This is a genomic window from Mycolicibacterium parafortuitum (genome assembly GCF_002086815.1).
GTDB lineage: Bacteria > Actinomycetota > Actinomycetes > Mycobacteriales > Mycobacteriaceae > Mycobacterium > Mycobacterium parafortuitum.
In genome coordinates, this window is record NZ_MVID01000013.1 from 1 (window position 1) to 56,197 (window position 56,197).

Below are 56,197 nucleotides of genomic sequence, written 5' to 3' on the forward strand. Positions count from 1 at the left end.
AGCCGTCCTACGCGCCATCACCCTCTGGCTGCCGCATTTGTCAGACACGCCCTAGACCCCCGCGGCGGCGACGATCACCATCAGGATGAGGGAGATGAGCAGGCCGAACGCACCGATCGCGGTGCCGGCGATGGCCATCTCCTTGCCGGACTGGCCGGTGGTCTTGATCTGGTTGAGCGCGATGATGCCGAGGACGATCGCGACGATCGACGCGACGGTGCCCGCGAAGCACGCGAAGATCAGCGGGATCGCGATCAGCGAGGCGACCAGTGAGCCGATGGCCAACCCGTTGTTGCCCTGCGGTGCCGGTGCGCCGTAGCCGTATTCCGCACCCGGGTAGCCACCGGAGTATTCGCCGTACTGCGGTGGAGGCGGGTAGCCGGGGGCGCCGTATCCGGGCGGCGGGTATCCCGGCGGTCCGTAAGACGGCTGGCCGTATCCCTGCGTCGGGTACGGCGGCGGGTAGGGCGGCGATCCTGCGCCCAAGGGCGGCCCGAAACCGGGCGGAGGCGGGGGATACGGGGGTGAGGCGAGGTCGCCGGGCGGCGGGAACCCGGTGGCCGGCGTCGGAGGTACATAGGTGGGCGGGTGGTACGCCGGCGGCGGTGCGTAGCCGTGCGCAGGGGTGTCGTCCAGAGAGGGTTCGGGCGCGTCCGAGGTGCTCTCGATCGGGGGCGCTTCGTGACCGGCCGAGGGTGGCTCGGAGCCGCTCGGAGCGGAATCGGAGGATTCGGCCGGACGGGGGTCGTTGTCCGAACTTGTCATGGGGATCAACCTAGCCTAGAACCGGATACGCCGAGGTGAGCCCGGGTCGGGGCACCTCCGGGGTAGGCCGGGCGTTATCAGTGGACTAGCGTTGTGTGTCTGTGAAGGAAAGGCAGTGAGGACACTATGACCAGCCCCTTCCAACCTGGACAGAATCCCGGCGCGCCTGCGTCCGGTCCCGCCGCGGGGCGGGGTCGTCAGGCCGGCCTGCCCACTCCGCCCAAGGGTTGGCCCATCGGCTCCTATCCGACGTACGCCGAGGCGCAACGCGCCGTCGACTACCTCTCGGATCAACAGTTTCCCGTCCAGCAGGTGACCATCGTCGGCGTGGACCTGATGCAGGTCGAACGCGTCACGGGCAGGCTGACGTGGCCGAAGGTGCTCGGTGGCGGGGTGCTGACCGGCGCGTGGCTGGGCCTGTTCATCGGGCTGATCCTCGGGTTCTTCAGCCCGAATCCGTGGAGCGCGCTCGTCACGGGTCTGATCGCCGGTGTGTTCTTCGGACTGATCACCTCCGCCATCCCTTACGCGATGGCGCGTGGCACAAGGGATTTCAGCTCGACACTGCAGCTGGTCGCCGGCCGCTACGACGTGCTCTGCGACCCGCAGAATGCCGAGAAGGGCCGGGATCTGCTGGCCCGCTTGACGCTCTGACGATGGCCGAGATCGTTCTGGAACGGGTCAGAATCTCTCGCTCCCAACGGGTTCGGCATGAGTGACGTCATCGCGGCGGTTCGCGCGCATCTGATCGAGCACTTCGCCGGCCGCGGTGTCACCGCCGAACCGGACCAGGCCAGCGTCACCTTCCTCGGAGCGGACCGGATCGACGTGCTGCGCTTCGCCGGTCCCGGAGACGGTGCGGTGCACTATGTCTCGCTCGGCTGCTCGAAACAGCCGATGGTCGACCCGGCCGAGATGATCGCCGATCCCGTGCAGGGGCCGCGCGCCGAGGTCGTGGTCGCGCTGCGCGGACCCTCGCCTGCGGGGCTGTCCCGATCCCTGGCGGTGGTGGCGGCCGCACCGGCCGTCGAGGGTCTGGTGCTGGCGCCCGATGCGTTGGTGGATCTGGAGATGCCGCTGTGGGAGGGTGCGCCGTTCACGGCTTTTCTGTTGGGGCGCAGCGATATCGACGATGTGGTGTTGCCGGAGCCGTTGTCGCCGGTGGTGGTGCTCTCGGCGGTGCCGATCACCGCGACCGAAGCCGCGTGGGTGCGGCTGAAGGGCGCGGAGGCGATGAGGGAGGCGTGGGTGCAGGACGGGGTCGACCCGACGGACCCACGGCGGCGGGCCGCCAATCCGACCTGAGCGGCGGGCCGCCGGGGATCGCTAGAGCCAGTTGTTGCGCCGGAAGTTGCGGTAGAGCACGACGCACACGGACGTCATGATCAGCAGCACCAGCGGGTACCCGAACGTCCAGTTCAATTCGGGCATGTTCGCGAAGTTCATGCCGTAGATGCCTGCCATCGCGGTCGGTACCGCGGCGATCGCGACCCACGCCGAGATCTTGCGCATGTCGATGTTCTGCTGCATCGCGACCTTGCCGAACGCGGCCTGCACCAGCGAGCTGAGCAGTTCGTCGTAGCTGGCGATGCGCTCGGAGGCCTTGATGGTGTGGTCGAGCACGTCGCGCATGTACTGGCGGACCTCGAGGTCGATCAGGTCGGCGTGCTCGGTGCCGATGCGTTGCAGATCGGTGGTCAGCGGGCCGACTGCGCGGCGCAGTTCCACGACTTCGCGTTTGAGCAGGTAGATGCTGCCGATGTCGGTCTGTTTTCCCGGGGAGAAGATGTCCTCCTCCATCGCGTCGATGTCGTGCTCGATCAACTCGGTGACTTCGAGATAGGTGTCGACGACATGGTCGGCGATCGCGTGCATCACCGCACACGGACCGTGCGCGAGGTTGTCCGGGGCGGCTTCGAGACGTTTACGCACGCCCGAGAGCTCGCTGTGTTCGCCGTGGCGAACCGTGATGACGAAGCCGTCGCCGACGAAGATCATCACCTCGCCGGTCTCGACGATCTCGCGGGCGTTGGCGATCGCCTCGTGCTCGACGTACACCACGGTCTTGAGTACCAGGAACAACATGTCGTCGTAGCGTTCGAGCTTCGGTCGCTGATGCGCGTGCACGGCGTCCTCGACGGCGAGTTCGTGCAACCCGAACACCTCGGCGACGGTGTGCATCTGACGCTCGTCGGGTTCGTGCAGGCCGATCCAGACGAACGCGGGACGGCCTTCGTCCTTGATCTCGCACACCTTCGCCAGCGCAGCGGCGGGGGAGTAGTCGCCCGGCAGTCGCCGTCCGTCGCAGTACACACCGCAGTCGACGACGGCATCGCTGACCGGGACATCGGGACCCGGCCCGGCGGCCCCAGTCTTGTGCACCCGGGCCTTGTGCACCAGCCGCGCCGGACGGGGAGGCAACGCTCGGAATGCGGCCATGCGCCACCTCCCTGTATCGGTGTCGGGCGAATCGTACGCGTCGGATATGTCTGCCCGTTCTCACGAAGGGGGAACCTGTTCCTGTGAGATTGCGGGGTCGGATACTGTGACGCCGTGGCTGAACAGGTTCGCACGCCCCAGGTTGTCGTCGATGACAACGAGATCTTCGAAGCGCACGAGGGCGGCAAGCTCTCCATCGGTCTGAAATCCCCACTGGACACGCAGCGCGCGCTGTCGATCGCCTACACCCCCGGTGTGGCGCAGGTGAGCCGCGCCATCGCCGCCGACAAGACGCTGGCCAGGAAGTACACCTGGGCCAACCGGCTGGTCGCGGTGGTCAGCGACGGCAGCGCCGTGCTTGGCCTCGGCGACATCGGCGCGGCCGCCTCACTGCCGGTGATGGAAGGCAAGAGCGCACTGTTCAAGACGTTCGGCGGGCTGAACTCGATCCCGATCGTGCTCGACACCAAGGACCCCGACGAGATCGTCGAGACGCTGATCCGGCTGCGCCCGACCTTCGGCGCGGTGAACCTGGAGGACATCTCGGCTCCCCGCTGCTTCGAGATCGAGCGGCGTGTCATCGAGGCCCTCGACTGCCCGGTCATGCACGACGACCAGCACGGCACGGCGATCGTCGTGCTCGCCGCGCTGCTCGGTGCGGTGAAGGTGCTCGACCGTGACCTGCAATCGCTGAAGATCGTGGTGTCCGGTGCCGGTGCCGCCGGCGTCGCGTGCACCAACATCCTGCTCAACACCGGGATCACCGACATCGTGGTGCTCGACAGCAAGGGCATCGTCGAGAACGGGCGCAGCGACCTGAACTCGTTCAAGTCCGACCTGGCCGGGCGGACCAACCCGCGCGGGCTGACCGGCGGGGTGGCCGAGGCACTCGACGGCGCCGACGTCTTCCTGGGTGTGTCGGCCGGGCTGGTGCCCGAGGAGCTCATCGCGACGATGGCGCCCAACGGCATCGTGTTCGCGCTGTCCAACCCCGACCCGGAGATCCACCCGGACGCCGCGCGCAAGTACGCGGCCGTCGTCGCCACGGGCCGCAGCGACTTCCCGAATCAGATCAACAACGTGCTGGCCTTCCCCGGAGTGTTCCGCGGTGCGCTCGACGCCGGTGCGCGCCGGATCACCGAGAAGATGAAAGTTGCTGCGGCCGAGGCGATCTTCTCGGTGGTCGGCGACGATCTGGCCGTCGACCACATCGTGCCGAGCGCGCTGGATCCGCGGGTCGGGCCTGCGGTCGCGGCCGCGGTGGCCGCCGTATCCGAGGACTGATCGGGCTGAGCCGCACGCGCGCCCCGCGCCGGCTGCGGCCGGCCGCGCTTCTGGTCGCCGTCGGCATCCTCGCGGGCTGCGGCGGGCCTGCGGCGCCGCCGTCGATCCCCGTCGGTGCGCCCGCTGATCCGGAAGCGCAGCTCGTCGCGCAGTTGTACGTCGCGGCGCTGCGGTTCTACGGAAACCCCGCGCATGTGCAGTCCTCCGACGACCCGCTCGGCGGGCTGGACGCCGGCGAGATTCGCGTCGCGCCGGGGTTCACCGGGCGGTTGCTCGCGCGGCTGGCCCCGGAGTCGGCGGCACGCTCGGACGAGCAGGTGTACCGCACGCTGCTCTCGGCGTTGCCGGAGGGCATCGCGGCGGGGGACTACACCACCTCGGCGGAGGACAAACCCGCACTCGCGGTCGCGGAGCGCACTGCCGAGGACTGGGGTGACCGTGACATCGCCGCCGTGGCGCGTGACTGTCCGGAGCTGACGGTGGGCGCCACCGAGGACCGCCACCCGGCGCGCGTCGGGACCTGCGAGCTGGCGGCACCGCGTGAGTTCGGGGATGCCGACGCGATGTTCGACGCGCTGCGCGGCGGGCAGATCGATGCGGCGTGGACGTCGACCGCGGCGCCGGACGTGCCGTCGGAGGCGGTGGTGTTGTCGGACAAGACGTCGCTGATCCGCGCCGAGAACCTGGTCCCGCTGTACCGGCGCAACGAGCTGTCCGAATCGCAGGTGCTCGCGCTCAACGAGATCGCCGGCGTGCTCGACACCGGATCGCTGGCCGATATGCGCAGGCAGGTCGCCGAGGGCACCGATCCGGGCCTGGTGGCGGGCCGGTGGCTGGAGCAGCACCCGCTCGGCGTCGGCAACTAGTACGACCGGCGCGCGCTCGTCGCGCCGAACGCGCTTACTTGGCCGGCGGTGTCAGCCGGGCGACGGCCTTCGGGAAGACGCTCTGATACCCGGCGCCCAGCGCGCGGATCAGGACCTCGAACATCTTGGCGTCGTTGCCGATCAGGATGCGGGCCTTGTTCTTGCGGACGCCGTCGAGGATCACCTGCGCGGCCTTCTCCGGCGTGGTGCTGGCGAGCTTCTTGTCGAACGTCTTGGCCAGCGCCTCGGGGTCGAGTCCCTCGGCGGCCGATGCGTTGCGGGCGATCGCGGTCTTGATGCCGCCGGGGTGTACGCACGACACCTTGACCGGATGCCCGGCCAGCGCCATCTCCTGGCGCAGCGCCTCGGTGAAGCCGCGGACGGCGAACTTCGCCGAGTTGTAGGCGGCCTGCCCGGGCACCGAGAACAATCCGAACACCGACGAGACGTTGACGACATGCCCGTCGCCGGAGGCGATCAGGTGCGGAAGAAATGCCTTGGTGCCGTTGACGACGCCCCAGAAGTCGACGTCCATCACCCGCTCGAAGTCCTTGAACTGGGTGATCTCGATGTCGCCGGTGAACGCGATACCGGCGTTGTTGTAGATCTGGTTGACCTTGCCGAAATGTTCGGCGACCTCGTCGGCGTACTGCAGGAAGGTCTCACGTTCGGTGACGTTGAGCCGGTCGCTTTTCACGTGGGCGCCGATGGCCTTGAGGCGTTGCTCGGTGGCGGCCAGGCCCTCGGTGTCGACGTCGCTGATGGCGACCAGCGCGCCGGAGCGGCCGAGTTCGATCGCCAGTGCCTGCCCGATGCCGGAACCGGCCCCGGTCACGACGGCTACCTTCCCCGCGAAGCCCTGCATACCACTCCCTCGGTTGTTGAACGCGTGTCGAGTCGTTGTGAGCTTACCCGGTACCCCGGGTCCCGTGTATTGCGGCGGGTAATGACCGGGGCGCCGAGAGCGACAATGAGGACATGAAGTTGACGTACCCGGCTGTCGCGGCCGCGGTGGCCTCGGCCGCCGTCGCGATGGCCACGCTGTCCGCCCCGCCCGCCCAGGCCGACTCGACCACCGACGCGTTCCTGTCCACGCTGGCGCACTACCGGCTCGGTGACATCGATCCGGCCACCGCCGTGCGGGTCGGCGAGACCGTCTGTCCGATGCTCGCCGAACCCGGTCAGAACGCCGCGAACGTCGCCGCCGACGTGGCCGACGCGCTGGGCCGTCCGCTCGGTCCGGCCACCATGTTCACCGGACTGGCGATCTCGATCTTCTGCCCCCGGGCGGTCAACGCGATGACCGACGGGGTGCCGTTCTCGTTCCTGCGCTGACAGCCCGCGCTCGACGGCCGTGACCGTGCGCTGAGTGCTCACGGGTCACGGCGCGTCGAGGTACAGACACGCACGCTCGCGGTGCCGAGGCGACCGACGGCCGAACGTCAGCCGAACGCCTCGTCGATGATCTCCTGCTGTTCGACGGCGTGCACCTTCGACGAACCCGACGACGGCGCCGACATCGCGCGGCGCGAGATCCGTTTGATCCCGGACAGCTTCTCCGGCAGCACCTCGGGCAGCGTCAGGCCCAGCGTCGGCCACGCACCCTGGTTGGCCGGCTCCTCCTGCACCCAGAAGAACTTCTCGGCATTGGGGTACTGGTCCAGCGTCTCGGCGAGGCGCCGCTTCGGCAGCGGGGCCAACTGTTCGAGCCGCACGATCGCGACGTCGTCGCGGTCTTCCTTGTTCTTGCGCGCGGCGAGCTCGTAGTACAGCTTGCCGCTGGTCAGCAGCACCCGCTTGGCCTTCGACCGGTCGCCGGTGCCGTCGGTGTAGGTGGGCTCTTCGAGCACCGACCGGAACTTCGCCTCGGTGAAGTCACGCAGATCGCTGACCGCGGCCTTGTTGCGCAGCATCGACTTCGGCGTGAACACGATCAGCGGCCGGTGGATGCCGTCCAGGCCGTGGCGGCGCAGCAGGTGGAAGTAGTTCGCCGGCGTCGACGGCACCGCGATCGTCATCGACCCCTCGGCCCACAGCTGCAGGAACCGCTCGATGCGGCCCGAGGTGTGGTCCGGGCCCTGCCCCTCGTGGCCGTGCGGCAACAGCAGCACGACGTCGGAGAGCTGACCCCACTTGGCCTCGCCCGAGCTGATGAACTCGTCGATGATCGACTGCGCGCCGTTGACGAAGTCACCGAACTGCGCCTCCCACAGCACCAGCGCATCGGGGTTGCCGACCGAGTAGCCGTACTCGAAGCCGACGGCCGCGAACTCCGACAGCGCAGAGTCGTAGACCATGAACTTGCCGCCCGTCGGGTTGCCGTCGGAGTCGACGGTCAGCAGGTCCAGCGGCGTGAATTCGCGCCCGCTCTGACGGTCGATGATCACGGCGTGCCGCTGCGTGAACGTGCCGCGACGGGTGTCCTGACCGGTGAACCGGATCGTGCGGCCCTCGGCGAGGAACGTGCCGAGGGCGAGCAGTTCGGCGAACGCCCAGTCGACCTTGCCCTCGTAGGCCATTTCGCGACGCTTCTCCAGCACCGGCTTGACGCGCGGGTGCACGTTGAAGTCCTCGCCGAACGCCAGATGCGCGTCGCCGATACGGGCCAGCAGCGCCTTGTCCACCGCGGTCTTCATCCCCGCCGGAACCATCTGGTCGGACTCGACCGAGGCGCTCGGCTCGATCGCGTGCTTCTCGAGATCGCGGACCTCGTTGAACACGCGCTCGAGCTGACCCTGGTAGTCGCGCAGCGCGTCCTCGGCTTCCTTCATCGAGATGTCACCGCGACCGATCAGGGCTTCGGTGTAGGTCTTGCGGACACCGCGCTTGGTGTCGATGACGTCGTACATGTACGGCTGCGTCATCGACGGGTCGTCGCCCTCGTTGTGCCCGCGCCTGCGGTAGCACAGCATGTCGATCACGACGTCCTTCTTGAACTTCTGCCGGAAGTCGACGGCCAGCTTGGCCACCCACACCGCGGCCTCGGGATCGTCGCCGTTGACGTGGAAGATCGGCGCCCCGATCATCTTCGCGACGTCGGTGCAGTACTCCGACGAGCGCGAGTCGAACGGCGAGGTGGTGAACCCGATCTGGTTGTTCACGATGATGTGGATCGTGCCGCCGGTGCGGTACCCGCGCAGCAGCGCGAGGTTCAGCGTCTCGGCGACCACACCCTGCCCGGCGAACGCGGCGTCACCGTGCAGCATCATCGGCACGACGGTGAAGTCGCCGGCGCCGCCGTCGGCCTCCTCGCCGCTTTCGAGCAGATCCTGCTTGGCCCGGACGATGCCCTCGAGCACCGGGTCGACGGCCTCCAGGTGGCTCGGGTTGGCCACCAGCGACACGTCGATGTCGTTGTCGCCGAACATCTGGATGTAGGTGCCGTTGGCGCCGAGGTGGTACTTCACGTCGCCGGAGCCGTGCGCCTGCGACGGGTTCAGATTGCCCTCGAACTCGGTGAAGATCTGGCTGTACGGCTTGCCGACGATGTTGGCGAGCACGTTGAGCCGGCCGCGGTGGGGCATGCCGATGACGACCTCGTTGAGGCCGTGCTCGGCGCACTGGTCGATCGCGGCGTCCATCATCGGGATGACGGTCTCCGCACCTTCCAGTGAGAAGCGTTTCTGCCCAACATATTTCGTCTGCAGGAAGGTCTCGAACGCTTCGGCGGCGTTGAGCTTGCTCAAGATGTACTTCTGCTCGGCGACCGTCGGCTTCTCGTGCTTGACCTCGATGCGCTCCTGCAGCCACTGCTGCTGCTCGGGCTCGAGGATGTGGGTGTACTCCACACCGATGTGGCGGCAGTACGCGTCACGCAGCAGGCCCAGGATGTCGCGCAGCTTCTTGTGGGTCGCCCCGGCGAACCCGTTGACCTTGAACTCGCGGTCGAGGTCCCACAGCGTCAGCCCGTGGGTGTTGACGTCGAGGTCGGGGTGGCTGCGGAAGCGGGTCTTGTCCAGGCGCAGCGGGTCGATGTCGGCCATCAGGTGACCGCGGTTGCGGTACGCGGCGATCAGCTCGATGACGCGGGCGTTCTTGTCCTCGATCGAATCCGGGTTGTCGATACGCCAGCGCACCGGCTCGTACGGGATGCCCAGCTCGCGGAAGATCTCGTCGTAGAACTCGTCGTCGAGTAGCAGTTGGTGGATCGTGCGCAGGAAGTCGCCGGACTCGGCGCCCTGGATGATGCGGTGGTCGTAGGTCGACGTCAGCGTCATCAGCTTGCCCACGCCGAGGTCGGCGATGCGTTCCTCACTGGCGCCCTGGAACTCCGCGGGGTACTCCATCGCGCCGGCGCCGATGATCGCGCCCTGGCCCTGCATCAGCCGCGGCACCGAGTGCACGGTGCCGATGGTGCCCGGGTTGGTGAGCGAAATCGTCACGCCCGCAAAGTCTTCGGCGGTCAGCTTACCGTCGCGGGCGCGACGCACGATGTCCTCGTAGGCGGCGATGAACTGCCCGAAGTGCATCGACTCGCAGTTCTTGATCGCGGCGACCACCAGGGAGCGCTTGCCGTCCTTGCCGGGCAGATCGATGGCGAGGCCCAGATTCGTGTGGGCCGGGGTCACCGAGTTCGGCTTGCCGTCGATCTCGGCGTAGTGCCGGTTCATGTTCGGGAACTTCTTGACCGCCTGCACGATCGCGTACCCGAGCAGGTGGGTGAACGAGATCTTGCCGCCGCGCGTGCGTTTGAGGTGGTTGTTGATGACGATGCGGTTGTCGATCATCGCCTTGGCCGGGATGGCGCGCACGCTGGTCGCGGTCGGCACCTCCAGCGAGGCGGACATGTTCTTCACGACCGCCGCGGCCGCGCCGCGCAGCACCTGGGTCTCGTCCTCGGAGTCGGTGGCGGCCGGCTTGGCCTTCGCCGCCGGCTTGTCCTTGGACTTGTCGGCGGACTTGTCCGCACTCTTCTCGGTGCTCTTCGCTGTGCCCTTGTCGGCGCTCTTGTCGGCCTTCTCGGCCTTCTTCGGCGCGGGCTTGTCGGTCTTCGCCGGTGCCGAGCCGCCGTTGCTGCTCGCGGGCTTCGGGGCCGGGGCCGGTTCGGCGGGGGCGGTCGGCGTCTTCGCGGAGGACGTGCCGTTGGAGCTCGACGCCGCACTCGACGCGGCGTCGGTGGTGGGCTCAGGGGAGTAGTCGACGAGGAATTCGTGCCAACTGGGGTCGACCGATGACGGATCCTCGCGGAATTTGCGGTACATCTCTTCGACCAACCACTCGTTCTGACCGAATGGTGAAGGTGAACTCACGGCTGCTCTTCGCCTCAATTCTTCGCTTCGGGCCGGCGACCCGCGGCCGCCCGCCTCCCCTGTGTCAACCCGGTGTGCAGTCCCGCGTTCCTGCCGCAATAAAGGCTAGCGCTTCCGCCGTGAGGTCGACCAGGCAACGCCGTTATGGTCATTCCGGTCACGACCGCCGAACGCGGCGGGGATGAGCGGGAACGGTCAGCGCCCGGCTACGTCCGCGGCGCGGGCAGCAGGTGCAGCGTCGAGGGCCACCGCTGCGGCGGCTCGCCGAATGCCCGGTGGGCGTTGCTGACGATCTTCTTGCTCATCATCCGGTTCCCGACACCGCCGACGACGGCTCCGATGCCGACCGGCATCATCTTGCCGAACGCCAGCGCCCCCCGTTTGAGGGTGTACCGCTTGACGAAGTACCGCAGCAACCGGCTGTTCAATTGCGACAGCGCGGGCAGCGGCAGCGTCGCCGCCCCGTCGGACACCCATGCCCCGCTGGTGCGGCCGCGGCCGAGCAGGTCGGCGACCGCCCGCTTGCTGTCCTCGCCCACGAGCACCGACAGCACCAGGGCGCGGCGCCGCTCGCGGTGTTCGGCCGGGATGCCGTGCACCTCGGCCATGGCCAGCACGTACAGCGCGGTCGCCTCGAGGAACACCACCGTCTCGCCCGCGATCGCCGACATCGCCACCAGCGTGCCGATCCCCGGATAGGCTGCCGCCGAGCCGACCGCCGCACCGCTGGCGGTCACCGCGGCCATGTACTGGGTGTCGAGCTTGCGGATCACCTCGGCCGGTGTCGCGCCGGGATTCTGTTCGCGCAGGCGATCGACATGGGCCCGCACAGCGGGACCCTGGACGCGGGCGCCGCGCTCGATGATCTGCGAGAGCACCTTGGCCGCCACGCCCGGATCCTCTTCCTGCACCGCAGGTAACTGACTCTTGGCTCGCGACCTGGCACTCATGGGCGCTTCCTCCCTGTGTGAACCTGGTTTCAGGCTAGCCCTCGTGAAACGAACGGCAGCGCGCCACCCGTGCCCGAACGTGATCGCCGTCACTGTTGACGATACGGGGAAGAATTTATTGGAAAGCGTCGCTAATCATTTCCATGGCAGTATCCCCGGACGTGGATGTGAAGCGGGACTCGGCGGGCGCAGACCAGGCCCCCAGTCGCATCAAGATGATCTTCGTGCTCGGCCTGCTGGTCGCGCTCGGCCCGCTGACCATCGACATGTACCTGCCGGCGCTGCCCAAGATCGCCGAAGAACTGTCGGTGACGTCGTCGGTCGCGCAGCTCACCCTGACCGGCACGCTGGCCGGGCTTGCGCTCGGGCAGCTGATCATCGGGCCGCTGTCGGACTCGCTGGGCCGCCGCAAGCCGCTGTTCGGCGGGATCGTGCTGCACATGATCGCGTCGCTGGTGTGCATGTTCGCCCCGAACATCGCCGTGCTCGGCGTCGCCCGCGGCCTGCAGGGCATGGGCGCCGCAGCGGGCATGGTGGTGGCCATCGCGGTGGTCGGGGATCTGTACAAGGACAACGTCGCGGCGACCGTGATGTCGCGGCTGATGCTGGTGCTCGGGGTCGCCCCGGTGCTCGCGCCGTCGCTGGGCGCGGCGGTGCTGTTGCACGGGTCCTGGCAGTGGGTGTTCGCCGCACTGGTGGTGGTCGCCGCGGCGCTGTTGGTGATGGCCGTGCTCGCGCTACCCGAGACGCTGCCCGTCGATCACCGCCGCCCGTTGAAGATCAGGAGCATCGGCGCGACCTATCTGGAACTGCTGCGCGATGCCCGGTTCGTGATCCTGGTGCTGGTCGCCGCGCTCGGCATGTCCGGGCTGTTCGCCTATATCGCGGGTGCGCCGTTCGTGCTGCAGGACAGGTTCGGCGTCGGCCAGACGGCTTTCGCGCTGATCTTCGGGGCCGGGGCCGTCGCGTTGATCGGCACCACCCAGTGCAACGTGCTGCTGCTCAAGCGGTTCAGCCCGCAGCAGATCATGGTCTGGGCGCTGGTCGCCGCATCGGTGTTCGGGGTGGTCTTCGTGGCGCTGGCGGCCGCGCACGTCGGCGGCGTGTACGGCTTCGTGATCCCGGTGTGGGCGATCCTCGCCGCGATGGGTCTGGTGATCCCGAACGCCCCCGCCGTCGCGCTGACCCGGCACCCGGACGCCGCGGGCACCGCCGCTGCGCTGCTGGGCGCCGTCCAGTTCGGCGGCGGCGCGGCGATCGCCCCCGTGGTCGGGGTGCTGGGCAACGACGAACTGGCCATGGCCGTGGTGATGGCTGCCGGCGTGATGATCGCACTGGCGCTGCTGCTGCTCACCGGAGTGCACCGGGCCACCGAGCCCGCGGGCATCCCCGGCGACGCGGTCGCCGAAGCGGCCTGAACCGGGGGACGCGCCGGGGCCGACTTGTCGGGGCACCCGCCGGACCGTAGCGTCGGGGCCCAGTGCTGTCTCCGACGTTCCTCCGCTGCTGTTCCCCGACGTTCCTCTCCGTGACTTTGGCTGGCTCCCACCATGTTTGACACCGCGACCGCGCGCGCCCAGAGCGTCAATCCCTGGCATGCGCTGTGGGCGTTGCTGATCGGGTTCTTCATGATCCTGGTCGACGCGACGATCGTCGCCGTCGCGAACCCGGCGATCATGGCGAGCCTCGGCGCCGGCTACGACGCGGTGATCTGGGTGACCAGCGCCTACCTGCTCGCCTACGCGGTTCCGCTGCTGGTGGCCGGGCGTCTCGGGGACCGGTACGGCCCGAAGAACATGTACCTCATCGGGTTGGTGGTGTTCACCGCGGCGTCGCTGTGGTGCGGACTGTCCGACACGATCGGCATGCTCGTCGCCGCCCGGGTGGTGCAGGGTCTCGGCGCGGCGCTGCTGACCCCGCAGACGATGACGGTGATCACCCGGACGTTCCCGCCGCACCGGCGCGGGGTGGCGATGAGCGTGTGGGGCGCCACCGCCGGCGTCGCGACGCTGGTCGGCCCGCTCGCCGGCGGCGTGCTGGTCGACCACCTCGGCTGGCAGTGGATCTTCATCGTCAACGTGCCGATCGGGGTCATCGGCCTGGCGATGGCCGTCTGGCTGGTCCCGTCGCTGCCCACCCAGGCGCGGCAGCGCTTCGACATCCCGGGGGTGGTGCTCTCCGGGGTCGGCCTGTTTCTGATCGTGTTCGCGCTGCAGGAGGGTCAGTCCCACGGCTGGGCGGCGTGGATCTGGCTGACGGTCGCGGTCGGGATCGCGGTGATGGCGGCGTTCGTCTACTGGCAGTCCGTCAACACCGGAGCGCCGCTCATCCCGCTGGTGATGTTCCGGGACCGCAACTTCTCGATGTCCAACCTCGGCGTGGCCACCATCGGGTTCGTCGCGACCGGGATGATCCTGCCGCTGATGTTCTATGCGCAGTCGGTGTGCGGTCTCACCCCGACGCAGGCGGCGCTGCTGACCGCGCCGATGGCCGTCGCGACCGGTGTGCTGGCCCCGTTCGTCGGCAAGCTGGTCGACCGGTCCCATCCCCGGTCGGTGGTCGGGTTCGGGTTCTCGCTGATGGCGATCGGGCTGACCTGGCTTTCGATCGAGATGACCCCGGCGACGCCGATCTGGCGGCTGTTGCTGCCGCTGACGGCGATGGGCGCCGCGATGGCGTTCATCTGGTCGCCGCTGGCGGCCACCGCGACCCGCAACCTGCCGTCGGAGCTGGCAGGGGCGGGTTCCGGTGTCTACAACACCACCCGTCAGGTCGGCTCGGTGCTCGGCAGCGCGGGGATGGCGGCGCTGATGACCTACGAGTTGTCGGCCAAGATCCCCGGTTCCGCCGACACGGCGCCACAGGTCGAGGGTGCGGCCGCGCCGTTGCCGGAGTTCCTGCATTCCCCGTTCGCACTCGCGATGTCGCAGGCGATGCTGCTGCCCGCGTTCGTCGCGCTGTTCGGGGTCATCGCGGCACTGTTCCTGCTCGGGTTCTCCGGCTCCGGCACCGGAATCGGCTCCGCCGGGGCGCCGGCCGAACCGATGGAGCCCTACGACCCCGACCACGAGCTGTACTGGGCCGACGGCGAGGACGAGTACATCGAGTACGAGGTGGAGTGGGTCGACGACACCCCGCACGAGTACGCCCAGGACGAGCGCGCGGCCGAGATCGCCGGCGCCGACACCGACGTGCTCGACTCGGTGCCCGGGCCGGCTGTCCGCGACGACGAGCAGTGGCGCAGCATCCTCGAGCAGTTGCTGGACGAGCCGAGCGGTAACGGGCGGTCTCACACCCGCGACTGATCCGGCTCCCCGGCGTCGGCCATCAACTCGTCCAGCGCGGCGTTGGCCTTGTTCAGCGCCACCGCCAGCGCGCCGATCGCCTTGTCCCGGACCCGTTCCTTGCCCGGCGGGAACACCGGGAACAGCGTGCGCGCCGCGTTGAGCCGTGCGGTGTCCAGCCACGCCGACAGGTCCGGATCCCGCAGCCAGCGCATGGTCGCGACGTTGTCCTCGCGCATGTGCCGCAGCCAGTCGACCGGGGCGTCGGGGTGGGTGATCGGCACGCACAACGCATTGCGGGTCGCGTCGTCGGGGTAGGCCGCCTCGACATGGGCGATGAACGCCGAGCTGAACACCTGCTGGCAACTGCGCACGCTTTGCAGCGTGATCCGGTCGCCGTCGAACACCGGCACCGACGGTGGGCGGGGCAGCCCCTGGGTGGTGCAGTCGACGTACAGCGACGCGCCCGCGGGCAGCGTGGCGCCGCCGACGCGGACGTGGTCGTGGCCTGCGTGCTCGATGCGCCCGAGCCGGACCACGTCGCCGACGCGGCGCAGCTGCTCGAGCTCGCGCGCCGACACGATCGCGCAGTGGTACATCGTGGGCCGCACCGACGGATCGAGCCGGAACAGCACCTCGGCGGCTTCCAACCGGTCGAAGAGGTCGTCGAGCGTGTCCGCGTCGGCGACCGCCTGCATCCGGGCGGCCATCGCGTCCCGCAGCCGCGGGGCGAAGTCCGGTCCCGGCTGGATGTTGGCCCGGTTGAGCAGCCACGAGTCCCGGGGCCGCACCCATCGCAGCCGGTCGGCGGGAATCCCGTTGTGCAGTAACCACAGCACGCAGTCCATGCCGGTCTTGCCGCCGCCGACGACGGTGAAGTGGTCGTGCCCGGCGGCGTGGCGCGGCAGGTCGTTCGGCGCGACCACCGCCACGCCGTCGGCGACCGAGAACGGGGGCCGACGCATCGACTGCACCACGGTCAGCAGGTAGGTCGCGTCCACCGTTCGGCGGCCCACCGTGACCGTCTGCTCAGCGCCGTCGAGGGTGCGAATCCTGTTGTCGCCCAGATAGCGGGTCATCGGCAGGTAGGTGAGCCGACCGGTCGGCAGCATGCGGTCGCGCATCACCCGGTCGTAGTACGCGCACACCTCGTGTCCGGTGGCGAGCTCGAAGAACCCCTCGTTGAAACCGCTGCGGTCGATGGCGTCCTCGTTGCCGAGGGCATGGGAGTTCACCCCGTAGTACGCCGACGGCTGGTGCAGCCGGACGAACGGGTAGACCGAGTTCCAGTGCCCACCCGGCTGGTGGTTCGCGTCGACGAGCACGACCGTCGCGTCCGTCTCGGTCAGCAGGGTGTCGACGAACGCCATGCCCATCGCCCCGGCCCCGATGACGAGGTAGTCGGCTTCGATGCTGGTCATCCTCCGCCACGGTACCGAAACCGCGCGAGGGGACGGCTCAGTCGAACAGCACCGCCCGGTTGAGATAACCGGTCGGGTCGAACGCGTTCTTCACCGCGCGCATCGCGGCGATGTCAGCCTCGGTGCGCGCCATCGACAGATAGTCGCGCTTGCGGGTTCCGACACCGTGCTCGGAGCTGACGTTTCCGTCGTGGCGTGCGATCAGCGCCATCATCGCCGAGTACAGCTCGCGCTCGGCGTCGCCGGTCAGCGCGCAGCGCACGATGTTCAGGTGCAGGTTGCCCTCGCCGATGTGGCCGAACAGCACCGGGATCGCATCGGGGGCGTGTTCGCCGATCAGCGCCACGGCATCTTCGGCGAACGACTGGATGGACGAAAGTGGCAGCGACACATCGAATTTCAGCGGCGGGCCGTACGCCCCGAGCACATCGGCGATCGACTCGCGGACCTGCCAGAGCCGCTGCTGGGCATTCGCGTCGACACCGACGGCGGGTTCGCCGCAGAGCTCCGCGGTCTCCAGCGCGTCGGCCAGCCGCTCGGTCAGGTCGGTTTCCCCGGCCAGTTCGATCAGCAGTTGCCAGGCGCCGTCGACCGGGGCCGCCACCCCGGCGTGCTCGGCGGTCAGCGCGCCGGCCCGCGCGTCGATCAGCTCCAGTGCCGCGATGCCCTCCATGTCGCGGAACACCCGCCCGGTCGCGATCAGCGCGTCCAGGTCGGCGAAACCGCAGATCGCGGTGACCCGTCGGCGCGGGGTGGGATGCAGGCGCAGATCGAGGGCGGTGATCACCCCGAGCGTGCCCTCGGCGCCGACGAACAGCGACGCCAGGTCGTATCCGGTGTTGTCGCTGCGCACCTGGCTGTGCCGGTGTACCACGGTGCCGTCAGGCAGGACGACGTCGAGCCCGAGCACCTGTTCGCCCATGTTGCCGTAGCAGACCGTGCGCAGCCCGCCCGCGTTCGTCGACGCCATCCCGCCGACGGTCGCCGAGTCACGCGCGGCGAGATCGACGCCGAACACCAGGCCGGCCGCGGCGGCCGCCCGCTGCACCTCGGCCAGCGTGACCCCGGCGCCGACGCGGATCCTGCGTTCGACGACGTCGACGTCGCCGATCTCCCGTAACCGCTCCGTCGACACCAGCACGTCGTCGTGTTCGGGCACCGTGCCCGCCACCAGCGAGGTCCGGCCACCCTGCACGGTCACGGCCACGCCCGCGTCGCGGCACGCGCGCAGCACCGCGGCGACCTCGTCGGTGGAACCCGGCCGCACCAGCGCCGACGCGCGCCCCCGGTAGCGCCCGGTGTGGTCGACGCTGCGGCCGTCGAGCACGTCACGGTCGGTGCTCAGGTAGGCGGCTCCGACGATCTCCGTCAGCCGCTCGGTCAGCGCTTCGCTCACCCCGTGGGTGTATCACACGTGGGCAGCGACAGGAACGCACCCAACTCGACCAACCGGTCCGGCGTGCCGGGCAGGTAGTCGGTCAGGTGCGGTGAGCGCACGATGACCGCGAGGTACTTCGCGCGGCTCACCGCGACGTTGAGCCGGTTGCGGTTGAGCAGGAACGAGATTCCGCGCGGCACGTCGTCGATCGAGGACGCCGTCATCGACACGAACACCACCGGCGCCTGCTGACCCTGGAACTTGTCCACCGTGCCCGCCCGCACGTCGGTCAGGTCCGAGGCGTCCAGGCGGCGGCGCAGCAGCACCACCTGCGCGTTGTACGGGGTCACGATCAGGATGTCGTCCTGGGTCAGCGGCCGGGTGACGTCCTTGTCGGTCCACGCGGTGCCCAGCAGCCGCCGGATCTCGGCGACGATCGCGTCGGCTTCCTCGGGGCTCTCGTTGGCGTTGCCGAGGTGGTCGACGGGCAGCGTGCGGACGCCGGGCGCGACGCCGTCGAGGCGGCGCGCGGTGGTGACCGCCTCGTGCGAGTGCAGCCGTTCGTCGTAGGACAGCTTCGACACTGCCCGGCACACGTCGGGATGCATCCGGTAGGAGCGGTCCAGGAAGTAACCGCGTTCGGGCGGCAGCGTGTGGTGACCGTCGACGAGCCAGCCGAGCGCCGACCCGTCGACGGGTTCGCGGTGGGTGCCCTGGCTGACCTGCGGCAGCTGCTGCGGATCGCCGAGCAGCAGCAGGTTGCGCGCCGCCCGCGCGACGGCGACGGTGTTGGCCAGGCTGAACTGGCCGGCCTCCTCGATCACCAGCAGGTCGAGGCTGTCGCGGTCGAACTTGTTGGCATTGGCGAAATCCCACGCCGTCCCGCCGACCACGCAGCCGTCCTGGCAGACGAACTGCGCATAGTCGTCGCGGTCCAGTTCGGTCCATCCGGTGCTGACGGTGTGCAGCTTCTTGCCGACCCGGGCGCCGTCCACCCCGGCGGCCATCACGTCGCGGAACAGGTTCTCCACCACCGCATGTGATTGCGCGACCACCCCGATCCGCCAGTGGTGCCGGGTCACCAGCGCGGCGATGACCTGCCCCGAGGTGTAGGTCTTGCCGGTGCCGGGAGGCCCGTGCACCGCGAGGTAGGAGGAGTCGAGATCCAGTAGGGCAGCGGTGATGTCGGCGACAGCGTCGCCGGTCCGGGGCAGTTCGGCACCGCTGCGGGTGCGGGGCGCACGGCGCAGGAAGATGTCGGTCAGCGCGTCGGCGGGCAGGTTCGGCAACCCGGCGGCGAACAGGGACGCGGTCTCGGCCACGGCGTCCTGCAGCATGGCCGTGCTGATCGGGGGACCAGGGGTCAGCGCGAACGGCAGCTGGTCGAAGACCGGGCCGTCCTTGGGTTGGCGTTCGACGATGACGACCTCGGTAGGTGCCTCTGGATCGTCGCAGCCGGTGATGGTCACCGTCGCGTACCCGCGCCGGTCCGGGTCGTCGGCCAGGCCCACCGGCGACGGCGGGTCGTACAGCGCATACATGGTGCCCGCCAGTTCGCCGTTGGCGAGCTCGCCGAACAGCCGGAGGTGGCGCTGCGGTTTGCGGGCCCGCGGCGGGGTGTGCCAGTCGGCGACGATCTCGTGACGCTCGGCGATGAACACGTCGCTGTCGTCGGCCCATTCGTCGACCGGGTTGTTGACGCGGTCGAAGTGGCCCCACCAGAACGGCTTGTCCTCCCGTTTGTGAAAACCCTTGGCGGCGGCCATCATCGCCGCGGCGTGCTGCTGCGGCGTGCGTTCGGAGATGCTGTCGCCCGCGAACTTCAGCAGCGCGCGCTCGACCGCGTCGACCTCGACGGTGCGTGGCTCGGGGCCGGCGGGTACGCGGGCAGGTCCGCGCGGCGGCACCCCGGATTCGATGGCGCGGGCCATCATCCAGTCCCGCAGCCGCCGGGTGGAGCGGCAGTCGTAGCGGTTGTACTCCTCGATTTCCTTGAGCACGGTCGCGGCGTCGTCCGTGCGGCCCTCGGCGACCAGATCGCAGTACCTGGCGTACTCGGTGATCGATGCGGTCGCGGTGGTGACCTCGCCGTCACGCAACTCGTTGCCCATGTACAGCGGTTCCAGCGATTTGATGCTGTAGTTCTCAGTGCCGACGCGAATGCTCTTGCGCACCAACGGATACAGGTCCACCAGCACGCCGTCGCGCAGCAGCTCGTCGACCTCGGCCTCGCCGACGCCGTAGCGGCCGGCCAGCCGCAGCAGCGTGCTCTTCTCGTAGGCCGCGTAGTGGTAGATGTGCATCTTCGGGTAGCGGTTGTGCCGCTTGCGCACGAACTTCAGGAAGTCCTCGAGGGCTTTGCGTTCCTGGGTGCGGTCGTGCGCCCAGAACGGCTGGAACCCGTCGGCCTGGGCCGGCGAGCCGGCCGATCCGGCGAGGGTCAGCACGCCCCACAGGTATTCCAGGCCCCAGTCGCGGCCGTCGGTGGTCCACAGCGGGTCACCCTCGAAATCGAAGAACAGATCGCCCTTGTCGGCGTCGGGCAGCACCATCAGCGGCTGAGGGTCGACCAGCTCGTAGGGCGGCTTGCCGTCGACGCGCCCGGCGATCTGCAGCCGGGCCTGCGCGGTGAGCGCGGTGACCGTGCGCGTCGACAGCTCGGGCACCGGCCCGTCGTGGGAGGCCAGCTCGCGCACCGTCGTGATGCCCGCGTCGAGCAACCGGGCCCGCGCGCTGACCCGCATCCCGGCGACGAGCAGCAGATCGTCGTGGTCGCGGACCTGCGTCTCGCACTCGGAGCAGCGGAAACACGCGCGGATGTGCTCGTCTTCCCAGGTGACCGCCCGGCCACCGGCCAGGTGATCGTCGAGCAGCCGCTGCAGCGCGTCGCGGCGTGGCCGGTAGACCGGCAGCAGCTCGTCGACGTGGTAGCTGACCGCGGTGCCGTCGCCGAGCACCAGATCCACCTCCGGTGCCACCGGAACGCCCGCGGCGGTGAGGGTTTCGACGTAGGCGGCCATCTGCAGCAGTGCCTCGACCTTGACCGAGCGGGCCAGTTTGGTGTCGCGCAGCCGGTAGCGTCCGTCGTCGTCGAGCACGAGGAAGTCGGCGAAGCCGGCGAACCGGCCGTCGAACATCGCCGCCTGGTAGACGACAGGGGAGCGGTGCTCGACCGCGCGCAGGGTCTGTTCGGCCGCGGCCGTCAGCCCGGCGACGGTGTAGCGGGGACGGCCGATGACCGTCACCTCGGCGCCGGACTTCAGCGCGTCCAGGTGCCGCTGCTCGTGTTCGTCACCCAGCGTCGCGGTGCGGGCCAGCAGTTCGTCGTCGCCGGACACCGCGGGACCCCAGCCCAGCCGCGCGTCGAACGACCGCAGCAGCGCGTACTCACAGCGCGCCGCGGCCGCGAGGTCGGAGGCGCTGTAGATGACACGGTCTTCGCCCGCGTCGGTGGCGACGAACACGCAGCCACTTTAGGTGAGCGCCCCGACACCCCACCGCCGCGAAATATCATTCCGGGCAGTGCTCGGCGGCCTCCGCGCAGCCCGGAATGATATTTCGCGGGCAACCTCAGCCGGGCGTGTTGCCGATCAGTTCGACGCCGCTGCCGTTCCAGCGGAACCTGACCACGCTGTCGAGGCCGGGCACGCCGCTGGAGTACTTCAGCGCGATGGTGTCCCCGGTGGTCTGGGTGCTGTCGAGGTCGTTGAAGCCGTACGTGTCCGGAACACCCGTCGGGATGAACTTGCCCTGGTGGAACAGCACCGCGCGGGTGTTCGGGTTGGACTGGTTGGTGTTGGCCTTGACGATCACCGCCGACAGCTGGGCGCACTCGTTGTAGTTGCCCGCCAGCGGCTCGGGGTTCCATGCCTGACCACTGCGCGGGTCGCGGGGCAGCTCCGACACCGCCTTGGCGATCTCGGGCGCGGCCAGGTCGGTGGCGCACGGATCGTCGGCGGGCGCAGGGCCCGGTGGCGGTCCGGCGGGCGGCGGAGACGCGGGAGCCGCCGGCGCCGCGCTGACCGGCGCGGTCTGGTCCGGTGTCTTGGACACCGTGGAGTCGCCCGGACTGCACGCCGTGACGGTGAGTGCCGCCGCCACCACACAGATGTTGGTCGCCGCCCAATTCACGTTGGGCACCGTACGGCAGTCCGGGTGGCCGTGGGGCAAGGCTCGCCCGGGCCAGAAATCACCGTCGGCCGAATCATCGTCTTTCACGCACTAGACTTCTCCCTCGATGACGTCTACAAACGCGGAGCCCGACCCCGCTGCCCTGACCTTTGCCGACCTGCAGATTCACCCTGCGGTGCTGAAGGCTGTCGCCGACGTCGGCTACGAATCACCCTCACCGATCCAGGCCGCCACCATCCCGGCCATCCTGAACGGCTCCGATGTGGTCGGCCTCGCACAGACCGGCACCGGCAAGACCGCCGCGTTCGCGATCCCGATCCTGTCCAAGATCGACACCGAGAGCCGCAACACCCAGGCCCTGGTGCTGGCCCCGACCCGTGAGCTCGCGCTGCAGGTCGCCGAGGCGTTCGGCCGTTACGGCGCCCAACTGCGCGTCAACGTGCTGCCGATCTATGGCGGCTCGTCCTACGTGCCGCAGCTGGCCGGACTCAAGCGCGGCGCGCAGGTCGTCGTCGGCACCCCGGGCCGGGTGATCGACCACCTGGAGAAGGGCAGCCTGGACCTCTCGCATCTGGATTACCTGGTGCTCGACGAGGCCGACGAGATGCTGCAGATGGGCTTCGCCGAGGATGTCGAGCGCATCCTGGCCGACACCCCCGAGTACAAGCAGGTCGCGTTGTTCTCCGCGACCATGCCGCCGGCGATCAAGAAGATCACCGCCAAGTACCTGCACGATCCGGTCGAGGTCACCGTCAAGTCCAAGACCCAGACCGCCGAGAACATCACCCAGCGCTACTTCCTGGTGTCGTATCCGCGCAAGATGGATGCGCTGACCCGGCTGCTGGAGACCGAGCAGGGCGACGCGATGATCGTGTTCGTCCGCACCAAGCAAGCCACCGAGGAGGTGGCCGAGAAGCTGCGCGCCCGCGGGTTCGCGGCCGCGGCCATCAACGGCGACATCCCGCAGGCCGTCCGTGAGCGCACCATCAGCCAGCTCAAGGACGGCACCATCGACATCCTGGTGGCGACGGATGTCGCCGCCCGCGGTCTGGACGTCGAGCGGATCTCGCACGTCGTCAACTTCGACATCCCGCACGATCCCGAGTCCTACGTGCACCGCATCGGGCGCACCGGGCGTGCCGGACGGTCCGGCACGGCGCTGCTGTTCGTGACGCCGCGGGAACGGCACCTGCTCGGGGCGATCGAGCGCGTCACCCGGCAGAAGCTGGTGGAGTCCGAACTGCCGTCGGTCGACGACGTCAACGAGAAGCGGGTCGCGAAGTTCCGCGACTCGATCACCGACGCGCTGGACAAGCCCGGCATCGACCTGTTCCGCACACTGGTGGAGGGCTACGAGCGCGACCACGACGTCCCGATGGCCGACATCGCCGCGGCGCTGGCGCTGCAGAGCCGCAACGGCGAAGAGTTCCTGATGACGGAGCCGCCGCCGGAGAAGCGCCGGGAGCGGCCGGATCGTGGCGAGCGCGGCGACGCCGCGCCGCGTAAGCCGCGCGAGCGGCGCAGCGATCTCGCGACCTACCGCATCTCGGTCGGCAAGCGGCACAAGGTCGCGCCCGGCGCGATCGTCGGCGCCATCGCCAACGAGGGCGGACTGCACCGCAGCGACTTCGGGCACATCACCATCAAGATGGACCACTCGCTGGTGGAGTTGCCCGCCAAACTGTCCGGGAAGACGCTGAAGGCGTTGGAGAACACCAAGATCCAGGGCCAACTGATCCAGCTGCAGCCCGATCGCGCGCCGAAACCTCACAGAGGGAAGCACAAGACGACGTGACCGTGTTTTCTCGGCCGCCCGGTTCCGGCATCGACGCCGCCGGCGGCCTGGAGTCCGTCACGCGTGAACGCGTCTCGTCGCTGACCGGGATCCGCGCGGTCGCGGCGCTGTTGGTGGTGCTGACCCACGCCGCCTACACCACGGGTAAATACCCGCAGGGCTATGTGGGCCTGGTGTATTCGCGCATGGAGATCGGGGTGCCGATCTTCTTCGTACTGTCCGGATTCCTGCTGTTCCTGCCGTGGGTGACGGCAGCACACGCCGGCCAGGCACCTCCGTCGGTGCGCCGGTACGCGTGGCACCGGGTGCGGCGCATCATGCCCGCCTACGTGGTCACGGTGCTCGCGGCGTATCTCGTCTATCACTTTCGCACCGCGGGCCCGAACCCCGGCCACACCTGGGAAGGCCTGTTTCGCAACCTCACGCTGACCCAGATTTACACCGACGACTACCTGTATTCGTTTCTGCACCAAGGGCTTACCCAGATGTGGAGCCTGGCGGTCGAGGTCGCGTTCTACGTGGTGCTTCCGGCGCTGGCGTATCTGCTCCTGGTGGTGCTGTGCCGGCGGCAGTGGCGGCCCGGGCTGCTGCTGACCGGGCTGGTGGCGTTGGCGCTGGTGTCCCCGGCGTGGCTGTGGCTGGTGCACTCGACCGATTTCCTGCCCGACGGTGCGCGGCTGTGGTTGCCGGGATATCTGGCGTGGTTCGTCGGCGGGATGATCCTCGCCGCGCTGCATCCTCTCGGGGTGCGCGCCTACGCCGCGGTGTGCGTGCCGCTGGCCGTCGTCAGCTACCTGATCGCGTCGACCCCGATCGCGGGCGAGCCGACGACCTCACCCGCCGCGCTGCACGAGGCGCTCGTCAAGACCGCGTTCTACGCCGCGATCGCGACGCTGGTGGTTGCCCCGCTCGCGCTCGGCAACACCGGGTGGTACTCGCGATTCATGGCGAGCAGACCGATGGTCTTCCTCGGCGAGATCTCCTACGAGATCTTCCTGATCCACCTCGTCACGATGGAACTCGTCATGGTCGAGATCATGCGCAAGCCGGTCTACACCGGGTCGATGTGGCAGTTGTTCTTCGGCACGATGATCGTGACGATCCCGCTGGCCTGGGTGCTGCACCGGTTCACCCGCGTACGGACCTGACGCGGGGCGTCGACACTCACCGGAGAAGTTAGGTTATCTTGGCCTAAGTATTCGAAGGGGTGATGGTTCATGTCGGACACCAAGTTGTCACGCGGGTTCGCCGGTGCGGTGCTCAAGCTGCTGCGGGCGGGTGACTACGAGCTGACGGTGACCGGCCGCACCGAGGTCAGCCCGCACTATCTGCGGCTGAGCTTCCGCGCCGGGGGATTGCTGGACGACCGTCCACTGCACCCCACGCAGTGGGTCCGGCTGTGGTTCTCCGATGCGGGCAAGCTGCACCAGCGCGGATACACCCTGGTCAATCCCGACCCGGCCAACGACAGCGTCGACATCGAGTTCGCGCTGCACGACGGTGTCGCGTCCAACTGGGCCGAGCGCGCACAGCCGGGCGACACCATCGAGGCGACCGTGCTCGGCAGCAACTTCACGCTGCCCGAGCCGCGCCCGGCGGGCTACGTGATCGTCGGCGACACCGCGTCGCTGCCGGCGATCAACTCGCTGCTCGACGCGATCGGCGACGCACCGGCGCGGATCTTCCTGGAGGCCGCACACGACGACGACAAGCAGCTGCCGGTGCGCCGTCCCGCCGACGTGACGTGGGTGGACCGCAAGAACTCCGGCGAGGCGCTGGTCGAGGCCGTCGGCGCGGCGGCCTTCGACGCCGCCGACCACTTCGGCTGGGTCGCCTGCGACAACCGCACCACGCGCGCGGTGGCCAAGCTGATGCGCGAGGACTACAAGATCGCGCGCAAATCGATCAAGGCACAGGCCTACTGGGTCGCCTGATCGGCGCGTTGCGGAAGCACGATCGGCACGACGAACTCTTCGAGCATCGCGCGCTCGTCCGCCTCGTCGTGCCCGGGGAACAGCATCAGCGAGGTCATCACCCGGACCAGCCAGCGGGCCCGGTGCGCGACGAGTTCGGCGTCGTCGGGTCCGAGTGAGATCACGAACGCCTCGGTCAGTGCCTTGATCACCTCGGACTGCTCGGCCATCTCGGCCCCGATCGGGCGCTGGGTGGTGGCGAACCACGAGGACAGCGCCGGGCTTTCGCGCACATTGCGCAGCGAGGTCAGCATGCCTTCGATCAGTCGCTCACGCGGGTCGTCGAACGACATGATGTGCTCGGTCATCTCGCGGTACAGGCGGTAGCTCTCGCGGTGCACGTAGGCCGTGTAGAGGGCTTCCCGGTTCTCGAAGTAGCGGTACAGCGTGGCCCGTGAACAGCCTGCGGCCGCGGCGATCTCGTGCATGCCGACCGTCGCCGCCGGCTGTGCGGCGAACAGCTCACCGGCCGCGTCCAGAATCCGGTCGGCGGCGACCTCGGTGCGCCGGGCCGCCAGCCAATCGCCGGCCATCAGCCCACCACCGTGAACGGCACCGCCAGCGGGCGCCGGACATAACTGCCGCCCGACCACACGATCCCGGCGTCGTCGACCTCGAAATCCGGTATCCGGGTGAGTAGTTCGGTCAGTGTCACCCGGGACTGCATACGGGCGGCGGCGGCGCCCAGGCAGTGGTGGGCGCCGTGGCTGAACGTCAGGATGTTGCGTGGCTTGCGGGTGACGTCGAGTTCTCCTGCCGTGTCGCCGAATTGGCGTTCGTCACGGTTGCCGGACCCGTAGAGGAACATCGCCCGGCGGCCCTGCGGGATCGTCACCTCGCCGATCGTCACATCCCGGGTCACCGTGCGGCCCAGCATCTGTACCGGCGAGGTCAGCCGCAGGAACTCGTCGACGGAGTCGGGGATGAGCTCCGGTTGCTCGCACAGCAGCCTGCGCTGATCCGGTCGCTGGTGCAGCAGTTGCACTGAGCCGCCGAGCATTCCGGTGGTGGTGTCGTTGCCGCCGGTGACCATCGTGAACGTGAACGCCAGGATCGACAGCACGCCCGAGATGTCGCCGTCGGCGCCGACGCCGGCCGCGACCAGGTGTGAAACCGTGTCGTCCTCGGGTTCGACCCGACGGCGCTCGATCAGCGCGGTGAAGTAGCCCATCATCTCGCCGAGCGCATCGCCGAGAGTGCCCAGCGCGCCGCCGATTCCGCCCTCGCTGGTGTTGGCGGCGACGATCGCGTCGGTCCAGCCGTCGAACTTGCCGCGGTCTTCCTCGGGCACGCCGAGATAGTGCGCGACGACCATCGACGGCAGCGGTTTGAACAGCTCGGCGACGATGTCTCCGCCGCCGGCGGCCCTGAGGCGCTCGATCCGCTCGACCACGTATTCGCGGACCTTGGGTTCGACGGCCTCCACCTGGCGTGGGGTGAATCCGCGTGCGACGAGCTTGCGGAACTCGGTGTGCACCGGCGGATCCTGCATCACCATCGGCGGATTGTCGGCGAGCCCGATCAGCTCCAGCTCGCCGTAGTTCACCGTGAGGCCCTGCGCCGACGAGAACGTCTCGTGGTCGCGGGCCGCGGCCCAGATGTCGGCATGGCGGGACAGCACGTAGAAATCGTGCTCTGGCCGGTCGTCGGGGACGACGTGGTGCACCGGGTCGTGGTCGCGCAGCGCCCGGTACATCGGCCACGGATCACGCCAGGTGTCGGCCGTGGCCAGCTCGAACCTGGCCGGCGAGCCGTGAGACAGAAGTGCGACCATGTCTTATGGGTACGACACATTCGAGAAGATGTCAATCATTCGTGGGGTTCTCATCGATCGCGGATCTCAGTGTCGATGGCGAACGGGCAGATCTGCTAACGCTGCGCAGCGCCGGTCGGCCGGGCGCAGCCCAGCGCCGCTGATGCCGCTCCGACGTCGGTTGAGAGATTCCGGTGATCATCACCCCGACGCGCATTTGCCGGCCTCGATGTTCAGCGAGACGATGACGGAAACAGTGGCCGACGTCGTTTCGTGGTCATCACATGATGCTCGCTCCGCCATCGACGACCAGCGTGGCGCCGGTGATGAAGCTCGCGCGACTGGAGGCGAGGAAGGCGATTGCTTCGGCGATTTCAGCGGGTTTGCCGGCGCGTCCCAGGGGATTCGGCTCCGCCGGTATCCGCGTCACCACGGTGTTGACGCGGATACCCGCGGAGCCGAACTCGGCGGCCCAGGTTCGGGTCAGCGCGGCGACGGCACCTGTCGCCGCCGACGCGACGTTGACGATCGCTCCGCCACCGTGGCGGGTCATGCAGGGGGCGACCGCGGCCACCAAAAAGTACAGACCGGCCAATGCGTCAACGTCCACGACGTCGGCGTTGTTGACCAGGATGTCGACCGGCACCTGCCGGGCGAGGTGGTCGACGGATTCCAGGTCGGCCAGGTCAGCGGCGATGAACCGGGCGCCTGGACCGAGTTCGTCCACGGCGGCCCGGCCTGCGCCCGCCTGTCGGCCGCTGAGGATGAGCTGAGCACCGGCCTGCTTGAGCAGGCGTGCGGTGACCCGTCCGAGTTCCGAGGCGCAGTCGGTCACCAGGGCCGTTCGTCCCGGCTCCTCCGAAGTGCTCACAACCTGCACTCCCTTCGGTGGCATTCGACCACAGTGGCAGTCGGGGCACCGGCAGGGACCACGGAAAACGCGTAGTCCGCTGGTAGCCCTGCATCCGTCGTGCTGACGTGACAGGATTTGCCGATAACCGCGGCCGGGGGCGTGGGCTGCACCGGCGTTCCAGACAGGTGGTCATCTCGATCGTGACGGCGATCCACGACCGAAGCAGTGGGGTGTTGCCGGGCCGCACCGCCGAATGCCTGGCGCTGCGGGAGTTGTTGGACGCTCTGCGCTCCGGGCGCAGCGAAGTGCGAGTGCTGCTGGGTGAGGCCGGTATCGGGAAGACGGCGCTGCTGACGTTTCTTCGCGAGTCCGCCGCGGATTGCACCGTGTTGACCGCGGTAGGAGTCGAGTCCGACATGGAGTTGGCGTTCGCCGGCCTGCAGCAGTTGTGCGCCCCGGTGATGGATCACCGGCTGGGTTTGCCGCAACCGCAGCGGGAGTCGTTGGAGCGGGCCTTCGGGCTCATCGATACCGGCGCCGCGCCGAACAGGTTCCTGGTCGGGTTGGCTGTGCTCGGGTTACTCGCGGCCGCCGCGGCGGACCGACCCGTGGTGTGTGTCGTCGACGATGTGCAATGGCTGGACCACGTGTCTGCGCAGACGCTGTTCTTCGTCGCGCGCCGTCTGCAGGCCGAGCCCGTGGGTTTGGTCTTCGCGTCGCGTACCCCGATCGACGGCACCGCGGGGTTGCCTACCCTGGCGGTGGGCGGGCTCGACGACGGTGACGCGCGCAGGTTGTTGGAGTCGGCCTTCCCAGGACGACTGGATGCGGCGATCCTGGACCGGATCGTCGCCGAGGCGCGGGGAAACCCGTTGGCGCTGTTGGAGACTCCGAAGGACGTCACCACCCTGCACGCGGGTACCGTCAGCGCCGGCGTCGAAGAGCACTACCGCGCCCTGATCGCCGATCTGCCCGACGACACCCGAATGCTGCTGCTCGTCGCGGCCGCCGAACCGGTGGGAGACGCTGCCCTGCTGTCGCGTGCGCTGGCGTATCTGGACCTCAAACCTGCCGCGATGACGCCCGCCTACGACCTCGGTCTGATCACGGTCGACACCAGGGTGCAGTTCCACCACCCGCTGGCGCGATCGGTGGTGTACCGCTGTACCACCGGCGATCAGCGACGGCTCGCGCATGCGGCGCTGGCGGCGGTCACCGATCCCGCTGTCGACCCGGACCGGCGGGCCTGGCACCGCGCGCTGGCCGCCGACTCCCTCGACGAGCAGGTGGCACTCGAGCTGGAGAGCTCCGCAGGCCGGGCGCTGCAGCGCGGCGGAACGGCCTCTGCCGCAGCCTTTCTGACGCGCGCGGTGGAGTTGACGCCCGACCCGGCCCTCCGTGCCGGCCGCGCCCTGGCCGCTGCCGAGGCCCACCGCGAGATTGCATCGTTCGACAGCGCGCACCGCCTGTTGGCCACCGCGGCACTGGGGCCGCTGACTGACCTGCAACGAGCCCGGTCCGCGCAACTACGGACCCGACTGGCGTTCGCCTCTGCACGCGCCGTCGGTGACCCCGACGCGCTGGTGACCGCCGTGTCGCAGTTCACGGCGGTAGCGGATCAGTTGATGGCGCTCGACACAGCCCTGGCCACCGAGGCGTACCTGGAGGCCCTCAGCGCGGCGATGTACGTCGGGCGCATCGGAGACGGGTTGGCGGCCGAGGTCGCCGTCACCGCCCGCGCCGCGCTGGCGAAACTGCAGCCGAGGACCCCGCTGGATCTGGTGACCCATGCGCTGGCTCACCGGCTGGCAGTGGGTGCCGTCGAGGCGATGCCGGCCATGCGCCGCGCCCTGGCCGCGCTCAAGGAGTCCACCAGAGATTCCGGCCAGGGATGGTTCTGGCGGGCATTCCCACTCGTTCACGATTGCCTGATCCATGAGACTTGGGATGACGGCTGGCGTGACGTCTCAGCGCACGCGGTGAAGCTGGCCACCGACAGCGGGACGCTGGCGCTGCTGCCGTCGGCGCTGCTGTCGCGGGCCGGTGCAGCCGTGGAGAACGGTGAATTGGCCAAGGCCGGTGCGCTTGTCGCCGAGGCCAACGACCTGGCGATCGCCATCGACTACGCCCCGTTGAAGTACCACTGGATCATCGTGGCGGCCTGGCGGGGCGACGAAGCCGAAGCCACCCGATTGACAACGGCAGCCCTGGAATCCGGCCGGGCCCGTGGTGAGGGTCGGGTGATCGGGCTGGCGTACTACGCCACCGCCGTGCTCAACGTGGGGCTGGGCCGCTACGCCGACGCCCTGGCTGCGGCCCGTCATGCCGGTGAATACGACGACCTCGGGTTCTATCCCGAGTTGCTGGCCGAGATGGTCGAGGCTGGTGTGCGCTGCGATGACCGCGTGACCGCCGAGCAGGCCTTCGCCCGCCTACGGGCGCGGACGCGGGCGGCTGGCACACCCCGAGCCCTGGGCTCACTGGCGCGCTCGCGGGCGCTACTCAGCAGCGGCGAGCGGGCTGAAGCGCTCTACCTGGAGGCGATCGGCCATTTCGAGGCGACGTCACAGCGGATCCAGTTGGCCCGAGCCCGACTGCTGTACGGGGAGTGGTTGCGCCGTAACGGCCCCGCCACTGTCGCCCGAGTGCCGCTGCGCCTCGCCCAACAGGAGTTCGTCCAGATGGGATCGATGGCCTTCGCGGAGCGGGCCCGCCGCGAATTGCAGGCTGCCGGCCAGAAGACCCGCAAGCAGCCGACGGCCGCCGGTGATGAACTGAGCCCGCAGGAGCGGCAGATCGCCGAGCTGGCCGGCCAGGGCCTGACCAATCAGGAGATCGCCGGTCAGCTGTTCATCAGTGCGCACACTGTGGAGTGGCATCTGCGGAAAGTGTTCACCAAGTTGGGCATTCGATCGCGCCGAGAGCTCCGGCGGAAGTTCGGCTAGCCGCCCGGGGCGGGGGCCTCCAGCGGCAGGCACACGATGAACCGGGTGTCTTCCGGCCTTGACCGCACGGAGATGAGGCCGCGGTGCCGGTCGACGACGATGCGCCATACCAGATCAAGCCCGAGCCCGAGGCCTTCCCCGACGGGCTTGGTGGTGAAGAACGGGGTGAAGATGCGGTCGATGATGTCGTGCGGAATACCAGGTCCGTCATCGCAGATCTCCACCCGGATCATCGAGTCGTTCTCCCGTCGGGTGCGCACGGTCAGCGTGCCGCGGCCGTTCATCGCGTACAGGGCGTTGTCGATCAGATTGGTCCACACCTGATTGAGATCGGCGGGATAGCAGTGCAATTCGGGCAAGGTTTGGTCGAGGTCCTTGACCAGGGTGACCGGATGGCCCATCATGGCGATCCTGTCGCCGAACATCAGCACGGTGCTGCGCAGCATCTCGTGGACGTCGATGCACTGGTAGGGGCCGCGATCCATCTGAGAGTAGGGTTTGGCGCCGTTGACCACCGCGGCGATGCGGGCGCCGGCCTCGGCGATCTCCCGGATACGCATCTCGCTGTCGATGAACTGTTTGAGCCAGCTGATGGCGCACTCCAGGCACGCCGGTGCGACGGCCGCCGCGACGCGGTCCAGCCAGCTGACGTCCAGACCGGCCTCCACCAGGGTGGGGGCGTAGCGCCAGCTGTCGTCGATGCCGTGCTCGCCGAACCAGTCGCCGATTGCGTCTTCGCGGTCTGCGGCCTCCATCGGTGAGAGTGTTTCTGCTGCAGTGCTTCCGGTGATGTCAGCCTGCAGCGTCAGCAGGGCCGGCAGCGCGTCCGGGTCGGTCACCGCCAGGACACCCAGATTGCGGTGCGACTCGGCCAAGCTGTCGCGCAGGTCGGCAACGGCCCGGACCGTGGCCGCAGCGGGGTTGTTCAGTTGATGGGTGAGTCCGGCTGTCAGGGTGGCCAGGGCATGCTGCTTCTCTTGCAGGCCCAGGAGCTGTCGCTGGCGCAGCCCGCCGATCGCGGTGCTCTCCAGTAGGTGCACCGCGACGGGCCACACCGTCTGCATGAACAGAGCAAAGAAGTCGGCGGCCACCACGAACAGCCGCGACCGCCGCGTCACCCGCACGGTGACGTCGTAGACGGTGGCGCAGCCGGCGATCGCGCCGAAGTAGGTACCGCGCTCGGATGTACGGTGTAATTCGACGTCCTGGGCCCCCGACCGCTTCGTCGTCACCACGTCGCCGCCGTCGAGAAGTACGTAAAACGATTGCGCCAACCCGCCTTCCCGGCACACCGGCCCTGCGTCGACGGTGGCGATGATGCCGTTGGAGCCCAGAGCGTCGAGTTGCTCGTCGGTGAGGAACTCGAAGAGGAACACCGTACGCAACTCGTCCTTGAGGCTCTGCGACGCAACGCAGCGGCCCGGGTCGAGGAGCTCGCGCCACCCCGCCATGGGTTGGCCGGTGCGCAATGGCGGCTGCACGTCCACGTCAGTCCTCGAGAAACACGACGTTCGCGGTCACCGGATTGCGTGGCGTGTTGATGCTGTTGGCGGGAAAAGCCGGATCGGCGTAGCCGATGCAGATTCCGCACAGCACGGTGAGTTCGTCGGGAATGTCGAGTTGCTCGCGCACCACGTCCGGGTAGAGCGCGGTGGATACCTGGACACAGCTGTCGAGGCCCCGTTCGGTCAACGCCAGCAGCAGGGTCTGCAGGAACATGCCCACCCCGATGGCGTCGGGCAGCCCCAGATCGCGGTGCATACAAACGATCCCGGCCACCGGGGCGTGGAAGAAATCCCAGTTGCGCAGCTGCGCGGTCCAGCGGCCCTCGCTGTCGTCGCGAGCCACGCCCATGGCGCCGTACAGCAGGGCGCCGAGCTCGCGGCGCAGATGGCTGTGCGAGTCGGGCAGACCGAGATTCGGGGGCGGGGTGGTGCGCACCTGCTTGGCCAACGCAGCGCCGAGACGTACCCGGCGAGCACCGGAGGCCAGGAAAACCCGCCAGGGTTGGACATTGGAGTTCGAGGGTGCGCGCATGGCCAAAATCAGCGCCTCCTGCAGTAACTCCTGCGGTACGGGCTTGTCCGGCAGAAACATTCGGGAGGAGTGCCGGCGAAGCACCACGTCGTCGAAGTCCATCGTTCTCCTATCAGACGGCGGTGCCGCCGCCGTCGACGTGCAGGGTGGTTCCGGTGATGAAGCTGGCACGCGGGGAGACCAGAAAATAGATGGCCTCGGCGATCTCGGTGGGATCTGCGGTCCGCCCGAGCGGGAGTGCGCGGCCGAGTTCGTCGTTGGTTTCCCCCCATTCGGCCGCGACACCCTCGGTGGCGGTCGGGCCTGGCGCGACGTTGTTGACCCGGATGTTGTGCGGACCGAACTCGACTGCCCACGTTCGGGTCAACTGCTCGACGGCTGCTTTGGATGCGCTGTACACCGACGCGCCGGGAACACCTTTGGACGCCACCATGGAGGTGACGTTCACGATGGCCCCGCCGCCGCGTCGGATCATGACGGGCGCCGTCTCGGCCACCAGGAAGTAGAGCCCTCTGACATTGGCGGCGAAGGTGTGTCCGAACTCGTTCTCGTCCTGGTCGACGGTCAAGCCGGCAGGGAAGCGAGCGGCGTTGTTGACCAGGATGTCGACCTCGTACTTCTTGGCCAGCCGTTCCACGCCGGCCGGGTCGGCCATGTCGACGGCGGCGAATCGCGCTGTCGGACCGAGATTTTCCTTTGCCTGCTGTCCGCGTTGGGGGTTGCGGCCGGTGATGATCACCGAGGCGCCCCCGTCCACCAGTCGCCGGGCTGTCGCAAAGCCGATGCCGGCGGTCCCGCCGGTGACCAGGGCGGTACTCCCGGCAAGTTCGGTCATCGGTCCAGCCACTCTGCGAGCCGGGTGGTACCCAGCTCGGCGCCATCGTCGGTGACCAGGCTGTTCTGCTGGACAGGGACACCGAAGTAGGTGGCCTGCGGATCGACGACGACAGGCAGGTCCTTACCCTGAGCGGCGAAGACGGCGCGGGCCAGGTCGGCAAACGACATCTTCTCTGGCCCGCCGAAGTTGAGGACAGCGTTGTGCGGCGCCTCGGTGGCCACCCCCGCGACCACGCCCGCGACCTCGGCTGCAGCAACGGGCTGGATCAAGGCGTCCGGCGCATGGACCTGACCGTCGACCACCAGTGATCCGGCGATTCCTTCGGTGAATTCGTGGAACTGGGTGGCCCGCACGATGGTGTAGGGCACGCCGGAGTCGGCCACCAGTTGCTCCTGGAGATGCTTGCCGTGGAGGTAGCCGTCGGCCTCGATGCTGCCGACGCCGACGATCGACAACACCACGTAGTGCCGCACATCGGCCTTCTTGGCTGCCGCGAGCAGGGTGGTGGCCGAGGCGGTGAAGAACTCCAGTGCCGGGCCGGGTTCCAGGGTGGGGGAGTTGAGCACGTCGACGACCACATCGGCGCCCTCGAAGGCAGCGCCCACACCGTCTCCGCTGACAGCGTCGACCCCGGAGGACCGAGAAGCGGCTTTGACGTCATGTCCTGCGGCGCTGAGTAATTCGACAACCTGGGCACCGATCAGGCCGGTAGCGCCCACCACGGTGATCTTCATGACTGTCCCTTCTGAAATCGGCGGTCCTTGCGTTGTTCGAGTTCTGCGCCGTCGACGAGGACGAACATGTCGACGCCCGGCTGACAGAGCATGGTGACCAGGAAACGTAGCGAGATGTCCTCGCGGTTGTTGCCGTCCGAGTAGTGGATGACGTCGCCGCCCGGTTCCCAGAACGCCTCGCCGGCCTTGATGAGGCGCGGTGCTTCCCCCTCGAGCTCGAAGAGCATCTCTCCCTCGAGGACGTAGCCGAAGCACGGCCCACCGGGATGACGATGCGGCGGCGCACCTTTGTCTCCCGGACCCCATTCGATGATCGCGGTCATCGCGTCGGCGCCCTCAGGGATGAGGGGCGGTTTGACCGATTGGATGACGGTCATCGCCGTCATGAGCTTCTCCATGACGTCAGACATCGACTGTTCCTCTCTTCAGATTCTTTTGTCGCTTACCGCCTTTGGGCCAGAAATAGCTGCCCGGTTTGCGGGCCTCCTTGGCGAGGAAGGAGACCGTGCCCTTGCACACTGATTCCTTGATGGTGGCGGCGAGGCGACCGCCGAGGTGCAGCGGCAGCGCTTCGTCGTTGAAGTGCGACATCTGGATGGTGCCGGCGTGGCGGCCCAGGCTGATGCACTGGCCAACCGAGGCCGGGTTCAGGTTCTCGGGATCGTTCCCGTCGAGTCGCGCCAGGACGGTGTCGGCGGCGTGGGAGGCCAGCGGCATGGCGAGTTGACAGCTCATCCGCAGCGGCTGTGCAGACGGTGAGGCAGCGTCTCCGGCGGCGATGATCGTGGGGTCGTCGACGCTGGTGAGAGTTTCGTCGGTGAGCAGCCGGCCCAGTCGGTCGGTGCTCAGTCCGCTGTCGGCGGCCAGTGTGGGGACGCCGAAACCCGCGGTCCACACGGTGGCCGCACTCGGTAGTTCCTTGCCGTCCCGCAACGCGATTCGGTCTGGCTGAACTTGCGTGACGGTTTCGTTGTCGACGACGGTCACACCGAGCTTGCTCAGGCGCTTGGCCACCGAGCGGCGGCCGCCCTTGGCCAGCGAGGGGCCCAGCGCACCGGTGACCAAAGTGACGTTGCGGCCGGCTTCGGCGAACTCGGAGGCGGCTTCGATACCCGTAAGGCCGCCGCCGACCACCACGATCGGCGCCTGGATCGGAATGTCGACCAAGCGCGCGGCCAGCCGCTGCGCAGCCTCTAGTTCGCCCAGCGGATAGGCGAATTCAGCGGCACCCGGTATGGCGGCCGGGACCGGGGCGGTGCTGCCGACGGCATAGATCAGGTAGTCGTAGTCAAGGGTTGCGCCAGAGGACAGCCGCAGCGAGTGAGCGGCGGCGTCGATGCGCTCGGCACTGTCGACCACCAATGTCACCGAGCCGGCAAGCACCGTCGAATAGTCCTCGATTGCGTCGTCGTTACCGGCGACCAACTGGTGCAACCGGATTCGTTCGACGAACTGCGGCCGCGGGTTGACCAGGGTGACGTCGTTGTCGGGGCGTTGGCGCAGCCGGTTGGCGGCCAGGACACCGGCGTATCCGCCGCCGACGACCACGATGCGCGTGGTGGTACTCATCTGTTTCTCCTCACGCCTACGACGCTGCCATCCAGGGGCTGGTCAGGGACCACGGAAAACCCGTAGTCCTCGGCCCGTGGCGCGCTACACCCGGTAGTCACGCGCTGCATGCGGCAAGGACTACGGGTTTTCCGTGGTCCCTGGTCTGCGCTGTGCTGGGAGGCTGCCGGTATGAGTGATCACGTGCTGGAACCGGCGGCCCAGGAGTTCGCCGATGCGACGGCCACACCACCGTTCCTTTATGAGTTGGGCCCAGAGGGTGCTCGCAAGGTGCTCGACGATGTGCAGGCTGCTCCGATCGACAAGCTCGACGTCGACGAGCGGTGGGTCACGGTGCCCTGCGAAGACGGCGATGTGGCCGTGCGGATCGTGACGCCGCCCGCCGCGCATCGTCCGCTGCCGGTGGTTCTCTACATCCATGGCGGGGGCTGGGTGCTGGGCAATGCGGCGACTCATGACCGCCTGGTGCGCGAGTTGGCGGTCGGTGCCCACGCGGCAGTGGCGTTCGTGGAGTACGACCGCTCACCGGAGGCGCGGTACCCGGTGGCGATCGAGCAGGCCTATGCCACCGCCCAGTGGATCACCGAGCGCGGCGTCAGCGAGGGTTTGGACGCCGCGCGGATGGCTGTGGCAGGTGATTCAGTGGGCGGTGACATGGCCGCTGCGGTGGCGATCATGGCCAAACAGCGTGGCGACGTCACCTTCATCCATCAGTCGCTGTACTACCCGGTGACCGACGCCGGCCAGGACACCAGCAGTTACCGAGAGTTCGCCGAGGGCCCGTTTCTCACAGCGAAGTCGATGGCGTGGTTCTGGGACTGCTATCTGCCCGACGCGGCGACGCGCTCGGAGATCACCGCCTCGCCGCTCCGCGCCACTGTCGACGACCTGCGGGATTTGCCGCCGGCGCTGGTGATCGTCGACGAGAACGACGTCCTGCGCGACGAGGGCGAGGCCTATGCCCGGAAACTGACCGCGGCCGGTGTGCGCACGACGAGCGTCCGGTTCAACGGCATCATCCACGACTTCATGATGCTCAACCCGCTGCGCGGCACCGCGGCAACCACCGCGGCGGTCGAACTGGCGGTCCACACATTGCGGAAAGCCTTCGAGATATGAACACCACCGATGAGATTGCCCCGATCAGATCTCGTCAACGCGGATGAGTGACAAGTCCTTGGTGCTGGTAACCGGTGCCGCCGGCTATGTCGGCAGCCACGTCGTCAGTCAACTGCTCCGCCGACGATACCCGGTGCGCGCCGCCGTGCGTAGCCGAGCCCGAGCCCGGGAACTCTCCGAAACCGTTGCCGGGCAGGGGCTGGACCCGGGACTGATCGAGATGGTGCCGGCCGACCTCACTGCTGACGACGGGTGGCCGGAGGCGGTCGCCGGAGTCGCAGACGTGCTGCATATCGCCTCACCGTTCCCGGCCGAAGCTCCTGAGAACGACGATGAGATCGTCATCCCCGCGCGCGAAGGCGCCTTACGGGTCCTGCGTCATGCCCGCGATGGGGGCTGCCGCCGGGTCGTCATGACGTCCTCGTTCGCCGCCGTGGGGTACTCCGACAAAGCGGGCGAGCACTGGACCGAGGACGACTGGACCGACCCGGACGACGACAACACCGCCTATATCCGGTCCAAGGCCATTGCCGAGCGCGCAGCATGGGACTTCATCGAAACGCAGGGCGGCGGGCTCGAACTGACGACGTTGGTGCCCGTGGGTATTTTCGGTCCCACTCTCGGCCCGCATCTGTCCACGTCGGTGAAGTTCATCCAGTCGATGCTCACCGGTGCTCTCGATCGAGTTGCTCCGCAGTACTTCGGCGTCGTCGACGTGCGCGACGTCGCGACCGCCCACTTGCAGTCGCTGACGACGGCCGGCGCAGCCGGTGAACGCATCCTGCTGGCGGCCGACGGACCTGCAGAGAGCTTTCTGGGGATCGCGCGCATCCTGCGCGAGGGTCTGGGGGTCGCGGCGGCGAAGGTTCCCACCAGCGAGTACAGCGAAGCCGAAGTCCGCGAACTCGCTCAGACAGTGCCGGCGTTGCGCGAGGCGGTGTCTCGGCTCGGTCGGCGCCCGCAGATCAGCAACGCAAAGGCCAAGGCGGTGCTGGGCTGGGTACCGCGTCCGGTTAGCGAGACCATTCTTGATACCGCGCAGTCGCTGATCGCCAACGACCTGCTGTGATCACAGGATGAGACGAACTTACGCAAGCCTTGCGTCGACGGCTTGATCGAGGACCGGTCAGAAACCCGCGCCGGGGTTCAGGATGCCGTCGGGGTCCAGCGCGGCCTTGATCCTGCGGTTGAGCTCCATCGCCTCGGGCCCGAGCTGGCCCGCCAGCCACGGCCGCTTGAGCCGGCCGACCCCGTGCTCGCCGGTGATGGTGCCGCCCAGCGACAACGCCAGGTCCATGATCTCGCCGAACGCCTGCTGGGCGCGCTGTTCCATCGCGGCGTCGGACGGGTCGAACACGATCAGCGGATGGGTGTTGCCGTCGCCGGCGTGCGCGATCACCGAGATCAGCAACTCCCGCTCAGCAGCGATCTTTTCGACCCCGCTGACCAGGTCGGCCAGCGCGGGCAGTGGAACGCCGACGTCTTCGAGCAGCAGCGACCCCTTGGCTTCGACGGCGGGGATCGCGAACCGGCGGGCCGCGACGAACGCCTCGCCCTCGTCCGGGTCGGAGGTCGAGAACACCTCGGTCGCGCCGTGCCGGGTGAAGACCTCGGCCATGAACTCGGCGTCCTGCCCGCCTGACGGGCCGCGGTCGTCGCTGGCGGCGACCATCATCGCGGCGGCGGTGCGGTCGAGACCCATCCTGAGTTTGTCCTCGACCGCGTTGATCGCCGTCGAGTCCATGAACTCCAGCATCGACGGCCGGATCTTGCCGGTGATCGTCACGACCGCGTTCGCCGCGTCGGCCACCGAGTCGAACGTCGCGACCACCGTGCACGGGGTGTTCTGGGCGGGCAGCAGCTTAAGGGTGACCTCGGTGACGATGCCCAGCGTCCCCTCGCTGCCGACGAAAAGTTTGGTCAGCGACAGCCCCGCCACATCTTTGAGACGAGGTCCGCCGAGGCGGACGGCGGTCCCGTCGGCCAGCACGACCTGCAGGCCCAGCACGTAGTCGGTGGTCACCCCGTACTTCACGCAGCACAGTCCGCCGGCGTTGGTCGCGACGTTGCCGCCGATGCTGCAGATCTCGAACGACGACGGATCCGGGGGATACCAGAGCCCGTGCTCGGCCACCGCCTTCTTGACCTCGGCGTTGAGCAGACCCGGTTGTGCGACGGCGGTGCGGGTCACCGGGTCGACCGCGATGTCGCGCATCCGCTCGGTGCTGACGACGATGCTGCCGTCGAGAGCCGTTGCGCCGCCGGACAAACCGGTACCCATACCGCGCGGGACGACGGCGACGCGGTTCGCGCCGGCCCAGCGCAGGATGGCCTGGACCTCCTCGGTGCGGCGCGGCCGCACCACCGCGGCAGGGGTACCCGCGCCCGGATCGGCCGCCCGGTCCTGTCGGTAGGACTGGAGGATGTCGGGGTCCGTGACGACCGTGCCGTCGGGAAGCTCGGCGATCAGGGTGGCCAGCTGGTGCACAGCCGCCAGTCTAGGTCTGGGCGATGTGAGATTACGGCCGTGTTACGGCTATCGTTCCGGGCATGCGGGACAGTGTGGTCTTCGCTCAGGTGAGGGCGTTGCAGGGGCGGAAGAGGTCGGCGCGACTGTCGGCGACGGCGTTGGAGATCCACGTGCGCGCCGTCGCGGATCGCACAGGCGCGGCCTACCCGGCGTTCGTGCCTGACGAGCGGCTCGATGCGATCGCCCCCGGGCCGGTGACGACGATGGCGGCGCTTGAGCTGTGTATGGCGGGGATGTGGTACCGGGCTTCGGACGGCTACGTGATCGCCGACCTGGATCTGATCGAACACTTCGCTCGGCCCGTCGGGCGGCGCTGGTTGCATGCGGTCGGCCGATTCTTCAAGGAGTACCTGATCCCGGTCTGAGCGCCGTCAATGCACCGCGAACACGCGATAGTGCACCTGCGTGAGTGAGGCCTGGTTGAGCGCGACCGTGTGCACGCTGTTGAGCCAGCGGTAGCGCGCGTCGTCGGTGTCGAACAGCGGCGTCGAGTGCGCCGACATCTGGTCGTGCCGGATCAGCTCGCCGGCGGCGAATCGCGTTGCCGCGGCGTCGTCCATCCAGACCCGGCCGGTGCTGGTGAGATGGATGTGGGCGCCGTCATCGGTGCGCACCGTGGCCCGGACGTCCAGCCGCGCCACCCCGTCGGTGCCGAACAGGATCCAGTCGCCGCCGCCGGGCAGGACATCGCCGGCGATGCGCGGTCCCTCGCAGCGTCCGCGCCGGATCGGGTAGGTCAGGCGCCGTCCGACCGGGGTGTCGAAGATCTGGACGGGGTCGAATTCGATGCGGATGTCCAGCAGGTGCTCGAGCCTGGGCGTGGCGTCGATGTCGACGAGAGGTGTTGTCACCGGCCCTCCTTCATCGTTCGAGCCGACGCTACGACCACTGCTTGGAAAAAACAAGTAGAAACTTGGAAAAACCAACTGAGGCGGTATGCTGGCGCCGTGCCCTCCCGGACGTACGGTCAGTACTGCGCGCTGGCCAAAAGCCTCGACGTGGTCGGCGATCGCTGGACGCTGCTGGTGGTCCGGGAACTGCTCGACGGGCCGGCCCGCTACGGCGATCTGCTCACGGCGCTGGCGCCGATCTCGACCGACATACTCGCGAACCGGTTGCGGCAGATGGAGACTCACGGCCTGGTGGCCAAGCGCCACCTGCCCAAACCCGCGTCGGGCGCGGTGTACGACCTGACCGCCGACGGCCGAGCGCTCGAGGGCATCGTCAACGCGCACGCCCGCTGGGGGCGGCGCCTACTCGGCACCCGCGAGCCCGGTGACGTGGTCCGGCCGCAGTGGCTGGCCCGGGCCGTGCGCGCGTTCGTGCGTGACGACCGCGCCGGTCCGCCGGTGACGCTGCGTCTCGTCGTCCCCGAGGGGCAGGTGACCCTCACGGTCGGGCCGGACGGGATCGAATCCGTCGGCGACGATGCGCACGCCGATGTCACATTGCGCGCAGACGCCGAAACCCTGCTCGCCGCAATGGATCCGGACCGGTCCGGGGGACTGGCGGCCACCGGCGCGCTCGAGGTCGACGGTGCGCCCGACGCGGTGCGCCGGGTCGGGGAGTTGTTCGGCTAGGTGCCGCGGGGTTCGGCGTCGAGTTCGCGCAGCGCGGGCAGGAAAACCGCCGCGACCCCGAGCGCCAGCATCGGCAACGACAGCGCGAGGAACGTGGTGTGCAGGCCGGCCGAATCGGCCAGTGGGCCGGCCACGATCAGCCCGAGCGGGCCCGCGGCGTAGGCCAGCGACCCCATCACCCCGACCACCCGGCCGCGCAGATGCTGCGGCGCCCTGGTCTGCATCACGTAGTTGTAAATCGGCGCGATCGGACCGTAGACGAACCCGACCACCGCGCACAGCACCAGGATGAGCGGCAGCGGTGGCAGGAACGCGATGACCGTCATCGCCACCCCGAGCGTCAGCACCGCGATCAGCATCACGGTGCGCCGCTTCATGTATCGCGACAACACGGCGTAGCCGAGCGCGCCGATCAGTCCACCGACGCTCAGCGCCACCAGCACCCAGCCCAGCTGGGCCGGCTCGTTGCGGTCGGTGAAGTACTTCGGGAACAGCACGCTCTCCATCGGCATGTACAGCCCGGTGGCCGCGAGGTCGACGAACGCGAGCGTGCGCAGCACCTTGCTGTTCCACACGAACCGCAGACCTTCGACGATCCCGGCCCACACCCCGTCCGACATCGCCCCGGGATCCGGCTTCCCGGTGCCCTCCAGTCGCAGCGCGCTGATCGCCGCGACCGACAACCCGAACGCGGCCGCGGTCACCCACATGGTGTCGATGCCGCCCAGCGTCGCGATCAACAGGCCGCCGATGCCGGGCCCGACGATGTAGGCCAGATTGAACACGGCCTCGTACACGGAGTTCGCGTGGTCGAGCGTCCAGTCCGCCTTCTTCGCGGCCTCCGGCAGCATCGTCTCGCGCGCCGTCATCCCGGCGGGGTCGAAGAACGCCCCCAGCGCGGCCAACCCGGCCAGCACCGCGACGTTGACGACCTGCGCGCCGAACGTCAACGCCAGCACCGGGACCGCGGCGACCGACAGCGCCGACAACGCATCGGAGATCATCGACACCCGCCGCCGGCCCAGGAAGTCGACGGCCGCACCGGCGATCAGCGTCGCGGCCAGCAGTGGCAGCGTGCCGGCCATCGCGACCACCGACGCATCCAGCGCCGACCCGCTGCGCTGCAGCACCAGCCACGGGAATGCGACCAGCGAGATGCCGTTGCCCGCGCCCGCCATCAGCGCCGCGAACATGATGAGCAGCAGGGGCGTACGCGAGCGCGGTGCGGTGTCGGCGGTCATGGGTATCGCCGGACACTAGCAGCGCGAATGCCCGGTGACGACCGACTTTTGCGCCGCGGTGCGCTATGTCACGGGCTGTGTCACCACTGGTTCACCACTGGGCGTCGACCTTGTCTGCGATCTGATGGGCGATCCGCACCGCCGAATCGCCCGGCGAAGCGCTGCACGTGTTCACGTCGACGATCACGTTGTTGCGATGCACGAGCGCCCGCCCGCAGCCCCAGCCGGGGGCGGCGGCGTCACGCTGCATCGCGACGGTGCTCAATGTGTCACCCTCGCTGACGATCTCGCCTACCGTCCACCAGGATCCGCTCTGTGTGTGGGTGTACTCGTGGCACTGTGGCCACTGCTGAACCGACGCGTCGAGGAATTCCGCGGCCTTCTCCAGATACGGGAACAGCACCACGGACTGCTTGACGTAGTGTTTCCACCCTTCACCGTCGTTGAGGCTCTCATCGCGGGATGCGGTATAGCCGCTGTTGGCATAGACCTGCAGTTCTGCGGCACCGTCGACGGCGAGGCATTCCGGCGGCGACATGATCGCGCTGTGGTCCGACAGCGCCGACTGCGCCTCGATCACGCCCATCGCGGGGGTCCCCATCGCCGCGGCGATCTCCTCGGGGCTGAGCAACACGGCGCCGAACTCGCGCTCCACCAGCGGCCGCGGAATCATCGTGCGGGTCGGTGTGGCCGACTCGGCGCTACTGGTACTGGCACAACCGCTGACCATGATCGCGATCCCCGCAATGGCTGCCGCTCGTCGCATATCACCCTCCCCATTCGAAGTGCTCAGCGCCTAATGGTGAGGCAACGACGGCGCCCCCTCCGTGAGGGAAACGGCGTTTCGTGATAACGATGAACGATGCTTCTTGGTAACGAATGATGCGTCGTCTCAAGGACCGCTTGCCGCATCCGCGCACCGGTGACCTTTTCGAGAGCCCGGTGCGGCCCGGCAGTGGCTGGCCGGGTGATCCGGCGACCGCGCGCACTGCGGTCGCGGCCACCGCCGCCGACGTGGCGGCGCTGGCCGCCGCGGCGAAAACCGTCAAGCAGGTCGACGCCGGAGTGTCGGTGTGCCGCGCCTGCCCCCGGTTGGTGCGGTGGCGCGAGGAGGTCGCCACGGTGAAACGCAAATCCTATGCCGACCAACCGTATTGGGGCAGGCCCGCACCGGGTTTCGGCTCGGCGATGCCGCGGATCTTCGTGGTCGGGCTGGCCCCGGCGGCGCACGGCGCCAACCGCACCGGACGGGTCTTCACCGGCGACCGGTCCGGCGATTTCCTGTTCGCGTCGCTGTACCGCAGCGGGCTGGCCAACCAACCCGTCGCGACCGACAGCGCGGATGGTCTGGAACTCATCGACGTCCGGGTCGCGGCGGCGGTGCGCTGCGCCCCGCCGGACAACGCGCCCTCACCGGCCGAGCGCAACACCTGCGCACCGTGGCTGGACGCGGAGTGGCGGCTGACCGGCCCGTCGGTGCGGGTGATCGTCGCGTTGGGCGGGTTCGCCTGGCAGGTCGGGTTGGCGATGGTGCGCCGGGCCGGGGGGACGGTGCCGGTGCCCGCGCCGAAGTTCGGGCACGGGGCGACCGCGAGGCTGCAGACCCCCCGCGGTGAGGTCACGCTGCTGGGCTGCTTCCACCCCAGCCAGCAGAACACCTTCACCGGCCGGCTCACGCCGCAGATGATGGACGACGTCTTCGCCACGGCATCGGAGATCTCGGCGTGACCGGGAACGGAACGGCCCCAGGAGGCGTTGTGCGATCAATGCGCCTTTCAGTCCTCGACCTCGTGCCCGTGCGTTCCGACCAGAGCACCTCCGACGCCCTGGCCGCGACCACACAGCTCGCCCAGGCAGCTGACCGGCTCGGATACACCCGCTACTGGGTGGCCGAGCACCACAACATGCCCGCGGTCGCCGCGACCAGCCCGCCGGTGCTGATCGCCCACCTGGGTGCGCACACGTCGTCGATCCGGCTCGGCTCCGGCGGGGTGATGCTGCCCAACCATGCGCCGCTTGCCGTCGCCGAGCAGTTCGCGCTGCTGGAGGCCGCCCACCCCGGGAGGATCGACCTCGGGATCGGGCGCGCGCCGGGCTCCGACCCGGTCACGTCGCTGGCGCTGCGCGGCGCGGCCGGACGCGACGACCGCGACATCGAGGCCTTCCCCGAATACCTCGACGACGTGATGGCGCTGATGGGCCGCACGGGCGTGCGGGTGCCGCTGCCCCGCGACCTGATGCGCGACAACTACATGCTCAAGGCCACCCCGGCCGCGGCCTCGGTGCCGACGCTGTGGTTGCTGGGGTCGTCGATGTACTCCGCGCGCCTCGCCGCGGCCAAGGGGCTGCCGTACGTGTTCGCGCACCACTTCGCCGGCCAGGGCACGTTGGAGGCGTTGCAGTACTACCGCGACAACTTCCAGCCGAGCAACCTGGCCTCCGAGCCGGTGACGTTCCTGACCGTCAACGCCGTCGTCGCCGAAACCCACGACGAGGCAATGCGTCTGGTGCTACCGAACCTGCAGATGATGGCCCGGTTGCGTACCGGTCAGCCGCTGGTGGCGCTGGACCTCGTCGAGGACGCCGAGGCGCTGGACATGGGGCCGCGGGCGCAGGCGGTGATCGACGGCGGACGCAACCTGGCCGTGGCCGGCGCCCCGGCCGAGGCCGCCGATCAGGTGCTGGCGCTGGCCGAGAAGTTCGGTGTCGACGAGGTGATGGTCAACCCGGTCGCGTCGGCGTACCGCGGGGTGGATCCGGCCACCGCGCCGGCCCGGGTGGCCACCCTCGAGCTGCTGGCCAAGGAGTTGTTCTAGTTCTTCGGTGTGAGCCGCACGATCGGGATCCTGCGTGACGTCCGCTTCTGGTAACCCTCGTAGCGGTTCGCGTTGCCGTCGTTGACCATCTTCCACAACCGCGGGTAGTCGGGGTCGTCCGCGAGCACCGGCGTCGCGGTCACGGGAAACCGCCTCGGTCCGACGTTGATCTCGACGTCCGGGTTGGCCTTCAGATTGTGGTACCACCCGGGCGCCTTCGGGTCGCCGCCCTTGGACGCGACCACGTAGTAGCTGCCGCCGTCGGGGAAGTACGACAGCGTGTTGGTCCGGCGCTGCCCGGTCTTGGCCCCGACGGTGTGCAGCAGCAGTGACGGCGCGACCCCGGGGAGCGGGATGCGGTGCCCGATGCGCCCGTCGGTGTTCTTGTACAGCTTGTCGTGCAGCATCAGCAGCCGAGTACCGATGTTCTGTTCGACCCACAGTGCGATGCCCATGGGTCAATCCTTCTCGGTGGCGTCCACGTGCGCCAGTGCCTCGCGCAGCAGGCGTCCGGTGGCCTCGCGGTCGGGGTCGCGGCGCACCAGCATCCCCTTGGCGAACGACAGCTTGTCGCCGGTGTGCCGGGGCACCACGTGCAGGTGGATGTGGAAGACGGACTGGAACGCCGCCTTGCCGTCGTTGATCGCGATGTTGTTGCCATCGGCGTGCAGGCCCGACCTGCGGGCGGCCTTGGCGATCCGCTGGCCGATCGCCGCCATCCCCGCCAGCGTCGAGGCCGGGGTGTCGGTCAGGTCCACGGTGTGGACCTTCGGGATCACCAGCGTGTGGCCCCGGGTGAACGGCCGGATGTCGAGGATGGCGAGGTAGTCGTCGTCTTCGTGGATACGGATGGCGGGAGCATCCCCGGCGACGATGGCGCAGAACACGCAGGACATTCCGCCACGCTAGTTGACGTTCTCCTTCGCCCACGCGGCCAGGCGGCGGTCGCGCTCCTCGGCGGAGACGTCCTCGACCCGCGTCATCACCGTCCAGCGCACACCGAACGGGTCACGCAGCGATGCGAACCGGTCTCCGGTGGCGAAGTCCTGGGGCGCCTCGCGGATCACCGCGCCGGCCTGCTCAGCCTTGGCGACCACGCCGTCGACGTCGGCGCAGTACAGCGCGACGGAGTACGTGACGGTGTCGTCGGACGCCGACGGAGCCCGGGTGCCGTACGCATCGGCAGGGTCGCCGAGTTGCAGACGCCCCGAGCCGAAATCGAGCTCGGCGTGGGCGACGGTGTCGTCCGGTCCGTCCATCTTCTCGACCAGGACGGCGCCGAACACGTCGGTGTAGAAGTCGATGGCGTCGGCGGCGCGCTCGACGCACAGGAACGGGGTCAGGCTGGTGTAGCCGGCGGGGATCGGTGCGACAGTCATGGGACCGAGTTTCGTAGCCTCGACAGTGTGGGCGCTTGGAAAAACACGACAGCCGGCGAACCGCTGCGCGGCGTGGTCGGGCGCCCGGGCAGCACCTCGATGTTCGACCTGCGTCGGTGGGCCGCCGACGGAGTGACCGCGCGGTATGTGGAGCATTTCTGGTCGGTGTCCTGGGATCTGCGGGACAAGGACCCGTTCGACAACACCGTCATCACGTTCCCGTCGCTGCATCTGACCCACGAGTGGGGCGAAGACCGTACGCGGCACGGGTTCCCGTTGCCGAACACACTCGTCCACGGCGTCGTCGAGCAGGTCTTCCGCACCACGATCAGGGCGCGGGGCTGGGTGGTCGGTGCCCGATTCCGGCCCGGCGGGTTCACCGCGAGGTTCGGCGGCGACGCGTCGGCGCTGACGGGGCGGGTGGAACCGGTCGCAGAACTGTTCGGCGCGGTCGTCGAGGTGCCCGACGACGTCGACGGTGCGGCCGCGGAGTTGGATCGGCTGATCGGACGCGGCGCCGCACCCGACGCGGTGTACCCGGTGTTGGCGAGGCTCGTGGACCGGATCAGGGATGACAGCGGCATCCATCGCGTCGACCAGGTGATGACGCATTCTCCGTGGAGCGTGCGCACGACGCAGCGGGTGTTCCGCCGCTACGTCGGGGTCCCGGTCAAGTGGGTGCTGTGCCGGTACCGCCTGCAGAACGCGGCACTGCAGATCGAATCGGACCCCGGCGTCGATTTCGCCGATCTGGCGGTGCGGCTGGGTTGGTACGACCAGGCACATTTCATCAACGACTTCCGCGCGATGCTGGGCTGCACGCCGGGTGAGTACGCCGCTAGGTACGGGACGCCGCGGTGATCTGTTGCCACGCGGCGAGTTTGGCGTCGAACGACATGGTCTGCGCCGGGCTGGTGGACGGCAGCCGGGCGAAGTTCAGGGTGTCGGGCCCGCCGACGAGTCGCCGGTAGTTCTTCTCCGCTGCCGCACCGTTGAAGTACACGTGCGTGATGGTCGGATGGGTCGCGTAGAACGCGCCGAAGTCGTTGGGCACCATGCTGTCCGGCTCGACCGCGGAATCGAGGCTGCCGACGCGGCGGCAGTGCTTGAGCACATCCCACACCGCGACCCCGGCGCCGGTCAGCGCGGCGACGCGCTCGTCGTACGGTGCGGTGGCGTCGAACTCGAACAGGGCCGCGGTGAGACGCCAGAACGCGTTGCGGTCGTACCAGTAGTAGCGCTGCGCGCGCAGTGACGCGACGCCGGGCATGTTGCCGAGGATGAGGATGCGCGGGTTGGCCGAGACCAGCGGCGGAAAGCTCTCCAGGGTCGGCGACGTCATGGTCCCGACCGTATACGTTGGCCGGGTGGCCGAAGACTTCGATCTGGAGACCAGCGGATTGCTCGACGGGCTCGACGGTGCCGCCCGGGCCGAACGCGCCGAGTTGATCCGCTGGCTGCTCGAGCGCGGCGTCGGCGCCGACCAGATTCACGGCAGTCCGGCGCCGATGCTGTTGGCCTCGCGGCGGGTCATCGGGGACGACGGCGATTACGTGTCGGCGCGGCAGGCGGCCGCCACCGCAGGCGTCGAGCTGGAACTGTTCGAGCGGATTCAACGCGCGATGGGCTTGCCCCGGGTCGAGGACCCGGACGCCGAGGTGTTCCTGCGCGCTGATGCGGAGGCGGCGAAGTTCACCCGCGCGTTCCTCGACGTCGGGATCGCCCCGGACGAGCTGGTGCAGATCACCCGGCTGCTGGGGGACGGGCTGTCGAGAGCGGCCGAGGCGATGCGGCACGCCGCGCTTGCCGCGGTGATGAGGCCGGGCGCAACGGAATTGGAGATCGCACAGGCATCCGAGGAGTTGGTCGGGAACGTGGCGCCGCTGCTGGGCCCGATGATTCAGGAAGTTCTGCTGCTGCAGCTGCGGCACGCGATCGAGACCGAGGCCGTGAACGCGACCGAACGCGCCGAGGGGCAACACCTCCCCGGTGCGCGCCTGGTGACGATCGGGTTCGCCGATCTGGTCGGGTTCACCAGGCTGGGAGAGGCGTTGCCGCCGGAGGAGTTGGAACAGCTGGCGCAGAAGCTGGCCGATCTCACACGCGAGATCGCCGTGGCACCAGTGCGGTTCATCAAGACGATCGGTGACGAGGTGATGCTGGTCAGCCCGGAGCCGGCACCGCTGCTGGAGGCGATGCTGCGCCTGGTCGACGAGACCGAAGGCGACGACGACTTCCCACGGCTGCGTGCCGGGCTCGCGTCCGGGATGGCCGTGAGCAGGTCGGGGGACTGGTTCGGCAGCCCGGTGAACCTGGCCGCGAGGGTGACCGGTGCGGCGCGGCCGGGGACGGTGCTGGTGGCCGAATCGGCACGGGACGCGATCGGTGACGACGACCGCTTCAGCTGGTCGTTCGCCGGCGGCAAGCATCTGAAGGGAATCAAGTCGGAGGTGAAGACCTTCCGCGCGCGGTGGGCGAGCTGACCTTCCCCGCGAGCAGACGCAAACTCGCACGACACGCCGGGCGACACGCCGGAGTTTGCGTCTGCTCGCGGGGGGAGGGCAGTTCAGCGCGACGGGGTGAACGCGCGCAGCCGCAGGCTGTTGCTCACCACGAAAACCGAGCTGAAAGCCATTGCCGCGCCGGCGATCATCGGGTTCAGCAGCCCGGCGGCGGCCAACGGCAGCGCGGCCACGTTGTAGGCGAACGCCCAGAAGAGGTTGCCCTTGATGGTGCTCAAGGTCTTGCGGGACAACCGGATCGCGTCAGGCACGGCGCGCAGATCATTGCTGACCAACGTCAGGTCGCTGGCCTCGATCGCGACATCGGTGCCGCTGCCCATCGCCAGCCCGAGGTCGGCCTGGGCCAATGCGGCGGCGTCGTTGACCCCGTCGCCGACCATCGCCACGACCTTGCCCTGGCTCTGCAGCCGTTTGACGGTCTCCACCTTCTCCTGCGGCAACACTCCGGCGATCACTTCGTCGATGCCGACCTCGGCGGCCACCGTGCGCGCCACCGATTCGTTGTCCCCGGTGACCATGATCGGCGTCAGGTCGAGCTGCTTCAGCAGCGAAATAGCTTCCGCGGAAGACGGTTTCACAGCATCTGCCACCGCCAGGGCGCCGCGGGCCCGGCCGTCCCATCCGATGGCGACCACGGTTCGGCCGTCGGACTCCGCTCGGGCGACCGCGTCCGCCAGCTCGTCGGGCACCTCGAACGATCTGTCCGCCAGCAGCGCAACGCGCCCCATCAGCACTCGCCGGCCGTCGACCTCGCCTTCCACACCGAGGCCACGCAGATTCGAAAACGCGCCGACCGCAGGCAGATCTCCGAGCTTCTCCCGCGCTCCCGCCGTGATCGCCTCTGCGATCGGGTGTTCCGACGGGCTCTCGACGGCGCCGGCCAGCCGCAGTATCTCGTCGGGCTGCTCGCCCTCGACCGCGAGAACGTCCACCAGCGTCATATCCCCAGTGGTCACCGTGCCGGTCTTGTCGACGATCACGGTGTCCACCCGCCGCGTCGACTCCAGCACCTCAGGGCCCTTGATCAGGATTCCCAGCTGGGCGCCGCGTCCGGTACCGACCATCAACGCCGTCGGCGTCGCCAACCCGAGCGCACACGGGCACGCGATGATCAGCACCGCCACAGCCGCCGTGAACGCCGCCGCCAGCGATGCGCCGCTGCCGATCCAGAACCCCAGCGTCGCCACCGACAATGCGATCACGATCGGCACGAAGACCCCGGAGATCCGGTCGGCGAGCCGCTGCGCCTGCGCCTTGCCGTTCTGCGCGTCCTCCACCAGTCGCGCCATCTGCGCCAACTGGGTGTCCGCACCGACGCGCTCCGCGCGAACCACGAGCCGGCCGTCGGCGTTCACGGTCGCGCCGACCACCTGGTCGCCAGGCTTCACCTCGGCGGGCACCGACTCACCGGTGAGCATCGACGCATCGATCGCCGACGCCCCGTCGACGACGACACCGTCGGTGGCGATCTTCTCGCCCGGCCGGACCACGAACTCGTCGCCGACCCGCAGCTGATCGACCGGTATGCGGTGCTCCGACCCGTTCCGAAGGACCGTGACCTCTTTGGCGCCCAGCTCCAGCAGGGCCCGCAGTGCCGCACCGGCACGGCGCTTGGCCCGCGCCTCGAAGTATCGGCCGGCCAGGATGAAGGTCGTCACGCCGGCGGCCGCTTCGAGGTAGATGTTGCCGCTGCCGTCGGTGCGGGCGATCGTCAGCTCGAACGGGTGCGTCATCCCCGGAATGCCCGCGGTGCCCCAGAACAGCGCGTAGACCGACCAGCCGAACGCGGCCAGGGTGCCGACCGAGATCAACGTGTCCATGGTGGCGGTGCCGTGCCGCAGGTTCGTCCACGCAGCCTGGTGGAACGGCCACGCACCCCACACCACGACGGGGGCGGCCAGCGTCAGCGACAGCCACTGCCAGTAGGTGAACTGCAGCGCGGGTGCCATCGCCATCGCGATCACCGGCACCGACAGCGCCACACAGATCAGCAGGCGCTGCCGCAGGGTGGCCGTCGGGTCGACGGGCGCCTCCGGCGCCGCGTCCGCGGCGGGCGCAGGCACCGATGCCTGGTACCCGGCCGACTCCACGGCCGTCACCAACTGGTCGGCGGTGACGTCGTCACCGAACTCGACGCGGGCCTTCTCGGTCGCGAAGTTGACCGAGGCGGTCACGCCGTCGAGCTTGTTGAGCTTCTTCTCCACCCGCGCGGCGCACGACGCACACGTCATGCCGCCGATGGACAACTCGATGGTGTTCATCGGTGGCTCCCGTCCGGATGCTCACCGCTGACCGAGTGGGCGTCCGGCGCGACCACGTCGGGGCCGAACGCGTTGCCGACCCACGTCGCGGCCGCGAAGACCACGACGAGCGCGACGACGAAAGCGGCGATCCTGACGGGGGTGGGCATGGCGGATCCGGTCACCCGGCCAGGGTGTAGCCGGCCTCTTCGACGGCGGCGCGGATGGCGGCGTCGTCGACCGGGGTGTCGCTCGAGATCGTGACCGTACCCTGGGAGACGTCGACGTCGACCCCGACGACGCCAGGGACCTGGGTGAGCTCGGCGCGTACGGAATTCGCGCACCCGCTGCAGCTCATACCCTCGACGGTGATGGTGGTGGTGCTCATGACGCTCCTCTCCGCGACGCTTGCTAAGTCCTAGCATACCCCCCTAGGGTATCCATCGACACCCGCACTCGAAGGGAGCACGAAGTGTTGTCGAAACGCAGTCTGCTGGCCGGAACGGCCGCTGTGGGCGCCACCCTGGCGGTGGTGCTCTCCGGTTGCAGCGACGTCGGCACCGAATCGGCCGAGCACGACCACGGCAGCCACGAGCACGAGACGACGTCGGCGCCTGCCGACGGCGCTCAAAGCGCGCACAACGAGGCCGACGCGACCTTCGCCCGCGACATGATCCCCCACCACGAGCAGGCCATCGTGATGAGCGACATCATCCTGGTCAAACCCGATATCGATCCCCGGGTTACCGAGCTCGCCACCCAGATCAAGGATGCGCAGGGGCCGGAGATCGCGACCATGCAGGGCTGGCTCACCCAGTGGGGCGTGCAGACCCCGTCCGGGCATGCGGGTCACGGTGGCATGAGCGGTCACGCCGAGATGGGGATGATGACCGACCAGCAGCTCGAACAGCTGCGTCAGGCGCAGGGCGCCGACGCCGCCCGCCAGTTCCTCGAAGGCATGATCGTCCACCACGAGGGTGCGGTGCGGATGGCGCAGACCGAGGTCGACACCGGCCAGGCGGAGGAGGCCGTCCACCTCGCGCACGAGATCATCGAGACCCAGCAGCGCGAGATCGCCACGATGAAGGAGATCCTCGACTCGCTGTAGGTTCGCGACATGCGAATCCTCGTGCAACGCGTCACCTCCGCCGCCGTCACCGTGGCCGGGGACGTCGTCGGCAGGATCGAGCCGCAGACCCAGGGACTTCTCGCGCTGGTCGGCGTCACACACGACGACGATCCGGCCAAGGCCAAACGTCTCGCCGAAAAGCTCTGGGGGCTGCGGATTCTCGACGACGAGAAGTCGGCGAGTGATATCGGCGCGCCGATCCTGGTGATCAGTCAGTTCACCCTCTACGGCAACACCACCAAAGGCCGGCGGCCGACGTGGAACGCCGCGGCGCCGGGTCCGGTGGCTCAACCGCTCGTCGACGAGTTCGCCGACGCGCTGCGCTCGCTCGGCGCGACCGTGCAGACGGGGGTGTTCGGCGCCGACATGCAGGTCGAACTCGTCAACGACGGTCCGGTGACCGTGATGCTCGAGCTCTGAGCTACGGCGTCGGTGTGGCCGGGACGCCCTCCGAAGGCTGGACGATCACGAAACCGTTGCCGTAGAACGACACCTGCACGGCCTCGCCCGATCCGCGGCCGATCAGAGCGCCCGCTTTGAAGCTGGTCTTGAGTTGGGTCTGCAGGTCCGCCGACCAGGCCACCACGGCATTGGTGTCGGCGAACGTCGGCGCCTCGGCGGCGTCGAGAACCACCGGCGGGCCGTCGGTGGTCAGTGCCACCCATCCGGTACCGCGCAGCGTGGTGTTGAACAGCCCACCGGCGACCATGGTGGCGCCCCGGACACGCTCGATGTTCCAGTCCAGGCTCGACGAGAACGCCAGCACGTTCTTGCCGCTGATCGACAGTCCGGAGTTGTTCAGGTTGAGCAGGTGCACGTCGTAGGACCGCTCGGCCAGGAAGACGTCACCCTGCCCCTGGCAGCGCATCAGCGGCAGTCCTTCGCCGGTCAGCGCCTTCTTGAGGAACTTCGAGGCCCCACCGCCCTCGAAGGAGAAGTCGACGTTGCCCTGGTACGCCACCATCGAGCCCTGACGCGCCATGAACGGCTCGCCCAGGCGGACCCGGAGCATCTTCGTGTTCTGGTTGGCGATCGCCTTGGCTTCCTTCTCGCTGAACCGACCGTCGACGAGATCGCCGGTGATACCGGTGAATCCGTCGGCGCCGCCAGGAACCGGCTGCGCCTGCTGTTGCGGGGCGGCACCGCCACCCGGCGCTGCGCGGTGCACTTGGCCGCCCTGGGACACCTGGTCGGTCCACTGCTGTCCGTCATGCCATCGGTAGTCGAACCGCCCTTCGGGGTCCGGCTGCCAACTTCCCTGTCCGGGACCTGTCATCGCCGCCTCCTCTAGCGAAACTGCCGACATCACACTATGAGCCGACATCGCGTGGATCAGCTGGCATTCTGGCGGGATGGCCAAGGAAATCGACCGGCAGCGAGCCCGGGGTGCGCTCTCCGTCGTCAAGCAGCACCCCGGCATGGTGCTGTTCGCGGTGTCGCCCGCGTTGTTGGTGATCGCGCTGGTGTGGTGGTTGGTGAGCCCGGGATGGGCCGTCGTCCTGTTGATCGCCGGCCTGCTCGGTGGCGGCGCGGCGGTGCTGCTCAAGCGCACCTGACGAGGCGGTTCCGCCGGCAGCGAACGGCGCTCCACCTGCTGTGTAACGGTGTAATCATGTAAGCATGCGACATCATCCCCACGGTCGACGTGCCCACCGCTCCGGCGGTTGGCAGCAATCCGACCAACCCGACGCCACCGACGCCGCCGAATGGTTCGGCGGACGCCTACCCGACGACTGGTTCGACGGTGATCCCGAGGTCACCGTCGATCGCGAAGAGATCACCGTGATCGGACGACTTCCCGACCCGGAGGCCGCCGAGAGCGAAGCCCGCGCGTCCGGCCGGGCCGCCCGGTTCCGCGAGCAGACCCGCGCCGACCGGATGCGCATCGCCGACGAGGCCGAAGCCCGCTACGGCCGCAAGGTCGCCTGGGGCGTCGATATCGGAAGCGACGGCGCCGCGGAGCGGATCTTGTTCACCCACTTGGCGGTGCCGGTGATGACCCGGTTGCGTCAGCCCGAACGGCAGGTGCTCGACACCCTGGTCGACGCCGGGGTGGCGCGGTCGCGCTCCGATGCGCTCGCCTGGTCGGTGCGGCTGGTCGGCGAGCACGCCGACGAATGGCTCGGCAAGCTGCGCGACGCGATGCGCGAGGTCGACGAACTGCGGTCCGAAGGGCCGCAACTCTAGGGCGCGAGCCGCTCGACTGCCACGTAGGTCGAGCTCAACGCGGGGGTCTGCGACAGCGGATCGACCGGTCCGGCGTCGACCAGCAGGTTGCGGTTGACCCCGAACGCCTCCGGTGCCGATCCGCCGCGGGGGTCGAAAACCCTTGAGCCCCAGCCGTGGTCGATGATCACCATGCCCGGGCGGGGCTGGTCGGAGATCGATGCGGCCAACTCGACCGCGCCGACAGGGGAGTGCACCCTGACCCGGTCCCCGTCCCGGATGCCCAGTGACGACGCATCGTCGGGATGGATGACGGCCTCGCTGCCCTTGCCGGACGGGTGCAGGCCCTGGAGGTCGTTCAGCCACGAGTTCATCGAGTGTCGGTGACGGCGGTTCGCCAGCTGGAACGGGTACCCGGGCGGCGCCGCCGGTGCCGACTCGGCCAGCAGTTCCCTTGTGCGCTCGACAAATTCGGGCGGTGCGACGTGCACCCGCTTGTCGGGGGTGCGCAGTGCGTCGCGGAAGTGCCCGTATTCGCGTGGCCCCAGCACCCAGCCGTGCCGCCGGGACCGTACGTCACGCCAGGAGAGCCTGCGCCCGTTGAACTTCCGTCCGGTCGCCACCACCAGCCGGTCCACCCAGTGCGGGGTGAACTCGAGTCCGGGGCGGCCGGTGACCCGCGCCGCGGTCCGGGTGGCCTTGATGAACGAATTGAGTCCCTTCGCGCCGAAGAGCGGCCTGCCCATCGCGATGGCGAGGTCGACGAAGATCCGCCACTCCTGGCGCGCCTGCGGTGGCGGGTCGACGGCTTTGGCCCCGTAGTGCAGGTACGGTTCGTCGCGCATGTTGCTGGTGAACGACAGCAGGTCGTCGCGCTCCAGCCAGTGCACGGCGGGCAGCAGCCAGTGCGCATGCCGGTGGCTCTCGCGCTGGACGAAGTCGATGGCGACCAGCAGATCCAGTTGGGCCAGCGCCGCGTCGAGGCGTGCGCCGTCCGGACCGGACACCACCGGGTTGCCGCAGTTGATCACCATCGCCCGGATCTGGCCCGGTCCCGGCGTGCTGATCTCGTCGGGCAGCTCGGCCAGCGCATGCGCGCCGGCCACCATCTCGCGGCCCGACACCCGGTTGCGGTGCGGCGCCGCCTTCACCAGGCCCGCCATCCGGATCGCGTCGACGTAGCCCGGCTCGAACCGGCGACCGCCGGGCCG

At 68.8% G+C, this 56,197-nt stretch carries 54 protein-coding genes (1 of these 54 cut by a window edge); 23 read left to right on the forward strand and 31 right to left on the reverse strand.

What is annotated here, in order from left to right:
- Positions 1-51: 51 nt before the first annotated feature.
- Positions 52-765: a DUF4190 domain-containing protein gene (locus BST38_RS15240; protein WP_083144181.1), complete on the reverse strand. Its 714-nt coding sequence runs from the start codon at positions 763-765 to the stop codon at positions 52-54.
- Positions 766-891: 126 nt separating this feature from the next.
- On the opposite strand from BST38_RS15240, the gene BST38_RS15245 reads away from it, so the two are divergent.
- Positions 892-1,419, forward strand: a complete 528-nt coding sequence (locus tag BST38_RS15245) for a YflT domain-containing protein (protein ID WP_083144182.1) — start codon at positions 892-894, stop codon at positions 1,417-1,419.
- 57 nt (positions 1,420-1,476) lie between these two features.
- On the forward strand, positions 1,477-2,070 hold the full coding sequence (locus tag BST38_RS15250) for a suppressor of fused domain protein (protein WP_083144183.1): 594 nt from the start codon (positions 1,477-1,479) through the stop codon (positions 2,068-2,070).
- A 21-nt stretch (positions 2,071-2,091) separates the two neighbouring features.
- Here the strand turns inward: BST38_RS15250 and corA are convergent, their stop codons facing one another.
- Complete coding sequence (gene corA, locus BST38_RS15255) at positions 2,092-3,204, reverse strand: magnesium/cobalt transporter CorA (RefSeq protein ID WP_083144184.1); 1,113 nt, start codon at positions 3,202-3,204, stop codon at positions 2,092-2,094.
- 114 nt (positions 3,205-3,318) lie between these two features.
- Between corA and BST38_RS15260 the strand changes: the two genes are divergently transcribed.
- Entirely contained in the window at positions 3,319-4,488 is a 1,170-nt protein-coding gene (locus tag BST38_RS15260; RefSeq protein ID WP_083144185.1) for an NAD(P)-dependent malic enzyme, read from the forward strand.
- Positions 4,488-5,354 (forward strand): glycine betaine ABC transporter substrate-binding protein, encoded by an 867-nt coding sequence (locus BST38_RS15265; RefSeq protein WP_083144286.1) that lies wholly within the window; start codon positions 4,488-4,490, stop codon positions 5,352-5,354. Before BST38_RS15260 ends, BST38_RS15265 begins: the two co-directional genes overlap by 1 nt.
- A gap of 34 nt (positions 5,355-5,388) precedes the next feature.
- On the opposite strand, the gene BST38_RS15270 is transcribed toward BST38_RS15265, so the two are convergent.
- Entirely contained in the window at positions 5,389-6,219 is an 831-nt protein-coding gene (locus BST38_RS15270; RefSeq protein ID WP_083144186.1) for an SDR family NAD(P)-dependent oxidoreductase, read from the reverse strand.
- Between the two features lie 113 nt (positions 6,220-6,332).
- On the opposite strand from BST38_RS15270, the gene BST38_RS15275 reads away from it, so the two are divergent.
- Positions 6,333-6,689 carry a DUF732 domain-containing protein gene (locus tag BST38_RS15275; protein ID WP_083144187.1) on the forward strand — a complete coding sequence of 119 codons (357 nt, stop codon included), beginning with the start codon at positions 6,333-6,335 and terminating at the stop codon, positions 6,687-6,689.
- Between the two features lie 107 nt (positions 6,690-6,796).
- Here BST38_RS15275 and BST38_RS15280 read toward each other — a convergent pair whose 3' ends face one another.
- Together BST38_RS15280 and BST38_RS15285 are read right to left on the reverse strand one after the other, a co-directional pair.
- A complete protein-coding gene (locus BST38_RS15280; RefSeq protein WP_237160813.1) occupies positions 6,797-10,555 on the reverse strand; it encodes a multifunctional oxoglutarate decarboxylase/oxoglutarate dehydrogenase thiamine pyrophosphate-binding subunit/dihydrolipoyllysine-residue succinyltransferase subunit in 3,759 nt (1,252 codons plus the stop codon).
- Between the two features lie 254 nt (positions 10,556-10,809).
- Positions 10,810-11,553, reverse strand: coding sequence for a hypothetical protein (locus BST38_RS15285; protein WP_083144189.1), 744 nt, complete (start codon positions 11,551-11,553; stop codon positions 10,810-10,812).
- A gap of 143 nt (positions 11,554-11,696) precedes the next feature.
- Between BST38_RS15285 and BST38_RS15290 the strand changes: the two genes are divergently transcribed.
- Positions 11,697-12,971 carry a multidrug effflux MFS transporter gene (locus tag BST38_RS15290; RefSeq protein ID WP_083144190.1) on the forward strand — a complete coding sequence of 425 codons (1,275 nt, stop codon included), beginning with the start codon at positions 11,697-11,699 and terminating at the stop codon, positions 12,969-12,971.
- 132 nt (positions 12,972-13,103) lie between these two features.
- A complete protein-coding gene (locus BST38_RS15295; RefSeq protein WP_083144191.1) occupies positions 13,104-14,858 on the forward strand; it encodes an MFS transporter in 1,755 nt (584 codons plus the stop codon).
- Here BST38_RS15295 and BST38_RS15300 read toward each other — a convergent pair.
- The 4 genes from BST38_RS15300 to BST38_RS15315 form a co-directional block, all read right to left on the reverse strand.
- Complete coding sequence (locus tag BST38_RS15300) at positions 14,843-16,258, reverse strand: NAD(P)-binding protein (RefSeq protein WP_083144192.1); 1,416 nt, start codon at positions 16,256-16,258, stop codon at positions 14,843-14,845. The two genes, BST38_RS15295 and BST38_RS15300, sit on opposite strands and share 16 nt — an antisense overlap.
- Before the next feature lie 37 nt (positions 16,259-16,295).
- Positions 16,296-17,654 (reverse strand): FAD-binding oxidoreductase, encoded by a 1,359-nt coding sequence (locus BST38_RS15305; protein ID WP_083144193.1) that lies wholly within the window; start codon positions 17,652-17,654, stop codon positions 16,296-16,298.
- Positions 17,651-21,100 carry a TM0106 family RecB-like putative nuclease gene (locus BST38_RS15310; RefSeq protein ID WP_083144194.1) on the reverse strand — a complete coding sequence of 1,150 codons (3,450 nt, stop codon included), beginning with the start codon at positions 21,098-21,100 and terminating at the stop codon, positions 17,651-17,653. The genes BST38_RS15305 and BST38_RS15310 overlap by 4 nt, the downstream gene beginning before the upstream one ends.
- 106 nt (positions 21,101-21,206) lie before the next feature.
- Positions 21,207-21,767 carry an LppP/LprE family lipoprotein gene (locus tag BST38_RS15315; protein ID WP_181792067.1) on the reverse strand — a complete coding sequence of 187 codons (561 nt, stop codon included), beginning with the start codon at positions 21,765-21,767 and terminating at the stop codon, positions 21,207-21,209.
- 106 nt (positions 21,768-21,873) lie between these two features.
- On the opposite strand from BST38_RS15315, the gene BST38_RS15320 reads away from it, so the two are divergent.
- The 3 genes from BST38_RS15320 to BST38_RS15330 all read left to right on the forward strand — a co-directional run bounded on the left by BST38_RS15320 (position 21,874) and on the right by BST38_RS15330 (position 25,496).
- Positions 21,874-23,562 carry a DEAD/DEAH box helicase gene (locus BST38_RS15320; RefSeq protein ID WP_083144195.1) on the forward strand — a complete coding sequence of 563 codons (1,689 nt, stop codon included), beginning with the start codon at positions 21,874-21,876 and terminating at the stop codon, positions 23,560-23,562.
- Positions 23,559-24,710 carry an acyltransferase family protein gene (locus tag BST38_RS15325; RefSeq protein WP_083144196.1) on the forward strand — a complete coding sequence of 384 codons (1,152 nt, stop codon included), beginning with the start codon at positions 23,559-23,561 and terminating at the stop codon, positions 24,708-24,710. Before BST38_RS15320 ends, BST38_RS15325 begins: the two co-directional genes overlap by 4 nt.
- Positions 24,711-24,779: 69 nt before the next feature.
- Positions 24,780-25,496, forward strand: coding sequence for a siderophore-interacting protein (locus BST38_RS15330; protein ID WP_083144197.1), 717 nt, complete (start codon positions 24,780-24,782; stop codon positions 25,494-25,496).
- Here BST38_RS15330 and BST38_RS15335 read toward each other — a convergent pair.
- The 3 genes from BST38_RS15335 to BST38_RS15345 all read right to left on the reverse strand — a co-directional run bounded on the left by BST38_RS15335 (position 25,481) and on the right by BST38_RS15345 (position 28,159).
- Positions 25,481-26,068 carry a TetR/AcrR family transcriptional regulator gene (locus tag BST38_RS15335; protein WP_083144198.1) on the reverse strand — a complete coding sequence of 196 codons (588 nt, stop codon included), beginning with the start codon at positions 26,066-26,068 and terminating at the stop codon, positions 25,481-25,483. The two genes, BST38_RS15330 and BST38_RS15335, sit on opposite strands and share 16 nt — an antisense overlap.
- A complete protein-coding gene (locus BST38_RS15340; RefSeq protein ID WP_083144199.1) occupies positions 26,068-27,309 on the reverse strand; it encodes a cytochrome P450 in 1,242 nt (413 codons plus the stop codon). The genes BST38_RS15335 and BST38_RS15340 overlap by 1 nt, the downstream gene beginning before the upstream one ends.
- Positions 27,310-27,568: 259 nt before the next feature.
- Positions 27,569-28,159 (reverse strand): SDR family NAD(P)-dependent oxidoreductase, encoded by a 591-nt coding sequence (locus BST38_RS15345; RefSeq protein ID WP_237160810.1) that lies wholly within the window; start codon positions 28,157-28,159, stop codon positions 27,569-27,571.
- Between the two features lie 167 nt (positions 28,160-28,326).
- On the opposite strand from BST38_RS15345, the gene BST38_RS15350 reads away from it, so the two are divergent.
- Complete coding sequence (locus BST38_RS15350) at positions 28,327-31,086, forward strand: AAA family ATPase (protein WP_237160811.1); 2,760 nt, start codon at positions 28,327-28,329, stop codon at positions 31,084-31,086.
- Here the strand turns inward: BST38_RS15350 and BST38_RS15355 are convergent.
- Genes BST38_RS15355 through BST38_RS15380 form a run of 6 tightly spaced genes read right to left on the reverse strand, consistent with a single transcriptional unit; the run spans position 31,083 to position 36,264 of the window.
- A complete protein-coding gene (locus BST38_RS15355) occupies positions 31,083-32,537 on the reverse strand; it encodes an ATP-binding protein (RefSeq protein WP_083144288.1) in 1,455 nt (484 codons plus the stop codon). The genes BST38_RS15350 and BST38_RS15355 overlap by 4 nt on opposite strands.
- A gap of 37 nt (positions 32,538-32,574) precedes the next feature.
- Positions 32,575-33,225 (reverse strand): nitroreductase, encoded by a 651-nt coding sequence (locus tag BST38_RS15360; protein ID WP_083144201.1) that lies wholly within the window; start codon positions 33,223-33,225, stop codon positions 32,575-32,577.
- Positions 33,226-33,235: 10 nt separating this feature from the next.
- Positions 33,236-33,958: an SDR family NAD(P)-dependent oxidoreductase gene (locus BST38_RS15365; protein ID WP_083144202.1), complete on the reverse strand. Its 723-nt coding sequence runs from the start codon at positions 33,956-33,958 to the stop codon at positions 33,236-33,238.
- Positions 33,955-34,695 (reverse strand): SDR family oxidoreductase, encoded by a 741-nt coding sequence (locus tag BST38_RS15370; protein ID WP_083144203.1) that lies wholly within the window; start codon positions 34,693-34,695, stop codon positions 33,955-33,957. The genes BST38_RS15365 and BST38_RS15370 overlap by 4 nt, the downstream gene beginning before the upstream one ends.
- Positions 34,692-35,105, reverse strand: a complete 414-nt coding sequence (locus tag BST38_RS15375; protein WP_083144204.1) for a cupin domain-containing protein — start codon at positions 35,103-35,105, stop codon at positions 34,692-34,694. Before BST38_RS15375 ends, BST38_RS15370 begins: the two co-directional genes overlap by 4 nt.
- Complete coding sequence (locus tag BST38_RS15380; RefSeq protein WP_083144205.1) at positions 35,098-36,264, reverse strand: NAD(P)/FAD-dependent oxidoreductase; 1,167 nt, start codon at positions 36,262-36,264, stop codon at positions 35,098-35,100. Before BST38_RS15380 ends, BST38_RS15375 begins: the two co-directional genes overlap by 8 nt.
- Before the next feature lie 171 nt (positions 36,265-36,435).
- Between BST38_RS15380 and BST38_RS15385 the strand changes: the two genes are divergently transcribed.
- Together BST38_RS15385 and BST38_RS15390 are read left to right on the forward strand one after the other, a co-directional pair.
- The gene (locus BST38_RS15385) at positions 36,436-37,383 is read left to right on the forward strand and encodes an alpha/beta hydrolase (protein ID WP_083144206.1); all 948 of its coding nucleotides are present in this window, start codon (positions 36,436-36,438) and stop codon (positions 37,381-37,383) included.
- A 43-nt stretch (positions 37,384-37,426) separates the two neighbouring features.
- Positions 37,427-38,452: an NAD-dependent epimerase/dehydratase family protein gene (locus BST38_RS15390; RefSeq protein WP_083144207.1), complete on the forward strand. Its 1,026-nt coding sequence runs from the start codon at positions 37,427-37,429 to the stop codon at positions 38,450-38,452.
- A gap of 57 nt (positions 38,453-38,509) precedes the next feature.
- On the opposite strand, the gene BST38_RS15395 is transcribed toward BST38_RS15390, so the two are convergent.
- Positions 38,510-39,871: an FAD-binding oxidoreductase gene (locus BST38_RS15395; protein WP_110781763.1), complete on the reverse strand. Its 1,362-nt coding sequence runs from the start codon at positions 39,869-39,871 to the stop codon at positions 38,510-38,512.
- A 62-nt stretch (positions 39,872-39,933) separates the two neighbouring features.
- Here BST38_RS15395 and BST38_RS15400 point away from each other — a divergent pair, with 62 nt between their 5' ends.
- Positions 39,934-40,278: a hypothetical protein gene (locus BST38_RS15400; protein WP_083144209.1), complete on the forward strand. Its 345-nt coding sequence runs from the start codon at positions 39,934-39,936 to the stop codon at positions 40,276-40,278.
- 6 nt (positions 40,279-40,284) lie between these two features.
- On the opposite strand, the gene BST38_RS15405 is transcribed toward BST38_RS15400, so the two are convergent.
- Entirely contained in the window at positions 40,285-40,764 is a 480-nt protein-coding gene (locus BST38_RS15405; RefSeq protein WP_083144210.1) for a DUF3237 domain-containing protein, read from the reverse strand.
- Positions 40,765-40,860: 96 nt separating this feature from the next.
- On the opposite strand from BST38_RS15405, the gene BST38_RS15410 reads away from it, so the two are divergent.
- Positions 40,861-41,493, forward strand: a complete 633-nt coding sequence (locus BST38_RS15410; protein WP_083144211.1) for a winged helix-turn-helix transcriptional regulator — start codon at positions 40,861-40,863, stop codon at positions 41,491-41,493.
- Here BST38_RS15410 and tap read toward each other — a convergent pair.
- Together tap and BST38_RS15420 are read right to left on the reverse strand one after the other, a co-directional pair.
- Positions 41,490-42,734 carry a multidrug efflux MFS transporter Tap gene (gene tap / locus BST38_RS15415; protein WP_083144212.1) on the reverse strand — a complete coding sequence of 415 codons (1,245 nt, stop codon included), beginning with the start codon at positions 42,732-42,734 and terminating at the stop codon, positions 41,490-41,492. The genes BST38_RS15410 and tap overlap by 4 nt on opposite strands.
- Positions 42,735-42,825: 91 nt before the next feature.
- Entirely contained in the window at positions 42,826-43,500 is a 675-nt protein-coding gene (locus BST38_RS15420) for a sensor domain-containing protein (protein WP_083144213.1), read from the reverse strand.
- Positions 43,501-43,613: 113 nt separating this feature from the next.
- Here BST38_RS15420 and BST38_RS15425 point away from each other — a divergent pair, with 113 nt between their 5' ends.
- Both BST38_RS15425 and BST38_RS15430 read left to right on the forward strand, forming a co-directional pair.
- Entirely contained in the window at positions 43,614-44,462 is an 849-nt protein-coding gene (locus tag BST38_RS15425; protein WP_083144214.1) for a uracil-DNA glycosylase, read from the forward strand.
- Between the two features lie 38 nt (positions 44,463-44,500).
- Positions 44,501-45,550 carry an LLM class flavin-dependent oxidoreductase gene (locus tag BST38_RS15430; RefSeq protein ID WP_083144215.1) on the forward strand — a complete coding sequence of 350 codons (1,050 nt, stop codon included), beginning with the start codon at positions 44,501-44,503 and terminating at the stop codon, positions 45,548-45,550.
- Here BST38_RS15430 and BST38_RS15435 read toward each other — a convergent pair.
- The 3 genes from BST38_RS15435 to BST38_RS15445 are packed head-to-tail and all read right to left on the reverse strand — an operon-like array spanning position 45,547 to position 46,929.
- Entirely contained in the window at positions 45,547-46,005 is a 459-nt protein-coding gene (locus tag BST38_RS15435; RefSeq protein WP_083144216.1) for a nitroreductase family deazaflavin-dependent oxidoreductase, read from the reverse strand. The two genes, BST38_RS15430 and BST38_RS15435, sit on opposite strands and share 4 nt — an antisense overlap.
- A 3-nt stretch (positions 46,006-46,008) precedes the next feature.
- Positions 46,009-46,446: an HIT family protein gene (locus BST38_RS15440; RefSeq protein WP_083144217.1), complete on the reverse strand. Its 438-nt coding sequence runs from the start codon at positions 46,444-46,446 to the stop codon at positions 46,009-46,011.
- Between the two features lie 9 nt (positions 46,447-46,455).
- The gene (locus BST38_RS15445; RefSeq protein ID WP_083144218.1) at positions 46,456-46,929 is read right to left on the reverse strand and encodes a VOC family protein; all 474 of its coding nucleotides are present in this window, start codon (positions 46,927-46,929) and stop codon (positions 46,456-46,458) included.
- Between the two features lie 27 nt (positions 46,930-46,956).
- Here BST38_RS15445 and BST38_RS15450 point away from each other — a divergent pair, with 27 nt between their 5' ends.
- The gene (locus tag BST38_RS15450) at positions 46,957-47,790 is read left to right on the forward strand and encodes an AraC family transcriptional regulator (RefSeq protein ID WP_083144219.1); all 834 of its coding nucleotides are present in this window, start codon (positions 46,957-46,959) and stop codon (positions 47,788-47,790) included.
- Here the strand turns inward: BST38_RS15450 and BST38_RS15455 are convergent.
- The gene (locus tag BST38_RS15455) at positions 47,768-48,271 is read right to left on the reverse strand and encodes a DNA-deoxyinosine glycosylase (protein WP_083144220.1); all 504 of its coding nucleotides are present in this window, start codon (positions 48,269-48,271) and stop codon (positions 47,768-47,770) included. The two genes, BST38_RS15450 and BST38_RS15455, sit on opposite strands and share 23 nt — an antisense overlap.
- A gap of 25 nt (positions 48,272-48,296) precedes the next feature.
- Between BST38_RS15455 and BST38_RS15460 the strand changes: the two genes are divergently transcribed.
- The gene (locus BST38_RS15460) at positions 48,297-49,412 is read left to right on the forward strand and encodes an adenylate/guanylate cyclase domain-containing protein (protein ID WP_083144290.1); all 1,116 of its coding nucleotides are present in this window, start codon (positions 48,297-48,299) and stop codon (positions 49,410-49,412) included.
- A gap of 83 nt (positions 49,413-49,495) precedes the next feature.
- On the opposite strand, the gene BST38_RS15465 is transcribed toward BST38_RS15460, so the two are convergent.
- The 3 genes from BST38_RS15465 to BST38_RS15470 are packed head-to-tail and all read right to left on the reverse strand — an operon-like array spanning position 49,496 to position 52,079.
- Positions 49,496-51,712 (reverse strand): heavy metal translocating P-type ATPase, encoded by a 2,217-nt coding sequence (locus BST38_RS15465; protein ID WP_083144221.1) that lies wholly within the window; start codon positions 51,710-51,712, stop codon positions 49,496-49,498.
- Positions 51,709-51,876 carry a hypothetical protein gene (locus BST38_RS29370; RefSeq protein ID WP_165761598.1) on the reverse strand — a complete coding sequence of 56 codons (168 nt, stop codon included), beginning with the start codon at positions 51,874-51,876 and terminating at the stop codon, positions 51,709-51,711. The genes BST38_RS15465 and BST38_RS29370 overlap by 4 nt, the downstream gene beginning before the upstream one ends.
- Entirely contained in the window at positions 51,873-52,079 is a 207-nt protein-coding gene (locus BST38_RS15470; protein ID WP_083144222.1) for a heavy-metal-associated domain-containing protein, read from the reverse strand. The genes BST38_RS29370 and BST38_RS15470 overlap by 4 nt, the downstream gene beginning before the upstream one ends.
- Before the next feature lie 84 nt (positions 52,080-52,163).
- Between BST38_RS15470 and BST38_RS15475 the strand changes: the two genes are divergently transcribed.
- Both BST38_RS15475 and dtd read left to right on the forward strand, forming a co-directional pair.
- A complete protein-coding gene (locus BST38_RS15475; RefSeq protein ID WP_083144223.1) occupies positions 52,164-52,799 on the forward strand; it encodes a DUF305 domain-containing protein in 636 nt (211 codons plus the stop codon).
- Positions 52,800-52,808: 9 nt separating this feature from the next.
- The gene (dtd, locus tag BST38_RS15480; protein WP_083144224.1) at positions 52,809-53,240 is read left to right on the forward strand and encodes a D-aminoacyl-tRNA deacylase; all 432 of its coding nucleotides are present in this window, start codon (positions 52,809-52,811) and stop codon (positions 53,238-53,240) included.
- Between the two features lies 1 nt (position 53,241).
- Here dtd and BST38_RS15485 read toward each other — a convergent pair whose 3' ends face one another.
- Positions 53,242-54,096 (reverse strand): AIM24 family protein, encoded by an 855-nt coding sequence (locus tag BST38_RS15485; RefSeq protein ID WP_083144225.1) that lies wholly within the window; start codon positions 54,094-54,096, stop codon positions 53,242-53,244.
- Between the two features lie 76 nt (positions 54,097-54,172).
- Here BST38_RS15485 and BST38_RS15490 point away from each other — a divergent pair, with 76 nt between their 5' ends.
- Together BST38_RS15490 and abmR are read left to right on the forward strand one after the other, a co-directional pair.
- Positions 54,173-54,376, forward strand: coding sequence for a hypothetical protein (locus BST38_RS15490; RefSeq protein ID WP_083144226.1), 204 nt, complete (start codon positions 54,173-54,175; stop codon positions 54,374-54,376).
- Positions 54,377-54,440: 64 nt separating this feature from the next.
- Complete coding sequence (gene abmR, locus BST38_RS15495) at positions 54,441-55,007, forward strand: ATP-binding transcription factor AbmR (RefSeq protein ID WP_083144227.1); 567 nt, start codon at positions 54,441-54,443, stop codon at positions 55,005-55,007.
- Here abmR and BST38_RS15500 read toward each other — a convergent pair.
- Positions 55,004-56,197, reverse strand: the 3' portion of a protein-coding gene (locus BST38_RS15500; RefSeq protein WP_083144291.1) for a molybdopterin-containing oxidoreductase family protein. Its footprint extends 975 nt past the window's final position; only the last 1,194 of its 2,169 coding nucleotides appear in the window; its start codon lies off the right edge, out of view; it ends in the stop codon at positions 55,004-55,006. The two genes, abmR and BST38_RS15500, sit on opposite strands and share 4 nt — an antisense overlap.

Bases quoted from the DNA above. Each gene is read 5' to 3' on its own strand.
- BST38_RS15240 (WP_083144181.1), bottom strand. From the start codon at position 765: ATGACAAGTTCGGACAACGACCCCCGTCCGGCCGAATCCTCCGATTCC.
- BST38_RS15245 (WP_083144182.1), top strand. From the start codon at position 892: ATGACCAGCCCCTTCCAACCTGGACAGAATCCCGGCGCGCCTGCGTCC.
- BST38_RS15250 (WP_083144183.1), top strand. From the start codon at position 1,477: ATGAGTGACGTCATCGCGGCGGTTCGCGCGCATCTGATCGAGCACTTC.
- corA (WP_083144184.1), bottom strand. From the start codon at position 3,204: ATGGCCGCATTCCGAGCGTTGCCTCCCCGTCCGGCGCGGCTGGTGCAC.
- BST38_RS15270 (WP_083144186.1), bottom strand. From the start codon at position 6,219: ATGCAGGGCTTCGCGGGGAAGGTAGCCGTCGTGACCGGGGCCGGTTCC.
- BST38_RS15275 (WP_083144187.1), top strand. From the start codon at position 6,333: ATGAAGTTGACGTACCCGGCTGTCGCGGCCGCGGTGGCCTCGGCCGCC.
- BST38_RS15280 (WP_237160813.1), bottom strand. From the start codon at position 10,555: ATGTACCGCAAATTCCGCGAGGATCCGTCATCGGTCGACCCCAGTTGG.
- BST38_RS15285 (WP_083144189.1), bottom strand. From the start codon at position 11,553: ATGAGTGCCAGGTCGCGAGCCAAGAGTCAGTTACCTGCGGTGCAGGAA.
- BST38_RS15290 (WP_083144190.1), top strand. From the start codon at position 11,697: ATGGCAGTATCCCCGGACGTGGATGTGAAGCGGGACTCGGCGGGCGCA.
- BST38_RS15295 (WP_083144191.1), top strand. From the start codon at position 13,104: ATGTTTGACACCGCGACCGCGCGCGCCCAGAGCGTCAATCCCTGGCAT.
- BST38_RS15300 (WP_083144192.1), bottom strand. From the start codon at position 16,258: ATGACCAGCATCGAAGCCGACTACCTCGTCATCGGGGCCGGGGCGATG.
- BST38_RS15320 (WP_083144195.1), top strand. From the start codon at position 21,874: ATGACGTCTACAAACGCGGAGCCCGACCCCGCTGCCCTGACCTTTGCC.
- BST38_RS15330 (WP_083144197.1), top strand. From the start codon at position 24,780: ATGTCGGACACCAAGTTGTCACGCGGGTTCGCCGGTGCGGTGCTCAAG.
- BST38_RS15335 (WP_083144198.1), bottom strand. From the start codon at position 26,068: ATGGCCGGCGATTGGCTGGCGGCCCGGCGCACCGAGGTCGCCGCCGAC.
- BST38_RS15340 (WP_083144199.1), bottom strand. From the start codon at position 27,309: ATGGTCGCACTTCTGTCTCACGGCTCGCCGGCCAGGTTCGAGCTGGCC.
- BST38_RS15355 (WP_083144288.1), bottom strand. From the start codon at position 32,537: ATGGCGGGGTGGCGCGAGCTCCTCGACCCGGGCCGCTGCGTTGCGTCG.
- BST38_RS15360 (WP_083144201.1), bottom strand. From the start codon at position 33,225: ATGGACTTCGACGACGTGGTGCTTCGCCGGCACTCCTCCCGAATGTTT.
- BST38_RS15365 (WP_083144202.1), bottom strand. From the start codon at position 33,958: ATGACCGAACTTGCCGGGAGTACCGCCCTGGTCACCGGCGGGACCGCC.
- BST38_RS15370 (WP_083144203.1), bottom strand. From the start codon at position 34,695: ATGAAGATCACCGTGGTGGGCGCTACCGGCCTGATCGGTGCCCAGGTT.
- BST38_RS15375 (WP_083144204.1), bottom strand. From the start codon at position 35,105: ATGTCTGACGTCATGGAGAAGCTCATGACGGCGATGACCGTCATCCAA.
- BST38_RS15380 (WP_083144205.1), bottom strand. From the start codon at position 36,264: ATGAGTACCACCACGCGCATCGTGGTCGTCGGCGGCGGATACGCCGGT.
- BST38_RS15385 (WP_083144206.1), top strand. From the start codon at position 36,436: ATGAGTGATCACGTGCTGGAACCGGCGGCCCAGGAGTTCGCCGATGCG.
- BST38_RS15390 (WP_083144207.1), top strand. From the start codon at position 37,427: ATGAGTGACAAGTCCTTGGTGCTGGTAACCGGTGCCGCCGGCTATGTC.
- BST38_RS15400 (WP_083144209.1), top strand. From the start codon at position 39,934: ATGCGGGACAGTGTGGTCTTCGCTCAGGTGAGGGCGTTGCAGGGGCGG.
- tap (WP_083144212.1), bottom strand. From the start codon at position 42,734: ATGACCGCCGACACCGCACCGCGCTCGCGTACGCCCCTGCTGCTCATC.
- BST38_RS15420 (WP_083144213.1), bottom strand. From the start codon at position 43,500: ATGCGACGAGCGGCAGCCATTGCGGGGATCGCGATCATGGTCAGCGGT.
- BST38_RS15425 (WP_083144214.1), top strand. From the start codon at position 43,614: ATGATGCGTCGTCTCAAGGACCGCTTGCCGCATCCGCGCACCGGTGAC.
- BST38_RS15430 (WP_083144215.1), top strand. From the start codon at position 44,501: ATGCGCCTTTCAGTCCTCGACCTCGTGCCCGTGCGTTCCGACCAGAGC.
- BST38_RS15435 (WP_083144216.1), bottom strand. From the start codon at position 46,005: ATGGGCATCGCACTGTGGGTCGAACAGAACATCGGTACTCGGCTGCTG.
- BST38_RS15440 (WP_083144217.1), bottom strand. From the start codon at position 46,446: ATGTCCTGCGTGTTCTGCGCCATCGTCGCCGGGGATGCTCCCGCCATC.
- BST38_RS15445 (WP_083144218.1), bottom strand. From the start codon at position 46,929: ATGACTGTCGCACCGATCCCCGCCGGCTACACCAGCCTGACCCCGTTC.
- BST38_RS15455 (WP_083144220.1), bottom strand. From the start codon at position 48,271: ATGACGTCGCCGACCCTGGAGAGCTTTCCGCCGCTGGTCTCGGCCAAC.
- BST38_RS15465 (WP_083144221.1), bottom strand. From the start codon at position 51,712: ATGAACACCATCGAGTTGTCCATCGGCGGCATGACGTGTGCGTCGTGC.
- BST38_RS15470 (WP_083144222.1), bottom strand. From the start codon at position 52,079: ATGAGCACCACCACCATCACCGTCGAGGGTATGAGCTGCAGCGGGTGC.
- dtd (WP_083144224.1), top strand. From the start codon at position 52,809: ATGCGAATCCTCGTGCAACGCGTCACCTCCGCCGCCGTCACCGTGGCC.
- BST38_RS15485 (WP_083144225.1), bottom strand. From the start codon at position 54,096: ATGACAGGTCCCGGACAGGGAAGTTGGCAGCCGGACCCCGAAGGGCGG.
- BST38_RS15490 (WP_083144226.1), top strand. From the start codon at position 54,173: ATGGCCAAGGAAATCGACCGGCAGCGAGCCCGGGGTGCGCTCTCCGTC.
- abmR (WP_083144227.1), top strand. From the start codon at position 54,441: ATGCGACATCATCCCCACGGTCGACGTGCCCACCGCTCCGGCGGTTGG.